The sequence below is a fragment of the Thiomicrorhabdus sp. Milos-T2 genome, assembly GCF_000702325.1.
Lineage (GTDB): Bacteria > Pseudomonadota > Gammaproteobacteria > Thiomicrospirales > Thiomicrospiraceae > Thiomicrorhabdus.
Genome location: NZ_KL370891.1, coordinates 1746648 through 1804318, shown reverse-complemented (window position 1 = coordinate 1804318; position 57671 = coordinate 1746648). Strand labels below are relative to the sequence as shown.

Genomic DNA, 57671 nt, shown 5'->3' with positions numbered 1-57671 from the left:
AACCCATTTTTATGCGGAGTTAGAAAAAAGAGTGTATGCCGATAGAGCGTATTTTTTGGGTGACTCTGATTTTGTGAAGGTACCAATAAAACAGCTAATTTCAGATGAATATCTAAAAGAACGAGCTAAAACGATTTTATGGGATGATATTTCAGAATCTGAAAAGATAAAACCCGGCAAAATCGAATCACCGGAAACCACGCATTTTTCAATTGTTGATGCACAGGGTAATGCGGTTTCTAACACTTATACCTTAAATATGCCGTTTGGTAGTGGTGTGGTTGTTAAAGGTGCGGGATTTTTAATGAATGATGAAATGGATGATTTCAGTACTAAACCTGGAGTGGCCAATATTTTTGGTGTGGTTGGCGGCTCAGCCAATGCCATTTCACCTAAAAAGAGAATGCTCTCTTCTATGTCTCCCACCTTATTATTAAAAGACAACCAAACAAAAATGGTAGTGGGAACTCCGGGTGGTTCAACAATTATTACTAGTGTGTTTCAAACTCTGGTGAACGTAATTGAGGAAGATATGAACGCTCAACAAGCGGTAGATGCGACTAGAGTACATCATCAGCTATTACCTAAAAATCAAATTGCCTATAATCCTGATTTACCAGGCAAAGTAAAACAAGAGCTTGAGTTGATGGGCTATCACCTAAAAAAGAATAACTATATGGGCGATGTTCAACTTATTCTAAAAACAAAATTAGGTTGGGAAGCCGCATCAGATAAACGAGGAGAAGGGGTTTCCAGAGTCTTTAAAGTGCACGATTAGTTAAACAATAAGACTTCTTAAAGAGCTAGACTCGTTAAGTTTTATCCCCTACATTTTGGTGTAAAGTGTAAAAGTTGCTCGGCTTCGGTTAGTTCAGAATTTGAATGATCACTTGGGTGAATTTCATAGTCAGTAAAGTCAGTGCCTTCTTCTTTAAGCTGGTTTTCAGCTATTTTTTTTAAATAGTCCTTATCTGTATCTTTACATTTAAATACTAAACCATGTTTTCCAGTGATTTTAAGAACATAGACTTGAGTAAAATCGGTCATTTTTTAAGGGGCCTTTTGTTGATTGATTGGCTAATTTAAGAAATTAGAAATAATGTGAGACCTTTGCAAGAGAGTATGCGCGAGTAAAAATGGTTAAAATTCACCTGATTTTTGTTGAAAACCTTGTGAATAGCTAGCTATTCCCTGCGTTTTCCGCCGCAATCAAGCAAATTTTCTCTCATTTTTCTTTCGCACCTATCTCGTGCAAAGGTCTCAATGTAATATTTTTTAAGCTTTTCAATTATGAAACTTAATTGAAAATTCACGGTTTTTTTTTGATTAATGACGATTAATATGTGAATTCAAGTAACACTATAAATTGTTTTTACTCAATTCCCCAGGCCTGGTTATCTGTTGCGCCAAATTTTGGAAACGGCTTTATCACTTCCGAGCCAAACTACCATTAGACAGATTAGACCAATCACGCCAAACAACGTAATGGGGAGTAAAGATTCAATGATTCCCGTAGCCATTCCAAAATAAGCTGCTACGCTTGCAATGATGATAAATAAAAATCCCATAACCGCCAAGATTTTTCTATGGGAAGGGCGGTAAGAGTATTCATCATCGCCACTTTCTAAGCGGTTAAGAATGGGTGAAAATAGCATTTTAAAAAAGTTTTTCATGGTATAAAATTCTCGGGTTTTTTGCTTGTGTTTACTTTAGATTATAGGTCTCTAAAGAGTATTAATTACGTATATTAATCAATGTATATCAATCAATACATATTAAGCTCTTAAGGTAGCTTTGAGTCGGTTAGGGGTTTCTAGGTAGGCAAAAACATCCATAATCGATTTACAAGCAATATTTGCCGCCATTAAGGTCTCAACGCAGACTCCCTCATCTTGAATGAGTGCGATTCCAATTTTGCTCTCTTTAAGTAAGTCGCTATCATTAAAACCATTGCCTACACTTAAGCAGTGTTCTGCACCTAAAAAGTTAAGATATTCGGTTTTGCTTTTAAAATCCTTAGAGCTAGAGAGATTGATGATATTGCATTGGATACCTTCTAATTCTTTTTCAACGGTTCCGTAGGTATCTGCAGTAATTACATGAAACTCTACCAGGCCTGCTAGTTGTTGAATTTTTTCGGTGACGCCATTAATTACCTTGCCGTCTATTGCAATTGTGCCGTTATAATCAAAAATAATGTGACGAATATCTAAGGTGTCACGACCTGGAATTTTAATAATCAAAATAGACCCTTGTGCTTTAACGTTTGAAAGTGATTGCTAACGAGCTCTAATTGAAAAGCTGTCGGTTGCTTTTAGCTTGATAACATTAGGGTTGGGGGTGTTATGTTCAATCAACCAAGCTAATTCATCTTGTAGTTTTGAGTCATCAAGCACTCTTTGCCAGACACGTTCGCTAACATTCCAGCGGTAGCCACGGGAGCGTAAAGCATCTTTAACATCAAAAGGTGCTCCTGTAGCTTTAATTAAGGATTTACTTTGGCGAACGGCGGTTAATAAAAAGCTAAAAGCAGGGACTTTATTGTCGGAGATTTCACAAGACAGTAATTGAGTGAGAGCTTGTACATCATCTAAAGCTCGATGCGCACCATAGAAAAACTGTCCCACTTTCCAACATAAAAATTCTTGGCTTCTTGAACCAACGTGAGCTTGTTTTAACCAGTCAATTTGGGCTACAGAACAACCCCAAATTTTATCAATAAAGACATCGTGATAGCGTTCTACCACCGGACGGTCAAAGCTGGCGTTGTGTGCTACGCAGAGTTGAACTTGAGAAATCTCTGCTGCGACTTCATCCCAAGGGATTGTATGCCCTTTAACGTCATCAATGGTTAAGCCGGTCACTTCAGTCACTTCCGCACTAATTTCCCCTTTAGGTTCATTAAGATAGTTCTGTGCGCTGAGCACTTTATAAAAATGGCCATTCGAATCAAACTCTATAATTTGATAACCCAGTTCGATAATTTCACAAACATCAGTATCTAGGCCGGTGGTTTCGGTATCAATAATACAAACCTTGTGGTTTTTTTCTGCGGTGGCTGAATTGAATTCGGTTGCTGGCTGTAATTTACTGAGTACTTGATAGTTTCCAGATTGATGAAGCTGATCAATGCAAGCTTGGTCTTCTGCTGTTGGGGTCATAGTGATTAACTTTTCGTTTGTATATGTAATGTTTGTACAGGGAATTTTTGTTAATGATTTTAGCAACAAATATTCAGCTTGTGCATACTTGTTCTAGTCTCTGCATGATTGTATGTAAATTAAAGCCAATGAAGAGGGATATTAGGAGGCAGATTAGGATAAAAAATGTTTTCTAAATCGTTTAAAACGCATTAATTGGGTAATCACTTTAGCTTGAATAAACAGGGTTAAATAACTTAACCAGGCCTGGTCAAGGGTAACGGTACAATCAATTTCAATCTGTTTTCCCAGTTTAGCGAAGTGAATGACTTTAAGTTCAAGGTTGCCTTGGTGTTTAATGTACCAACCCATTTTGGGTGCTAAAGATCGGGGAACATAACCAAGTAACAGACCGTTTACAGGGTCGTTTGATATGGTGTTAGAAGTCATTTCTTGTTTAATATTTTGTTTCTTATCTTGTTTCTTATTCTGATTCATATCCTGATTATGAGGTAACCAAACCTGTATGGCGTGTTTATCATAGAGGTTGTCTTCTTCTAATGAAAACAGCAAAGGTTTTTGTGGCGCAAGCAGTGATAAATCTATGGCGATATCGGCGCCATAATAAAAGGTGCCTTTAATAGGAAACCTAATGTTTCTTTTCATAGTGGCCTTTACCTTATAAGTTCAAAGCAAGAAGTAAATAAGAAGAAAGTAAGTAGAAAGCTTTTTGAGTTGAGAGAGTAACCATTTAAAAATCAATTAAGTCTAATTGGGTTTGCTCTAGTTTGAAACATTTTTCTTGGTTAGCCTTGCTAAGGGGGCATTGCAAACAAAGTTTATAAGCGGTGAGTTGTAAATTAGGCATACTTGAAAGTTCAGCATCTTTTTGTACATTGCCGTACATTCTATCGCCAAGAATTGGGTAGCCAGTTTCCGATAGGTGTTTACGTATTTGGTGTTTTCTACCGGTTTCAATGGTGATTTCTACCAGTGAAATGCCTTTTTTAGCATTATGTTTTAGCAATGATATATGGCTAACAGCAGCTTTGTTATCAATAGCTAAATGAATGCTCTGAGTTTCAGCAGGATAATCGCCCCAAACGATTGCTTGGTAAGTTTTATGAACCCGATTTTCTTCAAAAGCTCGACTTAAAGTTGCCGCCATTTTTTTACTGTGGGCAACTAACATTATTCCATGGGTTGCTCTATCTAATCTGTGAACAATCCAAGCCTGTCTAGGATGACCATTGGGTTGAAAATTCATTTCTATCCAACGATAAAGAGCCGTGTGATCAGCCCATTTTGACCCTTGAGATAACATACCTCGTGGTTTAATCCAAACCGAGTAGCTTTCAAAGTCAGCGATTAAAGTAGGTGAAGGTGGCTGTTGGTTTAAAAGTTCTGGGTTGTAGTAAAAATCTAAAACTTGATTAGCGGGGAGTGTCTTTTTTAATCTGCGTAAGCGCTCAGGTTTACTGTTGGATTTGCGCGTAATCCATACCGCACCTTTTTGAGCACTTTCTTTAAGGTTTTGTTTGCTTAAATGGGTATGTTGAGCAAGTAAATCTAAGGCATTGATTTCACCCGGTGAGGTAAAAGTAAAATGTTGACCATTGTTTGAATTTAAGGGCGTGGATTGGTTTGGCATTAAATACCTTATAAAATAACTCGGTTAATTTAAAAGCGTTATTGTACTGCTATCTTATTGATTTTTAAAAGACAAAAATCATATTTTTGACAAGTTTCTTTATTTTATTAAATTAAGGGTTTTTCTTTAGAATTATATTTCTATAATGGTACACATTAATATTTTATTTAAAGTCATTAAGTGTAGGTCTGATTAGACTTTTTTGAACAAGGAACAACACATGCCACAAGCACAACTTTTCTTAAACAAACAACCGGTTCTTGACGCTCAGCAAGCTCTAAATGGCTACCACCTTTCTTTAGAGTTGGTAGACGATATTGACCGTTCTACGGTGGAATGGGAAGAGGTGATGAAGGCATTTTGTAATCGTGTTGCTGAACATGATGGTATGCAAGGTTTAACGGCAAATAAACAAGTTTATTTCAAAGCCCCTCTTGAAGTGCTAAAGGTTGAGTGGTTACCAGAAGTAGAGTCAATGAACTCTATGGTAGTTGAAGTAGATTTATCGGTTTTAAAAAATAAACCTGCCTTAGAGTCTCTAAAAGAGATTGTAAAAACCGGCGCAAAAGTTGCCTTATTGGGTTATGAAAACTCAGATGCCTATAAAAAATTATTAACGATTGCCAAACTCGTTAAGTTAGATACTAAAGACTTTACCTCTGATGAAGCTAAAACCGCAGTGAGTGCTTTGAATATGCAAAATATTCAAACGATGATTAGTGGTATTGAAACTGAAAAACAGTTTGACGATTATGCCAAAACAGGCGCTACACTTTTCCAAGGTTATTTTTTCACAAACCCAATTATTTCTGGTGAGCAAGAATTGTCTGGTAACAAATTAGCGATGCTTAAGTTATTAGCTGAGGTTAATGATCCAGATGTTGAATTTGATACCATTGTGGCAACGGTAGGTTCAGATGTTGGTTTAACGCATAAATTATTGAGTGTAATTAATCACCCAAGTAACAATATTCCTCAAGTGGTAGAGACCTTAAAAGATGCAGTCAATTTCATGGGTCTAAAGCGTCTTAAGTTTTGGGTGAATATGATGATGTTATCCGAAATTAATGATGTGCCTAAAGAGTTGTTAACTACGGCATTAGTTAGAGCTAAGTTTATGGAAGAGCTTGCTGATAAACAAGGCAAAAACGATGACAAAGATCGCTACTTTATGGCGGGTATGTTTTCAACCTTAAATGCGTTTCTAAAAGCTTCAATGATTGATATTGTTGATCAATTGCCGCTGTCAGAAACTGTAAAAGGGGCATTGGTAGATCAATCTGGTGACATGGGTAAAGCGTTATTTGTGGTGCGCTCTTTAGAGCAGGGTAATTCAAATGTTATGGGTAATGGTATGGACATTATGCAGGTCTCTTCTGCGTATATGAATGCTAACTCTTGGGCTTACAAAACTATGGCTGGTTTAGAAGCGGCTTAATTTTATAGATGTCTTGCTTTAACCACGAAGATACTAAAATACGAAGTTTTTAATTAAAACGCTCTGGTAAATAGCCAGGGCGTTTTTTGTTTTATTTCCTTAAAAAGATATTCACTTAGCCATGCTTATGTCATTTGTTTCGAATAAAAAAGCAAAATATAAAAAGATGACTCACTATGAAATAGGAGAACTTCGTTTACCTATAAAACCCTCTGCACGTAGAAAAACGATTGCCATAAAACAGCAAAAAGAGGGGTTGATTTTAGCGGTTCCGCAAGCCATGAGCGCATCGCGCTTAAATCAGGTTTTAAAGCAAAATCACAGCTGGCTTGAAAAGCGAATTGACGAATTAGTTGAAACTTTACCCGTTCAATTTACTGGATTGCATGGTGAATGTTTGAGTTTTTTAGGTCAAAACTACACCCTAGAGTGGTTAACACCTGATATTCAGAATGAACAAAAAAAACCGATTGAACTAGATGAAAATACACAAAAAATTAAGCTGAATTTGGGTTCAAACCTAAATTTGGGTTTGAACCTAACGGAACAACAGAAAAAGTCACAGGCCTGTAAGAATTTAGAGGCATTTTTTAAACAGCAAGCAGAGAGCTATTTAATCCCTCAAACGCAAATTTACGCTAAAGTGATGGGGTTAACGTATCAATCCGTTACCGTAAAAGGCTATAAATCACGTTGGGGGAGCTGTTATTCTGATGGGCGTATTCAGTTTAATTGGCGTTTAATGCAAGCCCCTCAATGGGTCGTGGATTACGTTATTGTGCATGAGCTAGCGCATTTAATTCACGCCAATCACTCTAAGGCCTTTTGGCAAGTGGTAGAGACCTCTTACCCGCAAACAAAGGCCGCTAAACAGGTTATAAAACAACATGGCCGTACTTGGATTCATTTTTTAGAGTAAGGTTTCAAAATAAACATTACCAAATTATGACCACAAAACCCGTTAGGAAAAACCAGATGAATAATAATCAATTAGACAGTAATGAAATAGACAATAATCAAGTTTCAGATCAAGAAATTAACTCAAATCAGCAAACTCTCGCGGTTAGTTATGGCGGTTTTTGGAAACGTTTAGGGGCTTATATTATTGATTGGTTAATTTTAGCGGTGATTAGCGTTTTACTAATGATTATGTTGGGTGTATATCTTGCCTATTTAGGCAAGAACCCTGATAACGAGGCGGCAATGATGGGGGTGAGTTTAATCGGTAATTTGGTGACTTTATTCATTGCTTGGTTTTATTATGCCGGCATGGAAAGCTCTTCTAAACAAGCGACTTATGGAAAGTCACTCTTAGGAATGAAAGTAACGGATTTGCATGGGGAACGAATTTCTTTTTTAAGAGCGAGTGTGCGCTACTTCAGTAAAATTCTTTCAGTTTTAATTCTTTTTATTGGTTTTATTATGATTGCCTTTACCTCAAAGAAGCAAGGTCTACACGATATGATTGCCAGTACCTTAGTGGTTAATAAATAAACACTGTTTTTCTTAGCGATTTTTACAGAGCAGTCTTGGAATGCTCTCACGACATTTAAAAAAACGGATAGATTTAAACCTAAAATGAGCTCTTCCTTTTATGGCAATTTCTAAAAATAATTCAATGAATTTTGAAAATGAACAAACGATTTTTATTACCGCCAATAGCCGTTTAACGGCGGTGATTAAAGAGCGTGCTATTTTATCATCTGGGCAAAAAGTTATTCAGACGCCCAATGTTATGACGCTGAATCAGTGGTGGCAACTTTGGCAAAACAATGCTTTATTAGCAGGGGAGTTGCCAGCTTCTGAATTGCCCAAAAAAGTGTTAACTTCTTTTGAAGCTCAGTGGTTAATGGAGCAGTGTTTACAAGAAGAACTCGATGAGCGATTAGACGACCATGAAAACTCGGAAAGTGAGTCTGAGTTTAAGGCTCAACAGATTGCCTTATTAAATATTCATACCACCGCTAAACAACTCTACCAGGCCTGGTCATTGAGTGCCGAATGGTTACCAAACAATTGGCATGAAGAGCATTTTCTTAACGAAGAAACACAACTTTTTAAAACCGTATTACAACGTTATTTGCAACGCCTTAAAAATAAGCATTGGCAAGATGAAGCCTTACAAACCCAACAACGTTTAACTTGGTTAAATAACCATAATGTGGGTAAAACTCAATTACCACAACGTTTCTTTTTACATGGTTTTGATGATTTATCACCCAATATTCAAGCGTGGAGATTAGCCGTAGAGAGTATGGGTTGCCACGTTGAGTTGGATAGTGAGGTTAGCCGTGAGACGATGGAGTTGCCAGACAACGGATTAAGCTGTTATGCCGCTCAAGATCTTTTTGATGAAGTTCAGCAGGTTGCCAATTGGGCAATAAACCAAGTGGCAAATCTGCTTAAGAAAAAAGACTTTAAAAACATTAATGTGGCGGTAGTAGCGCCTAATGTGGCCGATTACAAAACTGCATTAATCCAATGTTTAGATGAGCAGCTTTATTTAAACGGTTTACAGCAGTTGAATACTCAGGCGAATATTTCAAGTAACCAAACGAAACTGTATAACTTATCTTTAGGAGAACCCCTTTTTTCGGTACCGATTATTGAAAATGCTTGGCAAACCTTAAGTCTCTTCTTGCAACCGCATAAATCTACAACCTACCAGGCCTGGAGCCAATGGTTAATCTCTCCCTATACCCAAGGTGATTTTACTCAAAGACAACAGGCTGATGCCGAATTTAGACGTTTACAGTGGGCAAATGTGTTGTGGCCAAATCTACTCGACACTCAAGCGGCAAAAACTCTTCCACAATCATTAAAAAACAGCTTGCTTAAAGTTGTAGAAAGTTCCCAAACCAAAGGTTCAGTGACTTTAGTCGATTTTATTAACCAGGCCTGGTCGGTTTTAGAAACCTTAGGTTGGCCCGGAAACCGCACTTTACAATCGGTAGAATTTCAACAAAAAACCGCGTTTGAAAATGCGTTAGTCAATTTTTCTAAACTCGCGGATATTGGTGGAAAACAGTCCTATAGTAAATGGTTGAGCTTATTAAAACGTTATTTAAGTGAGTTAGTTCATCAGCCACAGAGTGTAGGTCATCAACCTATTCAAATTATGGGTATGCTTGAAGCTGGTGGACAAGAATTTGATGCGCTTTGGATAATGGGATTAACCAATGAGGCTTGGCCAAGAATGCCAAGTCCTAACCCATTTTTGCCGATGGCATTACAGCGCCAATTTCATCTACCCCGCAGTGATGCCAACCGTGAATTAAGTTATGCGCTGCAAATTAGTCAGCGTTTGTTGCTGTCTGCAAATCAAGTTATATGGAGTTATCCACAGCAAACAGGTGAAGCGACCTTATTACCCAGTTCCATTTTGCCTAGCCACCATCAAATGCCTCAATCGGTTGTAGCGTATCCAAAAACCAAATATCAAACCTTAGCGGAATGTTTTTATGATTTTCGAAATTCACAAGACGGATTGCTTTGGGAAGAGGATTGGCAGGGGGCAGAAATTCCACTAGGCCAGCAAGCCCCAGGAGGAACAGGGATTTTACAAGCCCAAAGTCAGTGCCCATTAATGGCGTATATTGATTATCGATTAGGAGCAAAATATGGTTTTCAGCAAGTAGAAGACAGTTTGCAAAATACCAATCAGGGGACTTTGATTCACCAGGTTTTAGAGCATTTTTGGTTAGAGGTTAAAACGCAAGTGGCCTTGCTAAGTTTATCTCAGGATGAGCGTGTAGATAAGCTAAATACACACATAGAAGAGGCGTTTGCAAGCTTACAAGCGAGTTTAGCAAAAGGTTTATTAGAGGTTGAACAAAAGCGTGTTTTAGAACTGTGTTTAGAGTGGTTAGAACTCGAAACGCAACGCAGTTCATTTAAAGTGGTTGAGCGTGAAAAAAGTCATGACATTACTTTAGCGGGAATTAAATTTAAGGTCATTATTGACCGTGTTGATGAGGTGGATGGTCAAAAAGTGATTTTGGACTACAAAACCGGTAAAGCCTCCATTAATAGTTTGTTTAAAACACCATTAGCCGCACCCCAATTAGCCGTGTATTTAGAAGCCATTAATGAAGATGTAAGCGGAATTGGTTATGCGCTATTACACTCTGATGAAGGGGTTAAGTTCAGTGCCGTGGTTGAGGAAGAAGCCGTTTTATATAAACAGCGTAGCATTAAGGTTTTTAGCAATATGGCTAATAAAGAGGGCGGCGATTATTATGAAACAACCTGGCATGAATTTTTAGACAGCCTGAAACAACAGGTGGTTGAGTTGGCTACCCAAATTCAACAAGGGCAAGCGCAGATGTCATTTGCATCATTAAACGATATTGAATATGCCGCAGGTCATTTAGCCTTAAGAGTGCCAGAAGTGTTGCAACAACGCAAAGATACAGAAAGCCTTATTTCTGAACAGGAAGGGGTGTAATCATGCCACGAACTACAGATCAAACTACAGAACAAGCTAAGCCGCATACTTTTCAGCAAGAGTCGCTTTTTGTTAATGAATCGCCAGATATGACCGCAAACCTTTATACGCAAAATTCGGTTGATATTGATTGGTTAAAAGAGAATTTTAACTTGCAGTTAGACAGTGAATTACCCGATGGATTAGCACGTTTTCAAGGTGTGCATCCTCACCACTCTTTTATTGTGCAAGCCCCGGCTGGTTCGGGTAAAACGTCGTTATTAGCGCAACGTTTTTTAGCCTTATTATCACAAGTAAATTCGCCCGAACAAATTGTGGCCATGACCTTTACCAAAAAAGCCGCAGCAGAAATGCGTGAGCGTATTGTTGAAGCCTTAATGATAGGTGAACAACCGCTCACTGAAGGCGCAACCTTAGTTGAGGCGAATACTTGGCAATTAGCACGTAAAGCACTATTGCGGGATAAAGAAAAGAGTTGGGCTTTATTAAAAAATCCTAACCGTTTACGCATCAAAACCATTGATGGTTTAAATAGCTATTTAGTCGGGCAAATGCCATTGCTCTCTAAAATGGGTGGACAGTCACAGCTATTGCAAGATGCGACTCCTGCTTATCAAGAAGCGGTGCGTCAAGTGCTGAAAATGCCACAGCTAGAAGAGCCGGTGGGTCGCCTTTTACGTTTGGTTAATGGTCGTTTTGGTCGAGCAGAATCGTTATTAATGAATATGCTCGCTAAACGCGATCAGTGGATGCGTACTTTAATTCAATATCAAGGAGACGCGGCACGAGAGGTTTTAGAAAACGCTTTGCAAGAGATTGTAAATAAAGTTTTAGCCGAACAATTGAGTGAACTTTATTACTTAAAACCTGCCTTTGAAGAAGCCTGTGCCATTGCTGATTTTGCTGTGCAACATAATCAGCCACAATTATCCGTTTTATGCGGTGCTTGGCCTATTGCAGAAGATACCAGCGAAACAGAAAAATGGCAGGTTTTAGCCGATTGGTTACTGACGGCGCAAAATGAAGTACGTAAAACCGTTAATAAAAATAATGGTTTTCCAGCGGGTAAAGGTGAGGCTAAAGAGCAGAAAGACCGGTTTATTGATGTATTGGAGCAAGTCAGAGTCGCTGCAGCTAATCACGCTAAGGTTCTACCAGGCCTGGTTATGTTAAAAAACCTACCCAAACCCGATTATTCTGATGAACAGTGGCAAGATTTACAATGGTTGATTCAACTATTAACGGTTAGTGCCGGCTTTTTAAAATTAGTTTTTCAACAAACTGGACAAGCCGATTACATTGAAATTGCTCAGGCCGCCAGCCAAGCATTAGGGTGTGAACTAGAACCAACTGATTTGGCTCAGCAACTAGATTATCAAATTCAACATCTTTTAGTTGATGAGTTTCAAGATACCAGTAGTGAGCAGTTTAAGTTACTTAAACAGTTAATTGCCGGTTGGCAAACGGATGATGGGCGCACCCTATTTTTGGTTGGTGACCCCATGCAATCCATTTACCGTTTTCGTGAAGCAGAAGTGGGTAATTTTTTAGAGGCCTGGAAAGGTCTGTTAGGTGAGGTGACTTTAAAACCGCTTAATTTAGAAGTTAACTTTCGTTCAACGGCCGGAGTGGTGAATTGGGTTAATGAAGCTTTTAGCCAAGTTTTACCCACCCAAGATGACAAAGAAACCGGAGCGGTCAGCTATAGCGATTCAATTGCGTTTTCTAATGATAATAATCAAGCTGTTAATACGCATTGGGCATTAAACCAGTCTCCCACAGAAGAAGCTCAACAAATTTTAGCGGTTATTCAAAAACGATTAACGCAATTTAAATCAGAGCAAAGTGATGCTGAAAAGAGAACTGATAGTGCTCCTAAGAAAATCAAAAAAATAGCCATTCTTGGACGAACCCGATCAAGTTTAATGGGGATTGCACAACTTTTAAAACAACAGCAAATTGGCTTTAGAGCGGTAGATTTAGAAAATTTAGCCGATCGCCAAGAAATTCAAGATGTACTTGCCTTAAGCCGTGCTTTATTGCATTTGGCAGACCGAGCCGCATGGATTGCTTTATTACGTTCTCCTTTGGTTGGTTTAAATTTAAGTGATATTTATGCCTTAATTGGTGAACAGCCTTTTAAAACCGCTTGGCACTCTATTGCTCAATGTAAAGTCGATAAAAGTGATAATTCTGAAGATGTTCAGTCTAAATCTCACCAGGCCTGGTGCTTTAATGAAATGGCCAATTTATCTCAAATAGGTCAGCAACGTTTAGCCGTTACTATTCCAATTATTGAGAATGCGTTAAAACGTTTGGGTAGTTTATCATTTGCCAATTTGGTGAGAGAAACTTGGTTGCAATTAGATGGCCCGCAAACCGTTGAAAATTCATTAGCGTTAGAAAACGTAGAGGTCTTTTGTCAAACACTCGCCAATAGTGAGAATGAGATTTTAGACATTAATCAGCTTGAAAAGCAGATGGAAACCCTATTTGCTCGCCCGGACAGTCATGCAGAAAGTCAGCAGATTGAATTAATGACCATGCATAAATCAAAAGGTTTGGAATTTGATACGGTTATCCTACCAGGCCTGGGTAGAAAGCCGAGAAGCGATGATGCCGAATTGGTTTCATGGTTTCAGTTTTTAGGAGAAAATGCTACCGAGCAATTAGTGATTGCACCACTGGATCGTAAAGGCCAAGCTAACTCAAATTTAAGAACCTTATTAAAAGGTTTTGAGGCTGAAAAACAGCGCTATGAATTGGGGCGTTTATTGTATGTAGCTGCCACACGAGCCAAGGTTGAGTTACACCTATTTGCTCAAATAAACTATAAGCCGAGCGAAAAGCAACTTGAAAAGGGAGACTATAAAATTACTCCAATTAAAGATAGTTTGCTTGAAAGTATGTGGCCTTTTGCACAAAAAGATTTTGAAAAGCTTGCTGTTGATTATGAACCTGAAGAAAATGGCGATGAAAACACCGAAATACCTTGGCCAAAAGTTTCTCGTTTGCCGATAGAACGCCAAGGTTTTTTTGGCTTTACGCCATCAAAATTGTTTGCAATAAGCAATATGGTAAGCGATAGGGTTAGTCATACGCAAAGTAGCACGGCTCAAGTTCAAGAATCTACTAAACCCAGTACACAAACCTCTGCAACGTCAATCAACAAGGTTGATAATTCACCAGGCCTGGTATTTAATCAACAAAATGCGTTATTAAATACTTCCGTGGGTAATTTAGTGCACGCCATTTTTGAGCAAATGGTTTTAGAAGGCATTGATACATGGAGTGAAGCGAAACTGAATGAACGTTTGCCTGTTTATCAATTATGGTTACTTCAGCAAGGTTTACCAGAAAGTGAATTACCAGAGGCGATTCGCCGAGTAAAACAATCGATAATGAACGGAATTAATCATGAAAAAGTTCGTTGGGCTTTACAAAATACCTTAACGGATTCTGCGGTGGAGTACCCGTTAACGTCGATTGAAGAGGGGGGTGTTGCCAATCATATTGTTGACCGCACTTTTGTTGATGATAACGACGTACGCTGGATTGTTGACTACAAAACCAGTGTAAGTGATGATAATAATATTGATGGTTTTATAGCCAAACAGGTAGAAAAATACCAACCGCAATTACAACGTTATGGTCAGCTATTTAATGCGTTAGAAAACCGTCCACAAAAGTGGGTACTTTATTTTAGTTACTTAGATATTTGGCATGAACTGAATTAACCAAGTTAGGAAATAGTGACTTCTTGATTTATCTAGTGGTGAATAAATATCAAAACAGAGAAAACAATGGAAAAAACCCAAGCACAAATTTTACGCCACCACGGTGGTGATGCAAAACACGCTCGAAAGATGATTACCGAAAGTTATCAACGTCGTCATGATGTTGATTTTTGGGAGTTTTGGAATGCACAAATGGGCTCATCTATAGCCAAGGGTGATGTGCTATTAGATTTAGGCGCAGGGATTGGCCAATTTGTAGAAGATTTAGCGTTACGTTATCCAGAAAATACCGTTATAGGCATGGATGCGGCTGAATACATGCTAACGGCACAAGTTAATTTACCTGAAAATGCGAGAATGCTTAAAGCAGATTTAAATGAACCGAATACGAATATTGAAGCAGGCAAAGTCGCTACGGTAATGGCAAACATGTTAGTACATGAATTGCCTCAGCCGGTGAATATGTTTAAGGCCGTTTATAAGTGGTTAAAACCCGGTGGACGTTTTTGTATTATTGATTTAGTGCGCCAGCCATTAGAAGAATATTTAACCCATAAATACCCCAATGCTGAACTTTGGAATAACGATATTTCACGTGCAGAAATTGAGGATGTGTTTGAACATTTTCTAGAACATAACCGCTATCATGCAGATGATATTATTTTTATGCTCAAATCAGTAGGGTTCAAAGTCATAGAAAACACTCCACAACGAAGCGGGCGGTTTGTTCGTATCGTGGTAGAAAAATGATATTTATCTGGCGGAGAAATTCAGGGTTAATTGATATAATTATATAGAGAGAGGACTTTGTTTGCTCGAGAGTATGTGAGAGTAAAAACAGTTAAAATTCACTTGATTTTTGTTGGAAAATTTGATAATAGTTAGCTATTCCCTGTATTTTCCACTGTAATCAGTAATATTTAATCTCATTTATTTTGTTATAAATTTTGAAGCCAAGTAGATTCAGAAATGATTTTTATTTTTAGCCCGTCTTCATCTCGATACTTAACAGCTTTTTCAATTTTACGACCATAAGAAGAATTAAACCAATCTCTACTTGCTATTGGACCTAAAACTAAATAATCAAGATTTTTAGTAATACCGCTGGAAACTAATCCACCAGCTTCAATAACTTTTTTAGAGCATTCAGCGCGTGTTCCAGATATTAATGCTCCTGTGAAACAAAAAGTTTTACCTTTAAAGTTAATAAAATCAATGTTATCTAAGGGTAAATTAGTAGTTTTTCCTGCCGCAGAACCATCTGAAGAGAAAGAACCTCCTATAGCATCATGCAGCATCATTAATATAGCTTCTTTTTCATTTCCTGATAAGAATCCATCAGCTAGTGCATCGTCAACAAGTCTTGCAACAGAACTTAAAGGCCAGTACTCTCTTGCAGATGAATGGGTATCTAAAAAGTTTTTTAAGAATATTACTTCTTTGTCCGAAAGCTGGTCATCGGCAGATAGTCCTGCAAATACACCTGTTGCTCGTTTGATTGATTGCTGTAAATCTTGTTCTAAGTAATTGTAGTCATCTCTATATTCTAAAAAATCAGAGAGTAGACAACTTATATCATCTTTTTCAGACTGAGTGAGAATGCCATCAGCTAATACGTCATTTATTGCATCTAATAGGTCTACGACGTCAGGATCATTTACTAAATAATCTTGATCTATTAACCATGCTTGTAAAAAAAATAACTCATCCTTTGTTAGATTTACATCACCCTGAATTCCAGAAACTATCCCCAGTAAATTTTCAAAAGCCTTTACTGCATTTCGCTTTGAATTGAATCCTTTTAGAATAGGTTGACCATGTTCATTTAGTTTTTTATCATTGTCCATAACCCAAGCCCTTTAATAAGTAATATTACCACTTTATCAAAAAAGATAATGATTGAAAAGTTTTAAGTTGAAAGCTCTTTTAAAAGACAAGATACATCTCTATTAAATAATTAAAAAAATGAAACTAAAAACACTAGGCCTGGTAAAAAGATTCTATTTCTTATTTAGAAATAACTAATTTTTTAAGTTTTTCTAAACAAATCAGCGTAAGCTTAATATCATAATGAGACCTTTGCACGAGATAGGTGCGAAAGAAAAATGAGAGAAAATTTGCCTGATTGCGGCGGGAAAAGCAGGGATAGCTAGCTATTCGCAATTTTTTCAACAAAAATCGGGTAAATTTTTACCCTCAAGGGGCACCTAGAACCATTTTTACTTGTGCATACTCTCGAGCAAAGGTCTCATAATCTATTGAATTTAGTTAACTTCTCTAGGAGGCTTTCTATGTCTAATCAACGTTCTGCTAATCAAGCTCAATACATCCGTTTTTTTAATGAAATCGCTATAGAAGATATTCCTTTAGTTGGCGGTAAAAATGCCTCTTTGGGTGAAATGTATCAAGAACTTACTCCGCAAGGAGTGCCTATACCTAATGGCTTTGCGATTACTGCTGAAGCTTATCGATGGGTGTTAACTGAGAATAACCTTTGGCCTCAAATTACTCATATTTTAGAGGGGTTAAATTTAGAAGACTCTCAAGATTTGCAAAAACGTGGCAGACAGTTAAGGGGTTTAGTTTATGAAGCAAAATTGCCTGATGATTTATACCAAGAGATGGTTTTGGCATATGAAAAACTGATAAATGATTACGGTGACAATGTTTCTTTGGCAATTAGAAGCTCGGCTACGGCAGAAGATTTGCCCACAGCAAGCTTTGCTGGACAACAAGATACTTACTTAAATATATCTGGTTTGGCATCTTATATAGATGCTTGTCGTCATTGTTTTGCCAGCTTGTTCACTGACCGAGCAATTCACTACCGAGTTGACCAAGGTTTTAATCACCTTGATGTTGCCTTATCCATTGGCGTACAAATTATGGTTCGTTCCGATTTAGCCTCTTCAGGGGTAATGTTTACCATTGATACGGAAACGGGATTTGAAGATGTTATTTTGATTACGGGAGCTTATGGACTGGGAGAAAATGTAGTACAGGGAGCGGTAGATCCTGATGAGTTTTATATACACAAAGGGACGTTTGAAAAAGGTTTTAGAAGTGTTTTTAAACGCCACTTAGGAGCTAAAAAAATCAAAATGGTGTATGCCAGTGATGGTAATCGTAGGGAGCCAGTACACAATATCGCTACAGGAATATCAGAGCGTAAAAAGTTTTGTATTAGCGACCTTGAAGCCCTTAAATTAGCGGAATACGCTCTTAAAATTGAAAAGCATTATAGTGACAATGCTAATCAACACCGTTCCATGGATATTGAGTGGGCTAAAGATGGAATTACCGGAGAGTTATTTATTGTACAAGCTCGTCCTGAAACGGTTGCTTCTCAGCTGTCTGCCATGGTATTAAAGCAATATCACCTTACCGAAAAACCTCCGGAAAGTTTAGTCATTGGGCGTTCTGTGGGGTCTAAAATTGCCTCTGGACGGGTACGAGTTATTGAGTCAATTGAGCATTTGAATGAGTTTAAAGCGGGGGAGGTTTTAGTTTCGGATATTACTACACCAGACTGGGAGCCTATTATGAAAATGGCCTCGGCTTTAGTGACTAATAGCGGTGGTCGAACTTGTCATGCTGCAATTATCTCAAGAGAATTAGGTATTCCAGCGGTAGTTGGTACGGGGAACGCGACAGAGGTTTTATCAAATGAGGCTTTAGTTACCGTGAGTTGTGCTGAAGGGGATGAGGGGCATGTTTATGCCGGACAAGTACCTTTTGAGATTACCGAAACGGATTTAACCGGGATTAAAAAACCAAAAACTAAAATTTTAATGAACTTAGCTAATCCAGAAATGGCATTTAGGGTAAATAAATTACCGAATGATGGATTAGGATTGGCTCGAATGGAATTTATTATTAATAATAAAATTCAAGTTCATCCGCAAGCATTATTACAACCAGAGCTGATTGAGAGTGAGGAAGAAAAGCTTCAAATTCAGAAATTAATTGAAAGTTATCGTAGTGGTAAAGATTTCTTTATTCGCAAGTTGTCAGAAGGGGTTGGAACGCTAGCGGCTGGTTTTTATCCGAAGCCTGTTGTTGTGCGCTTGTCTGATTTCAAGTCGAACGAATATGCGAGTTTAATTGGTGGTAAAGCTTTTGAGATGGAAGAAGCCAATCCAATGATTGGTTTTAGAGGTGCTGCTCGTTATAACGACGCTTCTTTTAAAGAAAGTTTTGCTATGGAGTGTGCGGCTTTAAAACATGTACGTGAAGTCATGGGCTTTGAAAATATTATTATCATGATTCCATTTTGCCGACGTCTGGAAGAGGCTAAGTGTGTCATTGACACGCTAGCGCATAATGGTTTGGTTAGAGGCGTGAATGGCTTAAAAATCTATATGATGTGCGAAATTCCCAATAACGTTTTGCTTATTGATGAGTTTTCTGAATTTTTTGATGGCTTCTCGATTGGTACCAATGATTTAACTCAACTGGTTTTAGGGGTGGATCGAGATTCTGAAAAAGTTGCTTACGATTATGATGAGCGTGACCCAGGTGTTATTAAAATGGTTAAAATGGCAATAGAAGGAGCAAAACGCAATGGCAAACATATTAGTTTGTGCGGTCAAGCGCCATCAGACTACCCAGAGTTTGCTGAGTTATTGGTAGAGTTAGAAATAGATGCAATGAGTTTAAACCCTGATTCGGTTTTAAGTACCTTGCCGACCGTATTAAAAGCAGAAAACCATTAAGCATAAAAGCAAACAACCAGGCCTGGTAAGGATTTAAATGCAAAGATTAGATGTAATCAGACAGTACAGCGATTGAGAAGCCTTTTTTAAATATTAAGCCTTTGCCTTAAATTTTGTCACTCAGGCTTCCCGTTACTTTTTGCTGTTCGGCAAAAAGTAACCAAAAAACGAACCCCGCTCCATAAATGGGCAAGTTCTAAGCTTGTGAACTGAAAACGCTGAACTCGCTACGCTCAAACAGCAGCGTTTTTTTACCGTTCACTACACTAAGAACCTTGCACAATTTATTACAAGGGGACTTAAGGCGTTTGCCCAAGCTTCAATATTAAGCATCTCAAAAGTGGAAAATAACTCAAACCTGATAATGATTTTTTATCAAGTTATGTTAGTAACTTAGCTGTTTTCCTGCCAGATTAATTCAATTTTTAACATTTTTAATTAAGATTAAAAGGTTTGAAAAGCATTCTCAATCCATTCTGGTGTTTTATCTTTTCCGGTAAAGGTAATAACATCAAATTGCATAGAAAAGTCTTGGTATTGAGGGTGTTTGAGTAGAAAATTTTGTGCGCATAAAATGATGCGTTGTTGTTTTTTTGCTGTGACGGTCTCGGCTGGATGGCCGTATGAGGTTTGTTTTCGGTATTTAACTTCAAAGAAAAAGAGTTGCTGATGTTTGACACCAATTAAGTCAATTTCACCGCCTTTACAGAGGTAGTTTTCAGCAATGATATTGATGTCTTTTTGGCTTAACCAAGCCTTTGCTTGTTGCTCTTTTTGGTGACCAATAGAGAACAGCTTGGTGAGTTTTACCATTTTGTAAGTCTTGTCATTTTATTGGGTTATTCTTGTTCTTCCAGTAATGTGCCGGTTTTATCGTATTTAGCCCAAACCAATTTTTGTTTGATTTCATTGCCATCTAATCTAAGGATGCCGGTTTTGGTATTGGTTAAACAATTGCCATTTTGTAATGCATCATTATGTGTACTTACCATAAAGCTATCCCAACCAAACGCTTCAAATTTTGAAGTTAAATCAACCGGGTTTAATGTGGCGGGATAGGTTAAAAAGCTAACACTCTTCAAATCAGGATTTTGTTTGATAGCTTGAAAATTTGCGGGGGTTAATTCGGTATCACCAAACACCGGAGTATCAAGTTCAAAGAAATCAAATTGTGGTCTAAACACGGCCATTCTAAAGGCGTTGTCAAAAATGACAATAGCATCTAAATCTTGGCGAGTTCTTGGAAAATAATCTAGCTTACGTCCAACTAACCAACGTAGATTATTTTGACGTTCTTTACTTAAGTTTTCATGGATAAGCTGACCTAATGCTTTTCTGAGCTTTGGTTTTTGATCAGGGTAAACGCTTAAAATAGCGCTATGCCCAGCGGCTATCCAAGAATCGTTTAATTCTTGGGCTTTACCTAAAGAGGAGTGGGCATCATTGCTTAAAATGCCAATACGTTCAAAACCCGCCGTTTCAAACTTTTTGACCATTTGTAGATTGGGTTGTGAAGATTTAAAACTAAACTGTGTAAACGCATGGCTATCAATACTGTTTAAAGCGAGCAGGTTATCATCATGAAAACTGGCAAGTATTTGTAATGCTTCTCTACGCAGGGGACCAATAATTCGGTCGGCACCATCTTGTTTTGCTTGAGTGTAAGTGGCTTCTAAGTTTGCTAATTCACTGGAATCGTAAAATTTGAGAGTGATAGTCTGGTTTGAAGCGTAAAAGGCTTTCATTATTCCGCTGCGAATTTGCTGGCTAATGACCTTATAGCGACCTTCCATTGGAAGCAGTACTGCGATTTGATGAATACTTTTGCTTTTTGGTTGTTCGGCTAATAACCTTGGTAGTAAGTGCTTGTGGTAAATAGCATCGGCTTCAAAGCTGTTTAGGTTCATTAGGCTTTGTTTGATTTGATATTTAGAGCCTTTAAAAGCATTTAGCAATGAAACCCAAGCTTGAGCCTCAGGGTAACTGCTATTTTCTAGTTCTGCAATATTTTGAGCAGACAGTGAATTGACGATTGACCAGGCCTGGTTCTCTAATTGATTTTGATAAGCTTCGTTTTGATTAGATTTATTCCACAATAAGGTACTGTAATAAAGGTAGTCTGACCAATTTCCTTTAGTGGTTGCATTCGCTTGTAATAATTTAAGTTCATTAATACTTAATGCTTCGGGCGTTTGATTTAAACGGTCATCTGAGTGTTTGGTGTCTGGTTTTGAAGACGCGACTACATCAGGCTTAGCTGGTTTTATCGAGTTATTAGTACAGGCACTTAGACCTAAAAGTAGTATGCTGATTACTGCAAACTTAAAGGATGACTTGGATATGAGTCGAGCGTGTTTTGGGGTATAAAAAGCAGAGGTCTTATTCATTTTGTTTTAAAATAGCTTATCGTTGTTAAAAGACATCTAGGAATTATAGCCTAAACTTTCTTTAGATTGAGTATTCTTGCTTAGCAAACGCTAATTGAGTTCTAAATTCAATTAAGGGAGTTTCTTAAAAGTGTTGTTAACCCTATAAATAAACGTATAACTAAAAATCTATATTGTATCTCGATATTGAATCTCTATTAATCAAATTTAAAGGTCTCTATGTCATTTCACAGTCAAGTAGCATCAACCGGTACCTTGTATGTGGTTGCCACCCCAATTGGTAACCTTGCGGATATTACACGAAGGGCGGTTGAGACCTTAGAGAAGGTGGATTGGGTTGCCGCCGAAGATACTCGTCATAGTAAGCCTTTATTGCAAGCGTTAGGTATTAACCAAACTCTGATTAGTTTACATGAGCATAATGAGCTTCAACGGAGTGAGCAGTTATTAGCGAAATTAAAAAATGGCGAAAATGGCGCTTTAATTTCAGATGCAGGAACACCATTGATTAATGATCCTGGTTATTACTTGGTAAAACTATTACGTGATGAAGGTGTTGATGTTGTGCCTTTGCCGGGGCCAAGTGCAGTGATTACCGCTTTAAGTGCGGCGGGTTTGCCAACTGACCGCTTTACTTACGAAGGCTTTTTACCCGCCAGAGCAAGTAAACGTTTAGCCTGTTTAGAAAATCTGGCGGCTGAAGTACGTACTTTAGTATTTTATGAATCTCCGCATAGAATGATGGATTGTTTGCAATCTATGTTAACGGCCTTTGGAAATGAACGAGAGATTGTTGTTGCACGTGAATTAACTAAAAAGTTTGAGCAATTTATTTCCGGCAGTTTAAAAGAAGTTTATGGTTATTTTGAAGATAATTCGGATAAGGTGAGGGGCGAATTTGTTTTAATGCTTAAAGGTGCGCCAGAACAACCACACAGTGGTGAAGCGGCATCAATTGAACAAGATAAAATGATTCAGGTGATGTTAAAGCAGGCTTTGCCAGTCAAACAAATATCAGAAATTATTGCAGAATTAACTGGCCAAAAGAAAAAACCGATTTATCAAAGAGTCTTAGAGCTTAAACAAGAGTAAGAGTTAATCCTCCAGTTTCAATCGTATTTTATTCATGACGATGCATAGAATGCTTTTCACTATTTACGGTTAGATAGTCTTTTCCAAGAACTTTGTATACCGTTTTAAGTAAATTTGTTGGGGTAAATGGTTTTTTAATCCACTCTTTTACACCTAAATCTTTAGCGTTTTATTTACAAGTTTCACCATCTTCAGCACTCAACATTACGCATGGAGTATCTACGTTTTTCCCTTGATATTTGATGGCTTTGACCAGTTCCTGTCCATTATGACCGTCTCCGCGTCATTACAGGTAATTCCATCACTTTCTAAGGTTAGCTTAAGTAAAGCTCTAATCACTTTAGCATCATCTAAAATTAGGATTTTAGTCATAGGTTTACGACCATTTTTATTCAAACTAGGCTCAGTATAAATTGAATGAAAAAATAGCAAAGGGCTCTTTTTATAACTGGCCAGAAGCTTTTAAGGCTTTGATTACATAAATATCATAACGTGTGTTTGGGCTGCTGATTTGAGATGTTGGTTTAATTTTGTTTAGAGGGCAAAAAACAGGGTCAGCGCCTTTAGGCCGTTTTACGACAACTCGAAATTTTGCGGTTTTAAGGGCGGCTTCTAGTAGATTTTCACTATCTGTATCGGGTCCAACAAGTTGTTGTAAGGCCTGCATCTCTTTTTTTGCAGCGGCCTTTTTCTTTTTTTCAGGATACATGGGATCCATGTAAATCGTATCTACAACTGGTTGATTCTTAAGAAGGTAAGTGGTGCTGTCTGCATTAATTAACGATAAATTTTCAATGCTTTGCTGTAGTTCGGGATCGAGTTCAGGCTTAATGGATTGTGCACGTTCTAAAGCATCGTTAATTAAGGCAGCGACAACTGGTGAACGTTCTACCATACAAACTTTAAAGCCTAAGCTGGCGAGTACATAGCTGTCACCACCCATACCTGCTGTAGCGTCTAAAATACTGGGTAGTTCATGTTCTAATTGCCCCATAGCTCTAACTAAGGGTTGACCTTTACCTCCGCCAAATTGTCGGCGATGGGCTTTTTTGCCGGCTAAAAAATCGACAAAGACAGGGCCTTGAGAATCGGAGCATATGGCCAGTTTTAAGAGAGGGTCTTTTTTTTCACTTACCCAATCTAGCCATTGCAAGTTAGGGAGATATTCACAAATTGTAATACCTTGTTTAAGGCTTAATGCTGAAGCTTTGTTTGGATAGGTATTGGCAATACAAATTGTATTGTTTGGGGCTTTAGGGGGATTCATAGTCTGTTAGTGGGCAAAGTCTTTGACGCTAATAATAATGGTAAATCCGAGTGCCGCATTAATAAAACCATAGAGTGAAATGCTCCAATAAAGCCACCAGTATTGTTGTTGAGTTTTTAGGTAGTAGAAGTAGGGTATTAATAAAATTAAACCATTTAATACAGCCACCGCAATGACGCTTATTGGGTTTTGAACGTTAAATATATCCCAAAGCAAGGTACTAGGTACAGCGCCAATAAAAAAACTATATTGCCACCACTCTATTTTTTCTAAGGGTAATAGAACAGCAAATGCTAAGGTCCATATAAAGCTATAAAAAAGCGTTTTGTACAATGGAGCAGTCAATTTTGATTTGGGGCTTGCTGTTTCTTGAGAGGGGTTGGGCTTATTCATCGCAATACTATCTTAATAAAGTTTGGATGTTATCTTAAACTAATCAAATTAAGAAGGGGAGTGTAAATGTTTCTGGGTGACATATAATAGAAAGGTTTATACGAAAGAAAAATTAGACATAACATTTAAGTAGAGACTATTTTGGATATTTCATTGAAAAACGCATTGAATCACTTTGGTAAAATAAGCCTTAAAAAAATAACCCTAACATTGCTATCGTTAGGGGCTTTTTTATTTGCGCCTGTAAGCTTTTCGCAAACTGTTAATAAGGCCAATATTTTAGAAGGGCCTAATTGGCAATATTTTGCAAAATTAGAGCAAGCTGGTTTTTTAATGTTAGATGGGAATAGACAAGCCTTAGAATCTAAAAATGCAGAGTCATTTTACGTGCCAGCCTCAACGACTAAATTAATTACCGCTTTTTTAGCGTTACAGCATTGGGGTGAAAACTATCGGTTTAAAACAGAGTTTTATTTAAAAAATGTTAAAGATGATTCGGCAACGCTTGTTGTGAAAGGGTATGGCGATCCTTTTTTAGTGTCAGAAGAACTTCAGTTGGTTGCTAAAAAGCTGAAAGAAAAGTTACATACAAATGGTGTTAAGCAAATTAATGGTATTGAACTAGATAGCAGTTTTTACCAACCAGGCCTGGTTATGCCGGGTACGAGTAAAAGTGATAATCCTTATGATGCAATTCCAGGAGCCATAGCGGCAAATTTTAATAGTATTTATATTGTTAAGAGAGGGAAGCTGCTACTTTCTGCAGAGCCTCAAACACCTATGACAAAGTCTGGTTTAGTGGTTGCCCATAAAATTAAAACATACAAAACTAAATCCTCTGGAAAATATAGCAGGGTAAACCTGGGAACAGACTTTGAACTTAATCAACGCTATTTTGCTGAACTGCTGAGTGCGTTTTTGCAGCAAAATGGAGTTGAAGTGTTAAAGAAGGTGTCTGTGAATGTTCTACTAAAACCCAATGAAAAAAATATTACGCCTTTATATACGCATTTTAATAGTCGAACTTTGGCGGAAGTGATTAAGCCAATGATGAAGTACTCTACTAACTTTATTGCGAATCAACTGGCTTTGAATTTAAGTGTGGATATTCTTGGGGGTGAGGCAAGTCAGCAAAAAGTGGCAAAGGTCTATCGGCAGCAGTTAACTCAATATTTTGGTTGGCAAGATTTTTATATAGAAGATGGCGCAGGGCTTTCGCGAAATAATCGTTTAAGGCCTTCTCAGTTGATTGATGTTTTACAAGCGTTTAGACCATGGGCAAAGCTTTTACCAGAAATTGAACCCAGTGTTATTGCTAAGTCTGGTTCTTTAATAGGGGTGAGTACACTTGCAGGGTATATCAAAAAACAGGATGCGCTGATGCCGTTTGCCATGATGATTAACCAAAGGGTGCCGTATCATTTTAGAAATAAGTTAGCAAAAGAGTTAGCCCAGGCTTATTAGACTCGATTGTCAGATTAACTTATAAGATTAATTTATTAGAGGTAATTTGTTATGGCTAGAGAATTAAATCACCAGGCCTGGTTATTTAGGACATTCCATCTATTTTTGGGTATATGTCTTTTATGATTGATTTAACAAATCTTTTAACCGCGAAGACACGAAAGCACGAAGATTTCTAATATCTAATACCAACTTGAATTTAACGAATAACCAAACTGAACATAATAAATTAATCGCTTTTAAACTATACAAAAGCAGAGCTTATAGGCATAGTTTAAGATTGTTAGGTTATGTTTTTCCAATCACTTTTATTTATTTTTTAATCTTCGTGCCTTTGTGTCTTCGTGGTTAATTTTGACAAAACTGAATTAGCAATCAAAATATGGAGACCTCTTTTTATTCTTGGAATTTCTCTTCTTGTGAAATGTTAAATCCATTATTCGCCTTTTAGTGAGGTTTACTGTACTATACGCCATCTAAAAAGTGGGTCGGACAACCGCGGAAGGTTTACCTTCGGAGGAAAGTCCGGGCACCATAGAGCAGGATTCCAGCTAACGGCTGGGCAGTGAAAGCTGATGGATAGTGCAGCAGAAAATATACCGCCGATGGCTCTTAGGAGAACAGGTAAGGTTGAAATGGTGCGGTAAGAGCGCACCGCGCTTTTGGTAACAAAAGTGGCAGTGAAAACCCAATCCGGTGCAAGACCAAATAGGAAAACACCGTATCAAGCTTGCTTGGTACAACCTGCTGCTCGCAGGAGTTTTCGGGTAGGTTGCTTGAGGCTAGCAGTGATGTTTAGTCCAGATGAATGGTTGTCGCTCGCAAGAGTACAGAACCCGGCTTATAGACCCGCTTTTTCTTTTCCCTTTAATGTTTCTAAAACAATCTCAATTTCTCTTTTTCTTTATTTAAATTTATTTAATCCCAAACGATATTAACAATACGGTTTATATCTTACCAAGAAGAAGTCATATTTTATATTTGGGTTAATTATTCTTGCATAGTTAGTGTATTATAATCGTATAACTTTTATGTAGTTTTATTGGGGTGTACTTTGAAAAAAATGATTAATTGTGTTGATGGTGAAACGCTTGATGAAGAGGGCGTGTCTCGTGTTATTGAAATGGCTTGGGAAGATAGAACTCCATTTGAAGCCATAGAACTCAATTATGGTTTGTCTGAATCGCAGGTGATTAAATTAATGCGCTCAGAGCTAAAACCTAAAAGTTTTAAAGTATGGCGAGAGCGAGTCACTGGCCGTAAAACTAAGCATGGGGCTTTCCGTTCTTCTGAAGTCACTAGAGGTTATTGTCCTACTCAATATAAACACCGTAGTCATTGATGTCATTATTTTTAGGACTGTAAGGTTTTTAATGACAAAATTTGTAATTAATACATTTGGTTATAAATTTTATTTGCTACACATAACAATGCTTTTATCTTTTACTTTAAATAGATAACCAGGCCTGGTTATCTATTAGAGACCTTTGCACAAGAGTATGTACGAGTAAAAATGGTTCTAGGTGCCCCTTGAGGGTAAAAATTCACCCGATTTTTGTTGTACCTAAAGGGCACTTCCGTTGGGCGACAACTTGCGAATAGTTAGCTATTCCTTACGTTTTCCGCCGCAAACGAAGAACTCGACGCCCGAAGGGGTAAGTCGAGAATCAGGCAAATTTTACCTCATTTTTCTTTCGCACCTATCTCCTGCAAAGGTCTCTATTAATTAACTATTTTCAAATCACTCCTTTTACTGGTTAAAGTTTCTTTTTTATCGGGCTATATATTTTGACCTCATCCATTATTTTCCACTTTTTTATCATTTTTTTTAAAAAAAGGTAAAAATTCCCCACTTTTTTTATTTTTTTATACAAATAAAATCTTAGCACTATATATGGTGTTTTTATGTGAATGCATTAACTTATGTAGTATTCCTAAGGGGATTGTCTTTGTATGTAATATTACCAATAAAAAGACAATATCTTGTTTTAATAAGTTAAAAATAAAATTGTTAATCCTTTGTAAATTGTTGAAATAAATAGAAAATGATTTTTAGGTTCAAAGCTGTTTTTTATTCTAAAATGACGCTAAGTTGTTGTCATTAAATAGAATTTACTATTTTAGGTAGTTGACAGTGGCGTCAAAACTCCATATAGTGGCACCAAGTGGGGCAAAGTGGTGAAAAGTGGTAAAAATGCTGTTTTTTAGAGGAATCAATTCGGTGAGTATCGATACTAAGGGAAGAATGGCTATCCCTAAGAAGTATCGTGAATCGATTTCTGACGCCAGCGATAATCAACTAGTTGCCACGATTGATTTGCACAGCCCATGTTTATTGATTTATACCCTGGATGAATGGGAAATCATTGAACGTAAGTTAATGTCGTTGCCTAACGTAGATCCGCAGGCGAGATTGTACCAGCGTTTGTTATTAGGGCATGCTTCTGAAATGGAAATAGATTCGCAAGGACGTGTTCTTTTGCCAAGTTTGTTAAGAGAGCATGCTCAAATTGATAAGCCGGCAATTTTACTAGGCCAAGGTAATAAATTTGAGCTTTGGTCTCAAGAGGCTTGGGATAATAGTCGTCCTGAAATGTTGGATACGGCAATGACGAATGAGATTTCAGAATCGCTTGCAAGCTTAAGTTTGTAATCTAGTCTTGTAAATCTTTATAAGGATAAGTAGTGCAAGAGCCAGACAGTTATCAGAATTCTCAAGAAACTCATTTTTCAGTTCTTTTAAATGAGTCATTAGACGGTCTGGATATAAAGCCAGATGGTGTTTATATTGACGGAACTTTTGGACGAGGTGGGCATAGCCGAGCTTTATTAAGTCGATTGGGTGAAAAGGGTAGGTTAATCGCCATTGATCAAGACCCTGAAGCGATTGAATATGCCAATCAAAATATTAAAGATGGTCGTTTTGAAATTCAATACGGAAGCTTTGAAGAGGTCACTCGCTATTGTGAGGCGCGAGGTTTAGTTGGCAAGGTTGATGGTCTTCTGCTTGATTTAGGGGTTTCATCACCTCAATTAGATGATGCGGAGCGCGGATTTAGCTTTATGCGTGAAGGGCCACTCGATATGCGAATGAATCCTGAAGAGGGCTTGAGTGCTAAAGCGTGGTTAAAACAAGTTGATGAAAAAACCTTAAAGTTGGTTTTGCAGAACTACGGTGAAGAACGTTTTTCTGGTCGAATTGCGCGAGAGATTAAAGAAGCTTCTGAGCGCGATGAATTACAAACAACATTGGATTTGGCAAATTTAGTTAAACGAGTATCGCCAAAGACCGAAAAAAATAAACATCCAGCAACCAGAACTTTTCAAGCAATTAGAATTGCTGTTAACCGAGAGTTGGATGTTTTAAAAAATGTATTGGAATCTGCAGTTGAGATTTTGGCACCGGGCGGAAGATTATCCGTTATCAGTTTTCATTCGTTAGAAGACAGAATTGTTAAGGTGTTTATAAGAGATCAATCTAAGATAAAAGACCTGTTTCCAGACTCACCGATTCAACTAGAAGTTATTGAGCCGGTGATAAAGAAAGTTGGAAAGCCTATCTTTCCAAGCAAAGAAGAGTGCAAGCAAAATTCAAGATCGCGTAGTGCGGTATTGAGGATTGCTGAAAAACTGTAAGCGTAGCGTTTACAATAAAGATTATTTGGTTTTACTATTTATTTATTTTTATCATGCTGATTAAGGGGAATCGTCGTCATGAATTTTATCGGAAAAGAAGTCACACCAGTTCGGACACCTGGTATGCCAGTCATTAAAGTCATTGGCTTAGGCGGAGGCGGCGGTAACGCTGTGGATTACATGGTACGCTCAGATGTAAAAGGTGTTGAGTTTATGTGCGCAAACACTGACGCTCAAGCATTGGAAAATGCATCTGTATCAACCTGCATACAATTAGGAGCAGGTGGTTTAGGCGCTGGAGCGGATCCAGAGCGTGGAAGACAAGCCGCCAAAGATGATATTGATTCCGTTAAAGAACAGTTAAAAGAAGCGGACATGGTTTTTATTACTGCTGGAATGGGCGGTGGAACAGGAACAGGTTCTGCACCGGTTGTAGCGCAAGCAGCACGTGAAATGGGTATTTTAACCGTTGGTGTAGTCAGTAAACCGTTTGGTTTTGAGCGTCGAAATCACACTGCTGAAGCTGGTATTGAAGAGCTTTCTGAACATGTAGATTCTTTAATCACAGTACCAAATGATAAATTATTAAAAGTATTAGGTCGTGATTTTGTTTTAGCTAAGGCATTTGATTACGCTAACGAAGTGCTTCATGGAGCGGTTCAAGGTATTTCTGAGCTAGTTACTCGTCCGGGTATGATTAACGTGGATTTTGAAGATTTACGTACCGTGATGGGTGAAAGAGGTATGGCAATGATGGGCGTGGGTCACGCAACAGGCGAAGACCGTGCTATTAAAGCGGCTGAGAAAGCGATTGCTAACCCATTGCTTGAAGATATTTCTGTTTCAGGTGCACGTGGTCTTTTAGTTAATATTACAAGCGGATTAGACTTTACTTTAGGTGAATTTAACGAAGTGGGTGATGTTATTGACCAGGTAGCAGCACAAGATGCTCGTGTCATTATTGGTACATCAGTAGATGAATCCATGACAGATGAAATTCGTGTAACGGTTGTGGCGACAGGGCTTGAGAATGCAACAAGTGTTGCTGGTAAGCCAGAAGTTGTTAAACCTAATTTACAAGCAGTAAAGGCCAATAATACTGAAGTAAAAACAGCGGTTGAAGAAGTTGAACAGGCTCCTAAAGTCGTTAACTCTGAAGCGGTGCAAACAACGATTGATATGGCTCAACCTGAAATCTTGGCTTCTGAACCAGAAGTGGTTCGTCCTAAGATGGTTGTAAATGGCGCGACAGCTGGAAGTATGGAGAATTCTAATTATTTAGATATCCCTGCTTTCCTAAGACGTCAAGCTGACTAACTTTTTAAGGTATTCGTTGTCCACGAATATTTTAAGGCGTTAAGTTTTAGATTGTACAGTCGGATAGGTCGATATGCATAATCGGTTCCCAGAACCCACTCACTTAAAAGCTTATAAGTGGCGTGGGTTTTTTCTATTTATATTAGTCACTCTTGTTCTAGCAAGTTTGCTGGCTATTGTTCACGTACAACATCAAATTCGTAATGTTGAATCTCAATATTATCAGTCTTTAAAGCAAGCATTAGTAGCTAAAGAGCAATGGGGGCGTTTAATGCTTGAAAAGGAGCATCTAACCTCACCAACTATGGTGGAGCAAGTTGCCAAACAAAAGCTACACATGACTCTGGATAAAACTCACTATTTTAACCTCTATATTCATCATTCTTTGAACGATAAGAGTGAATCTTCTAATTTGGAACAAGGTAAATAATATGTTCAAGATTAGACGAGACGCTGTGGTCTTTACCCTTATATGCCTAAGTTTTGTGGCAATTGGTGTTAGAGCGTTTTATGTGCAGACAATTAAAACGGATTTTTTGCAATCAGAAGGTGATAAACGCCAAATTCGAACCATTGTTATTCCCGCTCCTAGAGGAGAAATTTATGATCGAAATGGAGACTTGCTCGCCCTAAGTACCCCGATGGCTTCGGTATGGCTCGACCCTAAAACCATTATCTCTCACGATACGCATTACCATGAGTTCCTAGAGTTATTGGGTTTAACTGACTCTCAACTTAATATTTTAGCGAAACAAAATCGTTATAAACGGCTTAGTTTTATCCGCCAATTAGGGGATAAAAAACTTGTTCAAAAATTAGCTTCTCTTGAGTTACCGGGAACTTATATTAAATATGTTGGGTTAAGTTATGACAACGCAGGTAATCATGTTGAAGTAAATAAAGTTCTTCCATCAGTATGGGTCGATATGAGAGTTGTTAACCGTTACCGTTATACGGTATCTAGGTTAGCTGAGATATTGGGAATTGATCGTAAGAAAATTCAAAATAAAATCTACAAATATCCCAAAAGACGATTTTTGTATTTAAAAAGAAGCTTGGTACCCGACTTAGCTGCCAAGATTGATGCTCTTAGATTAACCGGAGTTTATACTCAAGGTGAATATCGTCGTTATTTTCCGTCAGGAGAGAGTAGTGCTAACTTAATTGGTTTTACTAATATAGATGACCAAGGCCAAGAAGGTATTGAGCTAGCCTATGATAATTGGTTAAAAGGCGTACCCGGTAAAAAGCAAGTTGTTAAAGATAGAGCAGGGCATGTTGTTGATTTTATCAAAGATATTAAAGCCGCTAAGCCAGGTAAGTCAATGACACTAAGTATTGATCAAAATTTACAATACTTTACTTATCGAGCCTTAAAAAAGGTCATGATTGAACACCAAGCCAGAGCCGCAAGTAGTGTGATTTTAGATGCTAAAACCGGTGAGATTTTAGCGATGGTCAGTCTACCAAGTTTTAATCCCAATGATTCTTCACAACGCCGGGGCAGAGGAATTAAAAATCGTGTGATAACTGATTTGATTGAACCCGGCTCAACAATGAAACCTTTTATTATTTCTAAGGCGCTTGATGATGGACTTATAGATGAAGACACCATAATAGATACTTCTCCAGGTTGGATTAGAGTGCAAGGGAATCGGCTAAATGATACTCGTAATCATGGAAAGCTTACACCATCACAAATTATTCAAATGTCGAGTAATGTTGGGGCAAGTAAAATTGCCTTAAAAATGAAAGCCGATGTACAGCGTGACTTTTGGGCGCAAATTGGAATTGGTCAAGAGAGTGGACTATTTTTGCCTGGTGAGGCCATGGGTTATTTAAAACCGGCAAGTGAATGGGAAGATATTGATCAAGCTTCTGCCTCTTTTGGTTATGGTTTTAATACCAATATTTTAACGTTAGCACACGCCTATTTGCTGTTTTCCAATAAGGGAAAAATCTTACCATTGAGCTTAATCAAGCTTGATGAGAAACCTGAAGGTAAGGCATTAATTAAACCAGAAACGGCTGAAAAAGTATTGGGTATGATGGAAACCGTTGTTGCTAGAGGTGGTACAGCCCCAAAAGCACAAATACCTGGCTATCGTGTTGCGGGTAAAACTGGTACGGTGCATAAAACCAACTCGGTGGGTGGCTATAGAGAGAATACTTATTACTCTTTATTTGCCGGAATTGTCCCAGTTTCTGATCCCAATATGTTGATGATTGTGGTGGTTGATGAGCCAAGCAGAGGTGTATATTACGGTGGTTCAGTTGCCGCGCCAGCGTTTAAAGAAGTGATGCAAGAAGCCTTACGCTTACGTAATGTCGCACCTGACCAAATAGATTCCAAAGCGAAGGGGAAATAGCCATGTCCCAAAGCGTGTTTAGTGAAGTCTTCAAAACCTTAAAAGAGATAGAATCTTATTTAATGGGTCACTCAATTCGTGTTGAGAAATGTGCTACAAATGCAGAGTTAGTTTTTGGTGAAGATAATGAAAGAATACGTCATGTGTCGTTAGATTCTCGTCTTATTGAGAAAGGCGACTTGTTTATTGCCATTCAAGGTGAACAACAGCATGGTTTGAATTTTTTATCGTCTGTTTTAGATAAACAACCAGGCCTGGTAATAAGTGATAGAGCGCTTACTGAGCCAGAACAAAACCAACTAAAATGCAATGCTAATCAAACTGAACAGACCCAAATATGGGTTGTTAATGGCATTAAGGAGATATTAGGAGACTTTGCTTCTTGGTTTTATAACCGGCCGAGTCAACGCCTAAGGGTGGTGGGAATTACTGGCACGAATGGTAAAACTTCAACCGCTTTTTTTACCGCACAATTATTACAATCATTAGATTATAACGTTGGGTTAATTGGTACTTTAGGTAACGGGCCAATAAACCAATTAACACTGAGTGTGAATACAACACCCGATAGTGTAAGGGTTCATCGTTTGTTAAATACCTTTGCTGAACAAGGTTTGCAGTGGGTAATTATGGAAGTTTCTTCTCATGCATTGTGCCTAGGGCGTATTCAAGGTGTGATATTTCAGACGGTAGCCTTAACTCAGGTTACCCGAGATCACATGGATTTTCATAGAACAGTGGAAGCTTATACACAAGCAAAAGCGCGACTATTTAGCGAATACCCAACAAAGAATATAGTACTTAATCTAGCCGATAATTTAGGACAATCACTTTGTACCGAGTTTGCGGAAAATGTAAATGGTAATGTTAGTAGAAACGGTAATTGCAATGGCAATGACAATGACAATGGCAATGACGATAATAAGGCGGTTTGGTGTTATCAAGCAGAAATGACAAAGAGTCCTGAGTTGTTAAGTACGAATAATGAAAATGCTATTCTCGCAAATTTACAAGCTGAAGAGCTTGAACTGACGTCAGCAGGGATTGGTTTTAAGGCAAATTTATTTGATGTTAAGTTAAAGCAGACCGCCCCTACAGAACAATTAAAAATGCCTCTGATGGGTGTCTTTAATTTAGAAAATGTCTTTTGTGCCTTATCCATTTTATTGGTGAATGACATTCGCTGGGCACAAATTAAACCCTATGTTAGTCAACTTCAGTCGGTAGCCGGAAGAATGCAGGTTTTAAACCAATCACCCACGATTATTTTAGATTTTGCACACACGCCAGACGCTTTAGAACAGGTCTTAAATGCGGTTAAATCGCATTTAAACGGCAGCAATAGACAGGCTAAGGGCAAGTTAAGTGTTGTATTTGGTTGCGGAGGAAATCGAGATCAAGGCAAACGACCTTTAATGGGAAAAATTGCAGAAACCTTGGCTGATAAAGTCATGTTAACTAATGATAATCCAAGAGATGAGTCTCCAGAAATCATAGTTAAGGATATTCTTAAGGGAATAAAAGAACCTGAAAATATTGAGAAAGAATTAGATCGTAAACAGGCCATCTTAAAAGTATTAAATCAGGCCAAAGCAGAAGATATTGTACTGATAGCAGGCAAAGGGCATGAAGATTATCAAGAGGTTAAGGGGGTAAAAAACTTTTTTAGTGATGCTCAGGTGGTTTGTGAATGGTTGTCAGATTCTAAGAAAATTAATTATGACAAGTGATAATAAAAAACTTTTCATTAAAAATCAGGGTTTAAATAAAAGATTAAATAAAGGTTTAAATAAACCTATCGAAGAGAATGTAGAAATGGTTGTGGCAAGTTTACAATCTCAGATTAATGCTAATCAAGAAGAGTCTCTAACTAAGGCAATGAATATGTTTTCATGGACATTAGAACAACTTAAAGACAGTACTGAGGGTGAATTCATTGGCCCAATCAGTGAAGCCAATAGTATTGAATTTACTTCCATTAGTACTGATACCAGAACCTTGCAACCTGGAGCCTTGTATATTGCCATTAAGGGTGAGAATTTTAATGGACATGATTTTATTGAACAAGCGGTTCAACAAGGCGCTGTGGCGATATTGGTGGATGAGAATTCTGAGTGTTTAGATTCAATTGTGCCAGGAGTAGAAGTGCAAAACACTCGAATTGCACTTGGGCAATTTGCACGTTGGCATCGTCTACAGATGCCAGTCAAAACATTAATTGCCGTAACCGGAAGCAATGGTAAAACCACAACTAAAACACTACTGCATAATATATTTTCTTTAGCCGGTAATACTCTAGCAACAGAAGGCAACTTAAATAATGATTTTGGTGTGCCAAGAACGCTACTAAACCTTAGGCCTGAACATGAATATGCCATTATTGAAATGGGAGCAAACCATCCTAAAGAAATCCAATATTTAACCGCCTTAGCGCTGCCTGATATTGCCATGATAAATAATGCATCAGGCGCACATTTAGAAGGATTTGGCAGTTTACAAGGTGTGATTGATACTAAGGGCGAAATTTTTGAAGGTTTAAATCAAATTAAGAATCATAAACCTGGCGTTGCGGTTATTAATACGGATTCACCCGGATTTGAAGATTGGCAGCAAAGCCTGCGCGATTTAAACGTAAATTCTGTTGTTACTTTTGGTAGTGATGTAAAAGCAGATTCTAAAGTGGATTCAGTGACAACCAATACAGTGTGTATTGATGGAAAAGACGTTTTAGGGATTGCGTTTGATTTAATTATTTCTAAACAAAAACATCATGTAAACATGCCTGTTTTAGGGTTTCATAATGCAATGAATGCCGCGGCGTGTGTTGCCGTTGCAATGAGTGCGGGATTAAGTTGGCAACAAATTCTACCAGGCCTGGTGTCTTTTAATGGTGTTTCTGGAAGGTTGCAAAAAACAGCAATAAATAATGGTTGGTTAATTGATGACAGTTATAATGCAAACCCAGAATCAGTAAAGGCGGGTATTGAGGCATTATGTTCACTACCCGGCAAGGCAATTGTTTGCTTAGGTGCTATGGCCGAAATTGGGGAGCAAAGTGATAAGGCCCATCAAGAAATAGCTGAATTTGCCCGAGAAAAAGGTGTTAGAAACCTATACGTTTTGGGTGAGGCGGCGCACAATATGCCAACCCATTTTGGAGAAGGAAGTCAGTTTTTTACGAGTCATGCAGCAATGGCTAATCTTGTGGTTGCAGACATAGAATCGGCTAAAACTTCTGATAATAAAATAAATGTTTTGGTTAAGGGTTCACGCAGTGCCAAAATGGAAAAAGTTTCACAAGCCGTTTTAAACAAAGTAGTAATAAAATAGCTAAAGCATAATGACTGCGATTGATAATAATGACAAAATTAAAATCATCGTATTACCATCATATTACCATGGTATAACGATAACTAGGATAGAGTGATGCTCATATATTTAACAGAATATCTACAACAATACATTTCAGGTTTTAGTGTGTTTAGTTATATCACTATGCGCGCTATTATGAGTGTGTTGACTGCTCTTATCCTCTCTTTTCTAATTGGCCCAGGCATGATTCGCTGGTTAACCCGTTTAAAAGTAGGGCAATCTATTAGACAAGATGGCCCGCAAACGCATTTAATTAAAGCTGGAACGCCTACCATGGGCGGAACTATGATTTTGTTTTCCATTGCAGTGGCGGTTTTTTTGTGGGGTGATTTAACTAATCATTATTTACTAACCATCACGCTTTCAATGTTAGGTTTTGGTGTAGTTGGTTTTATAGATGATTATAAAAAGGTTGTTTATAAAGACCCTAATGGTATACGTGCGCGTACTAAATATTTATGGCAATCCATTATTGGTTTTGCAACCGCTTATGCTTTGTTTGCCTTAGCCACTGTACCTGCAGAAAGTGAATTGTTAATCCCTTATATGAAAGATACGGTGATTCATTTAGGTGCTTGGACTATTGTATTAAGTTATTTTGTCATTGTTGGTACTTCAAATGCCGTAAATTTAACGGATGGTTTAGATGGTCTGGCGATTATGCCAACGGTCATGATCTCTGCGGCATTAGGGGTGTTTGCTTACTTATCCGGTCACGTTTATTTCTCAGATTATTTAAATATTCCTTATATTCCTGGAGTGGGCGAATTAACCATATTAGCGTCCGCTTTGGTGGGTGCAGGGCTAGGTTTTTTATGGTTTAACGCACACCCAGCACAAGTGTTTATGGGCGATGTAGGTTCTTTGGCGATTGGTGCCGTTTTAGGTGGTATGGCGGTGGCGGTTAAACAAGAATTAGTGCTCTTTATTATGGGTGGAATTTTTGTAGCAGAGACGGTATCGGTTATTTTGCAGGTTGGCTCATATAAATTACGAGGAAAACGCATTTTCTTAATGGCGCCTTTGCATCATCATTATGAGCAAAAAGGCTGGCATGAATCACAGGTTATTGTACGTTTTTGGGTCATCACCATTATTTTAGTATTAATTGGTTTAGCCAGTTTAAAACTAAGATAAGGAAATTTTAAAATAAAATGTTGGACGAATGAAAATGGTTAAAAACGCCTGGTTTTTAAAGGTTTCTAGATAATTTAATTAAGAGAAGTTTACATGTATTTAGTTGCTGGATTAGGGGTTACAGGTCAGTCAGTATTGCGTTATTTAACTGCGCGGGGTGAAGACTGTTTCGCTTTTGATACTCGAGTCAATCTTGATGTAAGTGACTTACAAAAACAATTCCCTAATGTGCAATTTGCATTGGGTGAAATTCCTATTAAGTGGCTTAAAAAGTATCGAACCATTGTACTTAGCCCTGGAATCGCTAAATCAGAACCTTGGGTGGTAGCGCTTAAAAAATTAGGCAAACAGGTCATTGGTGATATTGAGTTATTTGCTAGAGCAGTTGGCGCGCCCGTTATTGCTATTACCGGTTCTAATGGTAAAAGTACCGTCACCACCATTACCGGTTTAGCGCTTGAAGAAGCCGGTTATACGGTTGGAGTTGGTGGAAACATTGGCGCGGCCGCTTTAGACTTATTGATGGATGAAAATGAATATGATGTCTATGTATTAGAGTTATCAAGTTTTCAGTTAGAAACTACCTACTCTTTAACAACGGTCTCTTCAACGGTTTTAAATGTGTCAGAAGATCATATGGATCGTTATCTTGGAATAGAAGACTATATTCAAGCCAAAACTAAAGTATTTGCAGAAACTGAATTAGCGGTTATTCCGTTTGATTTGCATGAACAAGGGTTAATCCATCATGGAGAAATTGTGCGTTTTTGTGTGAATGAAGGTTTTGTGCAAACAGATAAAGATTATGGGCTAATTAACCATAATAACCAGGTCTGGTTAGGTCATGGTAATACTCCTCAAGTCCCGGTTTCATCAATGCGTTTACAGGGCTTTCATCATCAACTAAACGCTTTGGCTATGCTAGCTTTATGCCGTCCATTTGAAGTAGAAAATCATCATTTTGAAACAGTACTTAGCCAGTTTGCCGGTCTACCACATAGAACAGAATGGATTTTAACACATAATGAAGTTATGTGGATTAACGACTCCAAAGGAACAAATGTTGGTGCCACACAAACCGCTTTAGAAAGCATTGGCGAACAAACCGAAGGTAAGTTGATTTTAATTGCAGGTGGCGTGGGAAAAGATGCTGATTTTTCTGCACTACAACGCCCCATTACAAACTATTGCAAACAGGTTATTCTGTTTGGACGCGATAAACACTTAATGTCTAACGATATTGCATTAGGTACAGATTTAGGTACGGATCTAGGTACAGATTTAGATACCAATGTAGATACCGATTCTTTAGTGACGATAACCCATGTAGATGACTTAACCACGGCAGTAGCATTTGCTTTAGAAAATGCTGCACCTAAAGATTGTGTTTTATTTTCGCCAGCGTGCGCGAGTTTTGATCAGTTTACTAATTACGTTAAACGTGGTGAAGCTTTTGTTGAACTGGTTCATCAAGCTTGTGCCAGTTTTGATAAAAAGCCAATACCAAAAAATAAAACATTAAAACAACCAGGCCTGGTAGGTTGAAATGTTAGCCAAAATCCAAGAGCTCAAACAACAAAGTAAAACCTGGCCAATGGATTTTTGGTTATTGGGTCTAGTGGTGATGCTTGCCGTTATTGGTTTGACTATGGTAGCTTCGGCTTCGGTAGCAATAAGCCAAACACGCTTTGGTAACCCAGACCATTACTTTTATCGTCAATTGATGTCGATGGGCTTGGGGCTTTTTGCAGCTTATATCTTTTTTCAAATACCACTTTCATTTTGGGAAAACCACCGCGGTAAAATATTTCTATTGGCTCTGTTTTTATTAGTTGCGGTTTTAATCTTTGGCCGTGAGATTAATGGTAGTAAACGTTGGTTACCGTTAGTTGTGATGAACTTTCAGCCGTCTGAATTTATGAAATTAGCCATAGTGTTATTTATGGCAGGCTACCTAGATAGACACTCCTCAGCCGTTAAAGAAGATTTTGGTGCTGTTATTCGTTTAGCTTTACCTTTTGGTGTGATGGCTATTTTGTTATTAATGGAACCCGATTACGGTAGTACCTTTGTTATAGCTGTGATTATTACCGGAATGCTATTAATTGCTGGAGCGCCTTGGCGCTATTTTGTGTTAACGGTATTGCCTATGGTAACGATTCTGGTTGCCTTGGTTGTTACCTCAGAATATCGTATGGCTAGGGTCAGTAGCTTTCTTGACCCCTGGCAAGACCCTTTTGGCGCCGGATATCAATTAACTCAAGCCTTGATTGCTTCGGGTAGTGGTGAATGGTTTGGTGAAGGGCTTGGAGCCAGTGTTCAAAAGTTACTCTATTTGCCGGATGCTCATACCGATTTTCTATTCTCAATTTATGGCGAAGAGTTTGGTTTTGTTGGGGTAGTTTTCTTAATTATGGTTTATTTAGGAATACTGTATCGTTTATTTAGAATTGGCAGAAAAGCCATTGAGGTGAATCATTTCTTTGGTGGAATGGTGGCCTACGGCATTGGCATTTGGATTATATTGCAGGCGGGAATTAACATGGGAGTTAATCTCGGGGCTTTCCCAACTAAAGGATTAACCTTACCTTTTATGAGTTACGGTGGAAGTAGTGTGTTACTTCTCAGTATTGCTTTAGCTGTGGTGTTTAGAGCCGATTATGAAAGCCGTTTTTATCCCCGAGAAGCAAACCCAGAACAAGATGATTCTGAAGAGGAAAATTCAGATGAAGTCTCTGATAAAAGCCATAAAACCAAAAAGCGTAGCAAAGTTAAAAAATCAAAAAATCCCGTAGCCAGTCTAAAATCGCCTAAGAGAATTAACCCTAATCGTGGAGTTTCTGGAAGTTAAAACTACCAGGCCTGGTGTATCAATCTCACAAAATCAAAAACATCTAAGAAATGAATATGAAACAGTCAAAAAAAATATTAATTATGGCAGGTGGAACAGGGGGGCATGTTTTTCCTGGAATTGCTTTGGCAGAAGCCCTAAAACAAGAGAATGTAAATGTCTTTTGGTTAGGGACAAAAGGCGGAATGGAAGCAACCTGGGTGAATAATGCACAACTTCCACTGCAAACGATTTCAATAAAAGGTTTGCGAGGAAATGGATTAAAAGGTTGGCTAAAGGCACCTTTTAATATTCTAAAAGCACGAGCACAAGCCAAAAAAATTATGCAGGATATTCAACCCGATTTAGTGCTTGGAATGGGAGGATTTGTTTGTGGGCCAGGAGGTTTAGCGGCAAAATCGTTAGGTATTCCTTTAGTGCTGCATGAACAAAATGCCATACCGGGTTTAACAAACAAGTTGTTGGCCCGATTTGCAAACTTAGTGATTACCGCATTTCCACAAAATAAAATTCATGGCAAAAATGTCGTTACGATTGGTAATCCCGTAAGAGAAGGTCTAGAGGATATTGAGCAAGTTGAAAATACTCAACCTTGTCACCTCTTGGTTTTGGGCGGTAGTCGTGGTGCTTTAGCATTAAATGAGACCTTACCTAAAGCTTTGGCTTTAATGGATGAAGCGAACCGTCCAGTCGTTAAACATCAAACGGGTGAAAAGACACTACAACAAGCGCAACAAGCCTATCAAGAAGCTGGCGTGCAAGCAGAAGTTGTTCCCTTTATTGATAATATGCTGCTAGCGTATGCGAGTGCCGATATGGTGTTATGCCGTTCAGGCGCATTAACGGTTAGTGAGTTAATGGCAAGTGCTCGTCCTGCTATTATGGTGCCATATCCGCATGCCGTTGATGATCATCAAACCGCTAATGCAAAAGCATTAGTTGATTTAGATGGTGGAGAGATTATTCAGCAAGATGTGCTGACGCCAGAAAAATTGGCTAATGCCTTAACGGATTGGTGTGAAAACCCTGATAAACGAGTTAAAGCTTCATTGAGTATTCGTATTCAAGCCAAAACCCAAGCGAAAGAAAAAATAGTTAGTGAGTTAATGGCAATCATAAATGGTTAAAGCGAGACAAAGACCTGATATGGATGTAAAGGTGGGTATCCGTATTTTGTGATTGATTATCCAGTATTGTAAAAATTAACCACGAAGACACAGAGGCACGAAGATTAAAAAAACAAATAAAAGTGATTCTAAAATCATAGCCTAACGATTTTAAGTCATGCCTATAAGCTCTGCAGCTCTGCATTTGTAAAGTGTAAAAGCGATTAATTTATTATGTTTAGTTTGGTTATACGTTTAGTTTGGCTATTCGTTAAATTTAAGTTGGTATTAGATATTAGAAAACTTCGTGCTTTCGTGTCTTCGTGGTTAAAAGATTTGTTTAATCAATCATAAAATACATATACCCGTAAAGGTTAGTTGGGAGTAACTATGCAAGGCTTAAAAGACAAACGTATTTTAATTACAGGCGCATCAAGTGGTATTGGTGCAGGTATGGCTAAAGTTTTAGCTAGAGAAGGTTGTCGTTTAGTCTTGCATTACAATCGAAACCAACACGGTATTGAACAAACCTTAAAAACGGTAGAATCGCTTGGAGCCAAAGCTCAAGTTATTCAATGTGACTTTAAACAGTTAACTCAACTCACCCAATTTTTTAACCAGGCCTGGTTACTTTTTGATGGCTTAGATGGTTTAGTGAATAACGCGGGTATTGTCACTAAAAGTACCTCATTAAAAGATGCTGAAGGTGAACAGTTTGCACAAACCCTAGCCGTTAACCTTCAAGCACCCTACCAATTAAGTACGGCATTTGCCAAGGCCTGTATAAAAGCCAAGCAGCCTGGTGTTATTGTCAATAACAGTAGTATTCATGGTCAAGCAACCTGCGAATGGTTTTCTGCTTATGCCGCATCCAAAATGGGTTTAGATGCCATTACTAAAGTACAAGCCGTTGAATGGGGAAAACATGGAATACGTGTTAATGGTTTAGCTCCTGGCGTTGTTCCGGTAGAACGTACCGATAAAATTTTAAACCAACCTGAGATGGCCGCAAAGTGGTGTGAGCGCATGCCTGCAGGTCGTTATGGCACAACCGAAGAAATGGGTGAAGCAACTGCCTATTTATTATCAGATGCAACGCAATGGATGACGGGGTCGGTGTTAACGATTGATGGCGGTTTAATTGCTCGTGGTAATTATCCTGTTCGTTAAGTAACTTCTCGTTAAGTAACTTCTCTCTAAGACTTAGAGCAAGCCCTGCTCTTGTTTATGCCCTTAGTTGCTGGGCAAGGTCTCTTTTCATATATTGCTTCATATTCTACTTGTTTATTTCTACTTGCTTATGGCATTTAAATTGCTAATGGTTTTATACATGTCAAAAAAACAATGAACGTACGTATGAAAAACTGGCTTAAAAAACTCACAATTAAACAAAAAATGCGCTTTGGCTTTGGCATTATTTGGGCTGTTCTAGCTATTATCACCATTCAAGCCGCTATTAACTTAGCTATCGTCCGTTCCAGTGTCTCAGATATGGTTGAACATCACCAGCCGATTGCATTAGAAGCCAAAGAGTCGGCATTTTTACTTGAAAAAAGTATGAATGCTTTGAGTATGTATATTCTAGTGAATGATGAAAAACTTTTGGATGACTATGAGTTAGGTATTCGAAAGGTTCAAGAGAATATTGAAAAATCTAAATCAAGTCTTAAAAATTTTGGGGAAAACGCATCATTACTTTTAGACATCTATGCCCAGTTAGAAGTTGATATGGCGTCACTCAAGCCTTTAGTAGAAAAGGTAAAAGTTCTTCAACAAAGTCGTGCTAAAAAATTCCCCGCATTTGCGTATGTTAATAAACATATGCTAACGCTAGCAAACCAGATACAACAAAACTTATCTTTTATGATTAACTCTGAAACCGCTGATTTAAGTCCTGAAAGACAAGCTCTATTAACTGATGTATTAGAGTTACAGAAGTCTTGGCTAAATGTGACGAGTAGTTTACGTGGTTATATCGGCTTTAGAAGTGATTCAATGGCTGAGGCAACAGATAATTATTTGAACCGATTTGAAACCTTAATCTATAAAGTTAAAGAACAACAAAATGTTGAATTAACAATGGAAGAAGAAGAGGGGATTGGTAACTTAGAATCTCTGTATGAAAATTATCGTGAACATTATATGGTTGTAAAAGGTATTCATGGTGGTGATAAGTGGCGTATGGATATCTGGTTAATGCGTAGTCAAATTTTGCCGCTTTTCGCCAATTTTGATAAAGAGTTAATCGAAATTTCTAACCTTGCCGTTAATGATGTGAATGAAATTAGTGATGATGTTCTGAGTTTAAGTTTAAACAGCATTATTATTTTGTTGGTATTGTCTGTAATCGGGCAAATTGCCGGCATGATTATCTCAAATCGAGTAACTAAATCAGTAGTGAATCCGGTTCAAGAAATATCTGATGCGATGAAAGATATTTCTGAAGGTGAGGGGGATTTAACCCGACGTTTGCCAGTAAATAGTCAAGATGAAGTGGGTCAGATGGCTGAGCATTTCAATGCTTTTGTTCATAAAATTCACAAGATGTTAACCGAGTTAGCGGAATCTGTTAGGGAGTTGGAAGTCTCGTCAGGCAGTTTATTATCCATTACGCATACTGCTAAAGATGGTGCACAACAACAGCTTTCTGCCACAAAAGGTCTATCAAATTCAATGATTGATATGACCGAAAAATCAAAAAGCGTAGAAGATCATTCGCATAATACCTCTCGTGCTACTCAGCAAGCGGCGGAACGTATTAAAGAAAGTGGCGAAATGGTCGTCAGTACAGCAAATCAAATCCAAAAACTTTCTAGTGGTATGCAGGAAATGACGGATGCGGTTGAGTTATTAAGAGAAGACAGTGAGTCTATTGGTACGGTGGTTAACGTTATTAGAGAGATAGCGGAACAAACTAACCTATTGTCATTAAATGCCGCTATTGAAGCAGCCAGAGCGGGCGAACATGGTCGAGGTTTTGCGGTAGTGGCTGATGAAGTGAGAGGTTTGGCACAAAGAACTCAAGAATCTACTGTACAAATTGAAAATATTATCGATAAAATTCGTAATGCGACTTTATCAACGATTAAAGTGGTTGAATCGGGTCAAGATTCAACTAAGGCCAGTTGTCAGGCGGTTACCCAAACCAAAGAGATGTTGCAGCCGGTGGTGATTTTAATGGATGATATCAATCAAATGAGTAAACAAATGGCTCAAGCGGCGCATACACAAAGTACATTAGCTCAAGAGATCAATCAAAATATAAATCAGATTCATGATGTTACTGAAGTTGCTGCCGAGGGTTCTCATAGCACTGAAAAAGCTGGTCATAACCTTCAGGTTATTGCGGATAAGATAGAAAGTTTAGTTCATCAATATAAAATTTAAGTTTCCTTTTGAGACCTTTGCACTCTTAACGCAGAGTTTTCAAAAGGGAAATGCCAGTGCCGATTACCTCATAAAAATCAGTCACGTTTTACCTCTCATCAATTAAAAATTTTTTTCTTCAGACCTTATCACGTCGTTTTTTTCTAAGACTCAGCAATGAAACAAAATCATCATTAATTAAATTAAAGTTAAATATTTAATAATCGCTATTCAGCAATATATAATGACTGTTCTTTGCACTGTGCCATTAACTATGCCATTAATTATGCCATTAATAATCCAGCTGACTAAAACTTCAAGGATTTGCCTTAATCATGGTTTAGTGCCAAATATAGATTGAACATTTTTTAATTAAGCGTTTGGCTATTGCCAAGCCCTTTATAGTTGAGTAAAGAATAATTTTATGTGGTCTTATCCTGAAATTAACCCCGTTGCCTTAGATTTAGGCTTTTTGCAAATTCACTGGTATGGGTTAATGTATTTAATTGCCTTTGCCGGTGGGTGGTTTTATGGTGTTTATAGAGCAAAAACTCGCGAACCTTGGAATACTGAAATGGTTGGCGATTTGTTATTTTATGTGGCTATGGGGGTTATCTTAGGTGGCCGCTTAGGTTATATCTTATTTTATGATTTACCTCATTATTTAGATTCTCCTCTTGATGTGTTTAAGGTCTGGCAAGGCGGAATGTCTTTTCACGGTGGGCTAATAGGCGTTACTGTAGCTATGTTCGTATTTGCTAAGAACACTAAACAAAGTTTGTTTCAAGTGGCTGACTTTGTCGCTCCACTGGTTCCTATCGGTTTACTAACAGGAAGAATTGGTAACTTTATTAATGGGGAACTATGGGGTAAAACCACAGATTCAGCATTAGGCATGTGGGTGTATGACCCTTATATTCAACAAACGGTTCAAAAGTACCCAACACAATTATTAGAAGCTTTATTAGAAGGCGTTGTACTCTTTTTGATATTAGCTTGGTATGCTAAAAAACCAAGAACACCGGGTTCAGTAGCGGGATTGTTTTTAATAGGTTACGGCGTCTTTAGATTTACGGTTGAATTTTGGCGTGTGCCTGATGTTCAGTTGGGTTATTTACTCTGGGGATGGGTAACCATGGGGCAAATACTCTCTCTGCCAATGATTATTATTGGTTTATTGTTAATGCTTTATAAAAGTAAAAAGAATTTAGAAAAGATTTCTTAAGAGAAACTCCTTAACAGTAACAATTTACCGATCTACCAGGCCTGGTAAAACATCAATTAGTACTAAACGGGATTGATTTTGATGGAATCAACTGGTTAATTAAAAAAATAAAGCGTATAGATTATGAAACAGTATTTAGATTTATTAAGTCATATTTTAGAAAGTGGTACAGACAAAGGCGATAGAACGGGGACGGGAACACGTTCGGTATTTGGCTATCAAATGCGGTTTAATTTGCAGGATGGTTTTCCGTTAGTGACTACAAAAAAACTTCATATACGTTCTATTGTGCATGAACTTTTATGGTTTTTAACAGGCGATACCAATATTCAATATCTTAAAGATAACGGCGTTAGAATTTGGGATGAGTGGGCAACCGAATCAGGTGATTTAGGCCCGCTTTATGGTAAACAGTGGGTGGCTTGGCAAAAGCCAAATGGTGAAACCATTAACCAAATTGCAGAGGTTATTGAAACCTTAAAAAACAATCCAAATAGTCGCAGAATGATTGTTACTGCATGGAACCCTGCAGATTTACCCGACGAATCAGTTAGCCCACAAGAAAATGTGGAAAATGGTCAAATGGCCTTAGCCACATGCCATGCGTTTTTTCAGTTTTATGTCGCCAATGGTAAGGTCTCATGTCAGTTATATCAGCGTAGTGCAGATACGTTTTTGGGCGTGCCGTTTAATATTGCCAGTTACGCTTTGCTGTTGCATATGATTGCTCAACAAACAGGCTATGAAGTGGGTGATTTTGTTTGGACGGGGGGAGATGTTCATCTTTATAACAACACCATGGATCAAGCAAAAGAGCAATTAACCCGTGAACCTTATGTATTACCCAAATTAGTGATAAAACGTAAACCAAAAAGTATTTTTGATTATCAATTTGAAGACTTTGAAATAGTCGACTACGAGTCTCATCCCCATATTAAAGCGACGGTATCGGTATGAAGATTGCAATGATTGCCGCAATGGCAAAAAATAGAGTCATTGGTTTAGACAATGATATGCCTTGGCATCTTCCTGATGACTTAAAGTTTTTTAAAGCCACAACAACGGGTAAGCCTGTCATTATGGGTAGAAAAACTTTTGAATCCATTGGATCTAAACCATTACCTAACCGAGCAAACTATGTCATTAGTCGCCAAACTGATTTTGAGACAAATGGCGCAACCCTTTGTGCCTCGGTTGATGCGGCCTTAGCTGAGTTATCTGAACAGGATGAAGTGATTATTATGGGTGGAGGGCAGTTGTATAACATGATGTTGCCAAAAGCCGATAAACTTTACTTAACCTTGATTGATACGGAAATAGAAGGGGACACCCTTTTCCCTGATTGGACAAAATTGGCATGGAATGAGCTTTCAAGAGAGTATCACCCTAAAGATGAGCGTCATTCATTTGCTTTTGATTTTGTGGTATTAGAAAAAGAAGCAAATAAAAATAACTAATTTAGACTACAAAAGTCTTGATTATCTATTAAAAAATATTTCACTAAAATGACGTTTTAGGTTAATTATTAACAGCCCTGTTCAACGGACTGAGCAGCGAGTGGAGCGTCTATGTCTATTAAAATGAAGATGATCTTAGGTATCATCGGAACTTTATCTCTCTTTTTAATCAGTACTTTGGCTACGCAATGGATAGTCAATCAAACTAATAAAACTATTACCGTTGTCGTAGATGACAATGGGCTTAAATTAGAATTATTAGATGAACTGAAAAACACGGCATTGCATCGTGAAATTCAATTATTAAATTTAGCGCTTCTAGATCCAGATAGTGATCAGTATGATGCTGATTTAGCGAACTCTAAAAAACACCTTAAAGAGAGTGCTTCAACTATATTAAATCTGTTTAATAAACTTAATTCGCTAGATTTTACAAAGACAGAACTAGATGTTTATGATGAAATAAAACAGACTATGGCAAGTTCTAATGCGGCATTTGCTAGCTTTATGACAGCCATAGATGAGGGCTTTCAATCGGAAGCGGTTGAAATTATGCAGGAAGAGTTTCATCCCAAATATAAAGAGTTTTCAAATAATGTTGTTCAATTACAGGAAAAGGGAAAAGAAAATAACCGCCAAGCCATTGCTAACTTACTCGAACAGGAAAGTGCAAGTGTAATGTATTTATGGATTGCATTTGGTGTCTTAGTCATAGCTTTTTCGATTGTAGGGTCAATGATTACTCAAGGTTTGATGAAATCGATTAATTCTATGGTCAGTACGATGGTTAAAATCAGTGAAACGGGTGAGACTAAACATCGTATTAAAGTCTATGGAAATGATGAACTTGCAAAAGCGTCTAAAGCGTTTAACCATTTATTAGACGATATTAATAACGCTATTTTTGGGGTAAATAATGTTTTAAATTCGATTGCCAAAGGTGATTTTAGTCGTCAAGTTGAATCCGACCTCAAAGGCGATTTTTTACAAATGAAACTTGATGTAAATACCTCGATAAAGCAAATTGATTCAACTATGAATGTGTTAGAAAAGACGGCTCACAATTTTCGTCAAGGTAAGTTAATGGTACATAAAGATGATTCCATTCAACTTGAAGGGAAATTTTCTGATGTTATTTACGATTTAGATCGATCAGCTATTCGTATGAAAGGGGTTGTTGAGTCTATTGCAGGTACCTTAAATCACCTTGCTCATGGAGATTTTTCGGCGCGTTCTGAAGCTGACGCTAGGGGTGATTTTATTCCTTTAAAAGATTCATTAAATGTAACTTTGAGTGATTTAGAAAATTTTGTAAATGAAGTTGCAAAAGTCCAATCTGCCATTAGTGACGGTGATTTAACTCTGACCGTAAAAGGTACCTACTCTGGGAAAATGGCGGTATTAAAAGATTCTTTAAATAGTTCGGTAAAAAATACCGCCGTGATGGTTGCTAAAGTTGAAGGTATAACAAAGTCTGTCGTTCATGGTGTAGATGATATGGCTAAAGGTAATTCCGATGTTAGCCGAAGAGTGCAAGAACAAGCCGCTGCCTTAGAACAGACCTCTAGTTCAATGGCAGAGATGACCACGGCTGTTCGCCATAATGCGGAAAATGCGAATCATGCAAAAGATAGAACATTGGAAGCAAGGGAACAACTAGAGTCTGGTTTAGAGACCATGAATAAAGCATTAGTTTCAATGGAAGAAATGTCTGAAGCAAACCAAAAAATTAATGAAATTACCTCCTTAATTGATGGAATTGCCTTCCAAACCAATTTACTCGCCTTAAATGCGGCTGTTGAGGCGGCGAGAGCAGGTGAAAATGGTCGAGGTTTTGCGGTTGTTGCCGGAGAGGTAAGAAATTTAGCTGGTAAGTCCGCAGAAGCGGCGGGTGATATTAAATATTTAATTGAAAACAGTGTAAAAATCAGTCAAGAAAGTGGTCTTTATGTAAGACAAACAAGTGATGCTCTAACCAAAATTAATGAATCTATGCACGAAGTAAGCGAGATGGTCACGACTATCTCAGCCACAAGTGACGAACAATCCAGCGGGCTACAGCAAGTAAATAAGGCAGTCGCTTCTATGGATGAAATGACCCAACGAAATGCGCTTGTTGTTGAGCAAGCTGCAACTTCAAGTGAAGAGCTACTTGGTGATGCAGATATTCTTAAAGAACAAGTTAACAGATTTATAATTGACAAAGAAATTACGAGAAGAACCGAAAAATTAATTCATTCACAAGCAGCGAGCCAGTTTGAAAAAATGATTGAAGCGCACTTGGCATGGAAAGGTAAAATTAGAGCCTTCGTTGAAGGGGTTGATATTGGTGTTAGCTATGAAGTTGCTACCGACCATACCGCCTGTATTTTAGGGAAATGGTATTACAGCGAAGGTCAGGAATTAATGAATTTACCGTTAATGGCTGAACTAGGTGAAGAGCATATGCAAATGCACCAAGGTATTAAAACGGTTATGGATGCTAAGTCAATCGATGATGTCGATTCTGTGGAAAAAGGCTTGTCAGCGGTAGATTTACAAAGTGAAAAAGTGGTGGAAATCCTGTATAAACTGATTGACCAGGTAGTCTAAGCTTTGAGTGTGCAAGATCGAATTGTTTAAGCTTGAATTGTATGGGCTTAGATGTAAAAAATTAAACTTAATCTGACAAGACAGTAGTTAATTACTAATCTAACTTGATAAAAATTCATTATCAGATTTGAGTTATTTTCCACTTTTTTGATGCCTAATATTGAAGCTTGGACAAACCCCATAAGTCCCCTTGTAATAAATGGTGCAAGGTTCTTAGTGTAGTTAACGGTAAAAAAACGCTGCTGTTTCTCGTCTCTACAGCCGAGTTCTTCGTTTGAGCGCAGCGAGTTCAGCGTTTTCAGTTCACAAGCTTAGAACTTGCCCATTTATGGAGTGGGGTTTGTTTTTTCTTGTCTCTGCAGCCAAGTTCTTCGTTTGGTTACTTTTTGCCAAACTGCAAAAAGTAACGGGAAGCCTGAGTGACAAAGTTTAAGACAAAGGCTAATATTTAAAAAGGCTTCTCAACCGCTGTACTGTCTGATTAAATCTAAGTTTTTACAGCTTAGATTTTAAGAAACTTCTTAATCTCTGTACTGTCTGAGTAAATCTAAGCTTTTACACCTTATCGGTTTTACCTATTCGGTTGTGGTTTGAGTTGCAGTAATAAAAATAAAATGGTTGCTACAACCACAATAGAAGGGCCTGTCGGCAGGTCAATATAGTAGGAGGTAAATAACCCTCCTATTATTGAGCAAACCCCAATAAAAATACTAAATCCTAGCATCTGCTCTGGAGAGGTTGAAAGCTTACGTGCCGCCGCGGCGGGAATAATTAATAACGATGTGACTAATAACACGCCCACTATTTTCATAGAGAGTGCAATCATAAAGGCGAGAAGTAGTACAAATAAAAGTTGGACTCGTTTTACATTAATACCTTCAACCTGCGCAAGCTCAGGATTCAGTGTTACATTGAGTAACGCGCCCCAATATTTAAAATAAAACAGCAAAATTAAAATACTCGTCAATAAAATCAAGCTTAAATCAATTGAGTTAATGCTTAGAATATCGCCAAAAAGATAGCCCATTAAGTCAATCTGAATATTATCTTGAAGACTAATTAACACTAAACCAAATGCTAAACTACTATGCGCTAATATCCCTAAAAGAGTATCAGAAGAGAGTTGTTTATGCTGGCTTAACCAAAAGATAGCTGCGGCAACTAGCATAGAAATCAAAATAACGCTTAAAGTTAGGTCTATTTGTAGAAACAGGCCAATGCTTATCCCTAAAAGTGCCGAGTGAGCAAGTGTTGCTCCAAAGTAGGATTGGCGCTGCCAAACCATAAACACGCCTAAAGGAGCAGAGATAACCGCTAGGCCTATTCCACCTAATAGCGCCAATAGCATAAAATCAGAAAGCAATGACATAATTATTTGCCTCCTTTTGGTTTAGAGGTCGTGTTTATTTGATGTTCATGGTGTTTATTTTGAGCCGATAAGCCGTGAGAAGCTTCACCATGTGTCAGTTGGCAACTCTCATTATGATGATGTTCGTAAACGGCTAAGCTTTCAGAAAGGTCTCCAAACAAAGCTTGAAATTCAGAGTTTTTGCTAACCGTTTGAGGGTGTCCTGTACAACACATATGTCTATTTAAGCATAAGACTTCATCGGTGTGTTTCATAACAATGTGTAGGTCGTGGCTAACCATTAATATGCCGCATTCATGTTCATTTCTTATTTTATTAATGTAGTCATATATTTCCGTTTGTCCTTGCAAGTCAACGCCTTGAACGGGTTCGTCTAATACCAGTAGATCGGGTTCTCTAATTAAGGCTCTGGCTAATAGAATGCGTTGCATTTCTCCACCTGAAACTTTTTGTATGGGCTGCTTTAACAGGTTAACAATATCGAGTTCTTGAGTGGTTTTTTCAATGATTGTGTTACCATATGCAGCCTTAAAACTGCCAAGTTTAAACTTGGAAAAAAGGGTTTGATGTTTGTTTGGTAAGCCTAATTGCAAAAAACGTTCTACCGTCATGGGTAGGGTTGGATCAATATGAATTTTTTGAGGCATAAAACCTATTTTAAGGTTTTTTTGACGAGAAACGGTTCCTTGAGAGGGCGTCGTTAAACCCAGTAAAATTTTTAGTAAGGTTGATTTACCGGCTCCATTTGGTCCAATGAGAGTCACAATTTCTTTTGCAAAGATTTGAAGTGAAATATTTTGTAAAACTGTATTGGTTTCATATTTATGTGAAACGTTTTCAGCCTTGATAAGAGGCTGTCTAAAATTAGAAAAATGCACGCGGGTTAACGCCTTTAAATTACTGAGTAAATAATCTGATAGCTTTGCAAGAGGCGTTTATACGAATAAAAGAGGCTAAAAAAGACCTTCTTTCATTGAAAAACTAGCAATTAGTAAGTTTTTCAATGAAATCAGACAGCTTTTACCGCATTTTTCTTTCGCGCCATACTCGTGCAAAACTATCAATCTGCTGGAAGGCAAGGAATAAAATTATGTTGAATATTTTATCGAGTTTAATCTATAAAGTACGAAAAGAATTTACTGAGATGATACTAGATGTCTTTACAGGGTTAAAAAAGCTTAGTCAGGCTATGAAAAAGCAAACTGCAAAACAAGCCGCGTCACTTCTTTTATTATTAACGCTACCATTTGTAAGCGTATCCGTTTATGCCATAAATATTACGGTCTCTATTCCACCCTTGGCAGGAATTATAGCGCCCTTATTAGATGAAAATGATCATCTCTCTGTTATTTTAAAACCGGGTGCTAGTCCACATGGTTATCAGCTTAAACCCTCTGATTTAAGGCGTCTGCAAACGAGTGATTTAATTGTTTGGGTGGGTTCGCCGGTAGATAGCTGGATGCAGAAAACGGTGACCAATTTAGAGAAAACTAATGTGGATTTAGCAAAAATTGCTGGCATTGAAACTTATCCCGTTAGAAGTGGAGGTTTATGGGAAGTTCATCATCACCATCATGAGGCTTCAGAAGAGGCTGAACATGATCAACATGAACATGAAGAACACGAACAGGAACATGCACAGCAACATAATCATCACGCAATTGAAGAAAATGCGACAAGTATGGATGGGCATTTATGGATGTCCTACAAAAACAGTTTATTATTAGTTAAGGCAGTTTCACAGCAACTTCAGCAGTTAAAACCGAATCAAACAGAACAGATTAAACACGCTTCCCAGGCCTGGTTAAATAAACTACAGCAGACTCACAATACTATTAAACAGCAATTAAAATTGGTAAAAAATGAACCTTACCTGGTGTTGCATGATGCTTACCAATATTTTGAAAAAGAGTATGGTCTAAAAGGCGTTGGTTCTATTCAGCTTAACCCGTCAATTTTTCCGAGTTTAAAGCGGGTTGCTGATATACGCGCTAGAATTAAAAAGGGCGCAGTTAAATGTGTTTTTAAAGAGCCACAGTTTCCAGAAAAGCGGGTTTTGGCAGTGACACGAGGGTTGACGATTAACGTAGGTAGTTTAGATCCTATGGGAATAGTCAGTACTGAATTTCAGCAAAAGAACCACCAAAATTTTATGAATTATGACCAGTTCATGATTCAACTCAGTCGTGAGTTTAGTGATTGCTTAACCCAAAATAATGAATAGTCTTAATACTCAAAATATTGTTTTGCTAGGTTTACCTGGTTCGGGTAAATCACGAGTTGCAAGTAATTTGCATAAGCAGTTTGATTGTATAAATTTAAATCAAACCATGGCGAATATAGATCTTAGCAAAGCACAATACAGTGAAAAAACTACCAGGCCTGGTTGTTTTGAGTGGAACGATTTTTTAAATTTACCTCAAAAGCAATGTAATCAAACCTTTTGGTTGCTGATAGACGTGCGTAATCCTCTTCCAAAGAATAATTCTGAATGGCTTGAAGAAAGTTTAAAGAAAATGTTAATGGTTGCAGATGGTATTGTGTTTACCTTTACGGAATCAGCATCTTTAGATGACCAGGCCTGGTGGAATCAATGGCTGACAAATCATGCTGAACTCGATGTTAAAAAACCGGTTGTTCGATTTTTAAATCAAAGTTTGCCAGTAAGTTTTAAGGGTTTTGTTGCCGCTTCATCTAAAGCAAAAGATTCACAAAATGAATCGCAGTCGACTCAATCACTAGAGTTAGAAACCTTTTGTTTTCAAGTTGAACGTATTGTTTTGGAACATTTATTAATGGGCTTAGATTCTTCTCGTCAAAATTTAGGTATGCAAATTACGCGGGTTAAAGCGGTGGTAAAAACCCTAGAGTATGCCAATTTAGTCGAAATTGAAGGGACACCATACCGCTGGGATACCTTCGCCGCCGATGAGAGTATTCTGAGTGGTGATATTGGAAAGATTGAAATTAGTGGTATCAAACTTGACCAGGCCTGGTTAAAGCAACTTGTTGATGCCTCAAAGAGCTAAACATACCTAAACATGGCTAAGCATATTAAGATTCTTTAATGAAAACTCATAGACATTTTATTAATAACCTACTAAAATAGTCAGAAATTAAAATTGAGTGTTAAAAACCATGGCTAATCCAGCAATAATAACCGAACTACAACCTCAAGGCATACAAGAAAGTGGGCAATATCAAGAGATTGATGACTTACTTTCTAAGAATCAGCATTATAAAGAGGGCTTTGTCACGACAACCTCTGTTGAGACCTTTGACAAAGGTATTAATGAAGAAGTTGTACGTGCTATTTCTGCTAAAAAGAACGAGCCAGAGTGGATGTTAGACTTTAGATTAAAAGCGTTTGCACACTGGAAAACGCTAAAAGAACCGCATTGGGCTAAAGCAGAATATACGCCATTAGATTATCAAGACTATAGTTATTATTCAGCTCCAGAATGTGGCTCTTGCGCTGGTCAGTGCAGTACTGAAGGCGGTACGGAAGACAGTATTGAAAATGAAATTGATCCAGAAGTGGCAAAGGCATTTGCAGAGTTAGGTGTGCCTATTGCCGGGGATGATGCCAATGTTGCGGTAGATGCTATTTTTGATTCCATTTCTGTCTCAACCACAAAACGTGAAGATTTAGCTGAACTGGGGATTATCTTTTGTTCATTCTCTGAAGCTGTTCAAGATTATCCGGAAATGGTTCAAAAATATATTGGTACGGTGGTTCCGTATCATGATAACTATTTTGCGGCACTTAACTCGGCCGTGGCTTCAGACGGGACGTTTGTTTATATTCCAGAAGGTGTTCATTGCCCAATTGATTTATCTACCTATTTCCGTATTAACGAAGCTAAAACGGGTCAGTTTGAAAGAACGATTTTGATTGCGGATAAAGGCAGTTATGTCAGTTATTTAGAAGGGTGTTCGGCTCCGGTTCGAGATACTTATCAGTTGCATGCCGCGGTAGTTGAGGTGATTGTGCATGAAGATGCAGAAGTAAAATATTCAACGGTACAAAACTGGTATCCAGGTGATGACGACTGCACGGGCGGGATTTTAAACTTTGTGACTAAGCGTGGGCTCTGTGAGGGTAAAAACTCAAAACTATCTTGGACACAGGCAGAAACGGGTTCTGCAATCACTTGGAAGTACCCAAGTTGTATTTTAAAGGGTGATAATGCGATAGGGGAGTTCTACTCGGTTGCTTTAACGAATCGCAGACAGCAAGCGGATACCGGAACCAAAATGATTCATATTGGTAAAAACACTCGTAGTACGATTATATCAAAAGGATTATCTGCCGGAAAAAGTGACAATACTTACCGTGGTCAAGTCAAAATTTTACCGAGTGCGGAAGGGGCAAGAAACTTTACACAGTGTGATTCTATGCTAATTGGTGACCAGTGTGGAGCCCATACTTTCCCTTACATTGAAGTAGAAAACCCAACGGCACAAATTGAACATGAAGCGACGACCTCTCGCATTGGTGAAGACCAGCTGTTTTATTGTAAACAGCGCGGGATTAGCGAACAAGATGCAATTTCTATGATTGTAAATGGCTTTTGTAAAGAGGTTTTTAGTGAATTGCCTCTAGAGTTTGCGCAAGAAGCGGAAGAGTTATTAGCGATTAGTTTAGAAGGTTCTGTGGGTTAGGCTTTAGAGTAAAAGGCTAACAAATCATAGATAATCCTAGAATATATCAAACCCAGATTAAATTAAATAAAAGTATAAAACCATGTTATTAAAAGTAGAAAACCTACAAGCTGAAATTGATGAAAAGCAAATTCTTAAAGGGCTTAACATAGAGGTTAAACCGGGTGAAGTACACGCCATTATGGGGCCAAACGGGGCGGGTAAAAGTACCTTAGCAAATGTATTGTCTGGCCGTGATGATTATGAAGTCACCGAAGGTCATGTCACATTTGATGGCGAAGATTTGTTAGAGCTAGACGCAGAAGATCGTGCGCGCAAAGGACTATTTTTAGCGTTTCAATATCCGGTTGAGATTCCTGGCGTAAGTAACAAGTTATTTATGCAAACGGCTTTAAATGCGGTGCGTGAAGAGCGTGGTTTGCCTGCTTTAGATATGTTTGATTTTGATGAATTTGCAAAAGCTAAAATTGAACTGTTAGATATGCGTGCAGATTTACTGGAACGTTCGGTTAATGTAGGTTTCTCAGGTGGTGAGAAAAAGCGTAATGATATTTTTCAGATGGCATTGTTAGAGCCTAAGCTTTGTATTCTTGATGAAACCGATTCAGGTTTAGATATTGATGCATTACGAGTGGTCGCTAATGGGGTGAATGCACTGCGTTCAGCTGAGCGTAGCTTTATTGTGGTAACGCACTATCAACGTTTATTAGATTATATTAAACCTGACCACGTTCATGTTTTATATAACGGTCAAATTGTTAAATCAGGTGGTTTTGAATTGGTTCATGAACTTGAAGAGAATGGCTATGATGAGATCATTCAGCAATTCGAAAATAAGAACCAATAAGACTAAATCGGAATTCTAATGCAAAGAAAAATCTCTCCCGTAGCCCAAAAAGCGGTAGCACATTATATTGCTGAGTCTGAAAGGTTGAATCAAGCTTGTGACAACGAATCATTAAAGCAAATCCGAGAACAGGCTCAAGCGCTGTTAAAGCAGCAAGGTTTCCCTACTCAACGTGATGAAAATTGGCAGTACACGCGTTTAACAAATTTTGTTCAAAAGCATTTTGAAGTTAAGCCCGCTAGCAAAATTACCAGCGAGCAACTGCACAAATTTATGCCAGATTTTGCAGTGACTAAAGTTGTGTTTGTGGACGGTTGGTTTAATGAAAGTTTGTCTGATGACTTAGCCGCCTTACCCAAAGGGGTGAGTTTTGAATCGTTACAAGATACTTTTGATATTGCTGGTGATACGAGTGCTTTATTTTCGAGTGAATCTGAAATAACAAAAGAACCGTTTGGAGTTTTAAATAGTTTACTTTTAGCGGATGGTTTTTATTTACAATTGTCTGCCAACGCTCATTTAGAGTTGCCTTTGTTTGTGTTAAATATTCAAACTGAAGGTCAACATATGAGTAATCTTCGTAACCGTATTGAGTTGGCTGATAATGCTGAATTAACCTTAATTGAGCGCT

Annotated in this window: 47 protein-coding genes and 1 other RNA gene (2 of these 48 cut by a window edge); 34 read left to right on the top strand and 14 right to left on the bottom strand. The window is 38.0% G+C overall.

The window, feature by feature from the left end:
• Positions 1 to 778, top strand: partial view of a gamma-glutamyltransferase gene (gene ggt / locus BS34_RS0108225; protein WP_029408051.1) — the 3' portion only. It extends 962 nt beyond the left edge of the window; only the last 778 of its 1740 coding nucleotides appear in the window; its start codon lies off the left edge, out of view; it ends in the stop codon at positions 776 to 778.
• Between the two features lie 41 nt (positions 779 to 819).
• Here ggt and BS34_RS0108220 read toward each other — a convergent pair whose 3' ends face one another.
• From BS34_RS0108220 to BS34_RS0108195, 6 genes are all read right to left on the bottom strand, one after another.
• The gene (locus BS34_RS0108220) at positions 820 to 1047 is read right to left on the bottom strand and encodes a hypothetical protein (RefSeq protein WP_029408050.1); all 228 of its coding nucleotides are present in this window, start codon (positions 1045 to 1047) and stop codon (positions 820 to 822) included.
• Between the two features lie 347 nt (positions 1048 to 1394).
• A complete protein-coding gene (locus BS34_RS0108215) occupies positions 1395 to 1673 on the bottom strand; it encodes a hypothetical protein (RefSeq protein WP_029408049.1) in 279 nt (92 codons plus the stop codon).
• 102 nt (positions 1674 to 1775) lie between these two features.
• Complete coding sequence (locus BS34_RS0108210; RefSeq protein ID WP_051640756.1) at positions 1776 to 2243, bottom strand: HAD family hydrolase; 468 nt, start codon at positions 2241 to 2243, stop codon at positions 1776 to 1778.
• Between the two features lie 36 nt (positions 2244 to 2279).
• On the bottom strand, positions 2280 to 3161 hold the full coding sequence (locus BS34_RS0108205) for a 3'-5' exonuclease (RefSeq protein ID WP_029408047.1): 882 nt from the start codon (positions 3159 to 3161) through the stop codon (positions 2280 to 2282).
• Between the two features lie 153 nt (positions 3162 to 3314).
• The gene (locus tag BS34_RS0108200) at positions 3315 to 3806 is read right to left on the bottom strand and encodes a hypothetical protein (RefSeq protein WP_029408046.1); all 492 of its coding nucleotides are present in this window, start codon (positions 3804 to 3806) and stop codon (positions 3315 to 3317) included.
• An 85-nt stretch (positions 3807 to 3891) separates the two neighbouring features.
• On the bottom strand, positions 3892 to 4791 hold the full coding sequence (locus tag BS34_RS0108195; RefSeq protein ID WP_029408045.1) for an RluA family pseudouridine synthase: 900 nt from the start codon (positions 4789 to 4791) through the stop codon (positions 3892 to 3894).
• A 220-nt stretch (positions 4792 to 5011) separates the two neighbouring features.
• Here BS34_RS0108195 and BS34_RS0108190 point away from each other — a divergent pair, with 220 nt between their 5' ends.
• The 6 genes from BS34_RS0108190 (at position 5012) to BS34_RS0108165 (ending at position 15163) form a co-directional block, all read left to right on the top strand.
• Positions 5012 to 6229, top strand: a complete 1218-nt coding sequence (locus tag BS34_RS0108190; protein ID WP_029408044.1) for an EAL and HDOD domain-containing protein — start codon at positions 5012 to 5014, stop codon at positions 6227 to 6229.
• 121 nt (positions 6230 to 6350) lie between these two features.
• A complete protein-coding gene (locus BS34_RS12625) occupies positions 6351 to 7148 on the top strand; it encodes a M48 family metallopeptidase (RefSeq protein ID WP_051640755.1) in 798 nt (265 codons plus the stop codon).
• Between the two features lie 56 nt (positions 7149 to 7204).
• Complete coding sequence (locus BS34_RS0108180) at positions 7205 to 7723, top strand: RDD family protein (protein ID WP_084151598.1); 519 nt, start codon at positions 7205 to 7207, stop codon at positions 7721 to 7723.
• A gap of 100 nt (positions 7724 to 7823) precedes the next feature.
• On the top strand, positions 7824 to 10676 hold the full coding sequence (locus BS34_RS0108175) for a PD-(D/E)XK nuclease family protein (RefSeq protein WP_029408041.1): 2853 nt from the start codon (positions 7824 to 7826) through the stop codon (positions 10674 to 10676).
• Positions 10677 to 10678: 2 nt separating this feature from the next.
• Positions 10679 to 14413, top strand: coding sequence for a UvrD-helicase domain-containing protein (locus BS34_RS0108170; RefSeq protein ID WP_029408040.1), 3735 nt, complete (start codon positions 10679 to 10681; stop codon positions 14411 to 14413).
• 66 nt (positions 14414 to 14479) lie between these two features.
• On the top strand, positions 14480 to 15163 hold the full coding sequence (locus BS34_RS0108165; RefSeq protein WP_029408039.1) for a class I SAM-dependent methyltransferase: 684 nt from the start codon (positions 14480 to 14482) through the stop codon (positions 15161 to 15163).
• Positions 15164 to 15351: 188 nt separating this feature from the next.
• On the opposite strand, the gene BS34_RS0108160 is transcribed toward BS34_RS0108165, so the two are convergent.
• Positions 15352 to 16260 carry a BRCT domain-containing protein gene (locus tag BS34_RS0108160; RefSeq protein WP_029408038.1) on the bottom strand — a complete coding sequence of 303 codons (909 nt, stop codon included), beginning with the start codon at positions 16258 to 16260 and terminating at the stop codon, positions 15352 to 15354.
• 444 nt (positions 16261 to 16704) lie between these two features.
• Here BS34_RS0108160 and ppsA point away from each other — a divergent pair, with 444 nt between their 5' ends.
• The gene (gene ppsA, locus BS34_RS0108155) at positions 16705 to 19128 is read left to right on the top strand and encodes a phosphoenolpyruvate synthase (protein ID WP_029408037.1); all 2424 of its coding nucleotides are present in this window, start codon (positions 16705 to 16707) and stop codon (positions 19126 to 19128) included.
• A 444-nt stretch (positions 19129 to 19572) separates the two neighbouring features.
• On the opposite strand, the gene BS34_RS0108150 is transcribed toward ppsA, so the two are convergent.
• Both BS34_RS0108150 and BS34_RS0108145 read right to left on the bottom strand, forming a co-directional pair.
• Positions 19573 to 19941, bottom strand: coding sequence for a YraN family protein (locus BS34_RS0108150; RefSeq protein ID WP_029408036.1), 369 nt, complete (start codon positions 19939 to 19941; stop codon positions 19573 to 19575).
• Positions 19942 to 19967: 26 nt separating this feature from the next.
• Positions 19968 to 21515 carry a penicillin-binding protein activator gene (locus BS34_RS0108145; RefSeq protein WP_029408035.1) on the bottom strand — a complete coding sequence of 516 codons (1548 nt, stop codon included), beginning with the start codon at positions 21513 to 21515 and terminating at the stop codon, positions 19968 to 19970.
• A 219-nt stretch (positions 21516 to 21734) separates the two neighbouring features.
• Between BS34_RS0108145 and rsmI the strand changes: the two genes are divergently transcribed.
• A complete protein-coding gene (gene rsmI / locus BS34_RS0108140; RefSeq protein WP_029408034.1) occupies positions 21735 to 22607 on the top strand; it encodes a 16S rRNA (cytidine(1402)-2'-O)-methyltransferase in 873 nt (290 codons plus the stop codon).
• A gap of 219 nt (positions 22608 to 22826) precedes the next feature.
• Here rsmI and BS34_RS0108135 read toward each other — a convergent pair whose 3' ends face one another.
• The 3 genes from BS34_RS0108135 to BS34_RS0108125 all read right to left on the bottom strand — a co-directional run bounded on the left by BS34_RS0108135 (position 22827) and on the right by BS34_RS0108125 (position 24267).
• The gene (locus tag BS34_RS0108135; RefSeq protein ID WP_158660993.1) at positions 22827 to 22979 is read right to left on the bottom strand and encodes a hypothetical protein; all 153 of its coding nucleotides are present in this window, start codon (positions 22977 to 22979) and stop codon (positions 22827 to 22829) included.
• A 70-nt stretch (positions 22980 to 23049) separates the two neighbouring features.
• Positions 23050 to 23874, bottom strand: a complete 825-nt coding sequence (locus BS34_RS0108130) for a class I SAM-dependent methyltransferase (RefSeq protein ID WP_051640754.1) — start codon at positions 23872 to 23874, stop codon at positions 23050 to 23052.
• 6 nt (positions 23875 to 23880) lie between these two features.
• Positions 23881 to 24267, bottom strand: a complete 387-nt coding sequence (locus BS34_RS0108125) for a hypothetical protein (RefSeq protein ID WP_029408031.1) — start codon at positions 24265 to 24267, stop codon at positions 23881 to 23883.
• A 153-nt stretch (positions 24268 to 24420) separates the two neighbouring features.
• On the opposite strand from BS34_RS0108125, the gene BS34_RS0108120 reads away from it, so the two are divergent.
• The 20 genes from BS34_RS0108120 to BS34_RS0108025 all read left to right on the top strand — a co-directional run bounded on the left by BS34_RS0108120 (position 24421) and on the right by BS34_RS0108025 (position 50159).
• Positions 24421 to 25731, top strand: coding sequence for a D-alanyl-D-alanine carboxypeptidase/D-alanyl-D-alanine-endopeptidase (locus tag BS34_RS0108120; RefSeq protein ID WP_051640753.1), 1311 nt, complete (start codon positions 24421 to 24423; stop codon positions 25729 to 25731).
• Between the two features lie 480 nt (positions 25732 to 26211).
• Positions 26212 to 26591: RNase P RNA component class A (gene rnpB / locus BS34_RS12695), an RNA gene on the top strand.
• Positions 26592 to 26794: 203 nt separating this feature from the next.
• Complete coding sequence (locus BS34_RS0108115) at positions 26795 to 27073, top strand: TIGR03643 family protein (RefSeq protein WP_029408029.1); 279 nt, start codon at positions 26795 to 26797, stop codon at positions 27071 to 27073.
• An 852-nt stretch (positions 27074 to 27925) separates the two neighbouring features.
• Positions 27926 to 28384 (top strand): division/cell wall cluster transcriptional repressor MraZ, encoded by a 459-nt coding sequence (gene mraZ / locus BS34_RS0108105; protein ID WP_029408028.1) that lies wholly within the window; start codon positions 27926 to 27928, stop codon positions 28382 to 28384.
• Positions 28385 to 28416: 32 nt separating this feature from the next.
• Entirely contained in the window at positions 28417 to 29367 is a 951-nt protein-coding gene (rsmH, locus tag BS34_RS0108100) for a 16S rRNA (cytosine(1402)-N(4))-methyltransferase RsmH (RefSeq protein WP_029408027.1), read from the top strand.
• 78 nt (positions 29368 to 29445) lie between these two features.
• Positions 29446 to 30684 (top strand): cell division protein FtsZ, encoded by a 1239-nt coding sequence (gene ftsZ, locus BS34_RS0108095; protein WP_029408026.1) that lies wholly within the window; start codon positions 29446 to 29448, stop codon positions 30682 to 30684.
• Between the two features lie 73 nt (positions 30685 to 30757).
• Complete coding sequence (gene ftsL, locus BS34_RS0108090) at positions 30758 to 31114, top strand: cell division protein FtsL (protein WP_051640752.1); 357 nt, start codon at positions 30758 to 30760, stop codon at positions 31112 to 31114.
• Between the two features lies 1 nt (position 31115).
• A complete protein-coding gene (locus tag BS34_RS0108085; protein ID WP_029408024.1) occupies positions 31116 to 33053 on the top strand; it encodes a peptidoglycan D,D-transpeptidase FtsI family protein in 1938 nt (645 codons plus the stop codon).
• Between the two features lie 2 nt (positions 33054 to 33055).
• Positions 33056 to 34783 carry a Mur ligase family protein gene (locus BS34_RS12295; protein ID WP_038126323.1) on the top strand — a complete coding sequence of 576 codons (1728 nt, stop codon included), beginning with the start codon at positions 33056 to 33058 and terminating at the stop codon, positions 34781 to 34783.
• The gene (gene murF / locus BS34_RS0108075) at positions 34773 to 36383 is read left to right on the top strand and encodes a UDP-N-acetylmuramoyl-tripeptide--D-alanyl-D-alanine ligase (protein WP_051640751.1); all 1611 of its coding nucleotides are present in this window, start codon (positions 34773 to 34775) and stop codon (positions 36381 to 36383) included. The genes BS34_RS12295 and murF overlap by 11 nt, the downstream gene beginning before the upstream one ends.
• 96 nt (positions 36384 to 36479) lie before the next feature.
• Complete coding sequence (gene mraY / locus BS34_RS0108070; RefSeq protein WP_029408021.1) at positions 36480 to 37562, top strand: phospho-N-acetylmuramoyl-pentapeptide-transferase; 1083 nt, start codon at positions 36480 to 36482, stop codon at positions 37560 to 37562.
• A gap of 93 nt (positions 37563 to 37655) precedes the next feature.
• A complete protein-coding gene (gene murD, locus BS34_RS0108065) occupies positions 37656 to 39107 on the top strand; it encodes a UDP-N-acetylmuramoyl-L-alanine--D-glutamate ligase (protein WP_051640750.1) in 1452 nt (483 codons plus the stop codon).
• Position 39108: 1 nt separating this feature from the next.
• Positions 39109 to 40413: a putative lipid II flippase FtsW gene (gene ftsW / locus BS34_RS0108060; RefSeq protein WP_084151597.1), complete on the top strand. Its 1305-nt coding sequence runs from the start codon at positions 39109 to 39111 to the stop codon at positions 40411 to 40413.
• Positions 40414 to 40469: 56 nt separating this feature from the next.
• A complete protein-coding gene (gene murG / locus BS34_RS0108055; protein WP_029408018.1) occupies positions 40470 to 41540 on the top strand; it encodes an undecaprenyldiphospho-muramoylpentapeptide beta-N-acetylglucosaminyltransferase in 1071 nt (356 codons plus the stop codon).
• Positions 41541 to 41909: 369 nt separating this feature from the next.
• The gene (locus tag BS34_RS0108050; RefSeq protein ID WP_029408017.1) at positions 41910 to 42689 is read left to right on the top strand and encodes an SDR family NAD(P)-dependent oxidoreductase; all 780 of its coding nucleotides are present in this window, start codon (positions 41910 to 41912) and stop codon (positions 42687 to 42689) included.
• A 186-nt stretch (positions 42690 to 42875) separates the two neighbouring features.
• Positions 42876 to 44906, top strand: coding sequence for a methyl-accepting chemotaxis protein (locus tag BS34_RS0108045; protein ID WP_029408016.1), 2031 nt, complete (start codon positions 42876 to 42878; stop codon positions 44904 to 44906).
• A gap of 403 nt (positions 44907 to 45309) precedes the next feature.
• A complete protein-coding gene (gene lgt / locus BS34_RS0108040) occupies positions 45310 to 46110 on the top strand; it encodes a prolipoprotein diacylglyceryl transferase (RefSeq protein ID WP_029408015.1) in 801 nt (266 codons plus the stop codon).
• 123 nt (positions 46111 to 46233) lie between these two features.
• Positions 46234 to 47067, top strand: coding sequence for a thymidylate synthase (locus tag BS34_RS0108035; RefSeq protein ID WP_029408014.1), 834 nt, complete (start codon positions 46234 to 46236; stop codon positions 47065 to 47067).
• Entirely contained in the window at positions 47064 to 47567 is a 504-nt protein-coding gene (folA, locus tag BS34_RS0108030) for a type 3 dihydrofolate reductase (protein WP_029408013.1), read from the top strand. The genes BS34_RS0108035 and folA overlap by 4 nt, the downstream gene beginning before the upstream one ends.
• A 111-nt stretch (positions 47568 to 47678) precedes the next feature.
• Entirely contained in the window at positions 47679 to 50159 is a 2481-nt protein-coding gene (locus BS34_RS0108025) for a methyl-accepting chemotaxis protein (RefSeq protein WP_029408012.1), read from the top strand.
• A 571-nt stretch (positions 50160 to 50730) separates the two neighbouring features.
• Here BS34_RS0108025 and BS34_RS0108020 read toward each other — a convergent pair.
• Positions 50731 to 51528: an iron chelate uptake ABC transporter family permease subunit gene (locus BS34_RS0108020; RefSeq protein WP_029408011.1), complete on the bottom strand. Its 798-nt coding sequence runs from the start codon at positions 51526 to 51528 to the stop codon at positions 50731 to 50733.
• Between the two features lie 2 nt (positions 51529 to 51530).
• Positions 51531 to 52406 (bottom strand): ATP-binding cassette domain-containing protein, encoded by an 876-nt coding sequence (locus tag BS34_RS0108015; RefSeq protein WP_051640749.1) that lies wholly within the window; start codon positions 52404 to 52406, stop codon positions 51531 to 51533.
• Between the two features lie 212 nt (positions 52407 to 52618).
• On the opposite strand from BS34_RS0108015, the gene BS34_RS0108010 reads away from it, so the two are divergent.
• From BS34_RS0108010 to sufD, 5 genes are all read left to right on the top strand, one after another.
• Positions 52619 to 53752 carry a zinc ABC transporter substrate-binding protein gene (locus tag BS34_RS0108010; RefSeq protein WP_029408009.1) on the top strand — a complete coding sequence of 378 codons (1134 nt, stop codon included), beginning with the start codon at positions 52619 to 52621 and terminating at the stop codon, positions 53750 to 53752.
• Positions 53745 to 54557 carry an ATP-binding protein gene (locus BS34_RS0108005; protein ID WP_029408008.1) on the top strand — a complete coding sequence of 271 codons (813 nt, stop codon included), beginning with the start codon at positions 53745 to 53747 and terminating at the stop codon, positions 54555 to 54557. Before BS34_RS0108010 ends, BS34_RS0108005 begins: the two co-directional genes overlap by 8 nt.
• Positions 54558 to 54666: 109 nt before the next feature.
• Positions 54667 to 56193 carry a Fe-S cluster assembly protein SufB gene (gene sufB / locus BS34_RS0108000; RefSeq protein ID WP_084151595.1) on the top strand — a complete coding sequence of 509 codons (1527 nt, stop codon included), beginning with the start codon at positions 54667 to 54669 and terminating at the stop codon, positions 56191 to 56193.
• An 82-nt stretch (positions 56194 to 56275) separates the two neighbouring features.
• On the top strand, positions 56276 to 57040 hold the full coding sequence (gene sufC / locus BS34_RS0107995; RefSeq protein WP_029408006.1) for a Fe-S cluster assembly ATPase SufC: 765 nt from the start codon (positions 56276 to 56278) through the stop codon (positions 57038 to 57040).
• 18 nt (positions 57041 to 57058) lie between these two features.
• On the top strand, positions 57059 to 57671 hold the start of the coding sequence (gene sufD, locus BS34_RS0107990) for a Fe-S cluster assembly protein SufD (protein WP_051640748.1). The gene runs 737 nt beyond the window's last position; the window shows 613 of its 1350 coding nt (coding positions 1-613); its start codon is at positions 57059 to 57061; the stop codon falls past the right edge of the window.

Bases quoted from the DNA above. Each gene is read 5' to 3' on its own strand.
- BS34_RS0108220 (WP_029408050.1), bottom strand. From the start codon at position 1,047: ATGACCGATTTTACTCAAGTCTATGTTCTTAAAATCACTGGAAAACAT.
- BS34_RS0108215 (WP_029408049.1), bottom strand. From the start codon at position 1,673: ATGAAAAACTTTTTTAAAATGCTATTTTCACCCATTCTTAACCGCTTA.
- BS34_RS0108205 (WP_029408047.1), bottom strand. From the start codon at position 3,161: ATGACCCCAACAGCAGAAGACCAAGCTTGCATTGATCAGCTTCATCAA.
- BS34_RS0108200 (WP_029408046.1), bottom strand. From the start codon at position 3,806: ATGAAAAGAAACATTAGGTTTCCTATTAAAGGCACCTTTTATTATGGC.
- BS34_RS0108195 (WP_029408045.1), bottom strand. From the start codon at position 4,791: ATGCCAAACCAATCCACGCCCTTAAATTCAAACAATGGTCAACATTTT.
- BS34_RS0108190 (WP_029408044.1), top strand. From the start codon at position 5,012: ATGCCACAAGCACAACTTTTCTTAAACAAACAACCGGTTCTTGACGCT.
- BS34_RS12625 (WP_051640755.1), top strand. From the start codon at position 6,351: ATGCTTATGTCATTTGTTTCGAATAAAAAAGCAAAATATAAAAAGATG.
- BS34_RS0108180 (WP_084151598.1), top strand. From the start codon at position 7,205: ATGAATAATAATCAATTAGACAGTAATGAAATAGACAATAATCAAGTT.
- BS34_RS0108175 (WP_029408041.1), top strand. From the start codon at position 7,824: ATGGCAATTTCTAAAAATAATTCAATGAATTTTGAAAATGAACAAACG.
- BS34_RS0108170 (WP_029408040.1), top strand. From the start codon at position 10,679: ATGCCACGAACTACAGATCAAACTACAGAACAAGCTAAGCCGCATACT.
- BS34_RS0108165 (WP_029408039.1), top strand. From the start codon at position 14,480: ATGGAAAAAACCCAAGCACAAATTTTACGCCACCACGGTGGTGATGCA.
- BS34_RS0108160 (WP_029408038.1), bottom strand. From the start codon at position 16,260: ATGGACAATGATAAAAAACTAAATGAACATGGTCAACCTATTCTAAAA.
- ppsA (WP_029408037.1), top strand. From the start codon at position 16,705: ATGTCTAATCAACGTTCTGCTAATCAAGCTCAATACATCCGTTTTTTT.
- BS34_RS0108150 (WP_029408036.1), bottom strand. From the start codon at position 19,941: ATGGTAAAACTCACCAAGCTGTTCTCTATTGGTCACCAAAAAGAGCAA.
- BS34_RS0108145 (WP_029408035.1), bottom strand. From the start codon at position 21,515: ATGAATAAGACCTCTGCTTTTTATACCCCAAAACACGCTCGACTCATA.
- rsmI (WP_029408034.1), top strand. From the start codon at position 21,735: ATGTCATTTCACAGTCAAGTAGCATCAACCGGTACCTTGTATGTGGTT.
- BS34_RS0108135 (WP_158660993.1), bottom strand. From the start codon at position 22,979: ATGACTAAAATCCTAATTTTAGATGATGCTAAAGTGATTAGAGCTTTA.
- BS34_RS0108130 (WP_051640754.1), bottom strand. From the start codon at position 23,874: ATGAATCCCCCTAAAGCCCCAAACAATACAATTTGTATTGCCAATACC.
- BS34_RS0108125 (WP_029408031.1), bottom strand. From the start codon at position 24,267: ATGAATAAGCCCAACCCCTCTCAAGAAACAGCAAGCCCCAAATCAAAA.
- BS34_RS0108115 (WP_029408029.1), top strand. From the start codon at position 26,795: ATGATTAATTGTGTTGATGGTGAAACGCTTGATGAAGAGGGCGTGTCT.
- mraZ (WP_029408028.1), top strand. From the start codon at position 27,926: ATGCTGTTTTTTAGAGGAATCAATTCGGTGAGTATCGATACTAAGGGA.
- ftsZ (WP_029408026.1), top strand. From the start codon at position 29,446: ATGAATTTTATCGGAAAAGAAGTCACACCAGTTCGGACACCTGGTATG.
- ftsL (WP_051640752.1), top strand. From the start codon at position 30,758: ATGCATAATCGGTTCCCAGAACCCACTCACTTAAAAGCTTATAAGTGG.
- BS34_RS0108085 (WP_029408024.1), top strand. From the start codon at position 31,116: ATGTTCAAGATTAGACGAGACGCTGTGGTCTTTACCCTTATATGCCTA.
- BS34_RS12295 (WP_038126323.1), top strand. From the start codon at position 33,056: ATGTCCCAAAGCGTGTTTAGTGAAGTCTTCAAAACCTTAAAAGAGATA.
- murF (WP_051640751.1), top strand. From the start codon at position 34,773: ATGACAAGTGATAATAAAAAACTTTTCATTAAAAATCAGGGTTTAAAT.
- mraY (WP_029408021.1), top strand. From the start codon at position 36,480: ATGCTCATATATTTAACAGAATATCTACAACAATACATTTCAGGTTTT.
- murD (WP_051640750.1), top strand. From the start codon at position 37,656: ATGTATTTAGTTGCTGGATTAGGGGTTACAGGTCAGTCAGTATTGCGT.
- ftsW (WP_084151597.1), top strand. From the start codon at position 39,109: ATGTTAGCCAAAATCCAAGAGCTCAAACAACAAAGTAAAACCTGGCCA.
- murG (WP_029408018.1), top strand. From the start codon at position 40,470: ATGAAACAGTCAAAAAAAATATTAATTATGGCAGGTGGAACAGGGGGG.
- BS34_RS0108050 (WP_029408017.1), top strand. From the start codon at position 41,910: ATGCAAGGCTTAAAAGACAAACGTATTTTAATTACAGGCGCATCAAGT.
- BS34_RS0108045 (WP_029408016.1), top strand. From the start codon at position 42,876: ATGAAAAACTGGCTTAAAAAACTCACAATTAAACAAAAAATGCGCTTT.
- lgt (WP_029408015.1), top strand. From the start codon at position 45,310: ATGTGGTCTTATCCTGAAATTAACCCCGTTGCCTTAGATTTAGGCTTT.
- BS34_RS0108035 (WP_029408014.1), top strand. From the start codon at position 46,234: ATGAAACAGTATTTAGATTTATTAAGTCATATTTTAGAAAGTGGTACA.
- folA (WP_029408013.1), top strand. From the start codon at position 47,064: ATGAAGATTGCAATGATTGCCGCAATGGCAAAAAATAGAGTCATTGGT.
- BS34_RS0108025 (WP_029408012.1), top strand. From the start codon at position 47,679: ATGTCTATTAAAATGAAGATGATCTTAGGTATCATCGGAACTTTATCT.
- BS34_RS0108020 (WP_029408011.1), bottom strand. From the start codon at position 51,528: ATGTCATTGCTTTCTGATTTTATGCTATTGGCGCTATTAGGTGGAATA.
- BS34_RS0108010 (WP_029408009.1), top strand. From the start codon at position 52,619: ATGTTGAATATTTTATCGAGTTTAATCTATAAAGTACGAAAAGAATTT.
- BS34_RS0108005 (WP_029408008.1), top strand. From the start codon at position 53,745: ATGAATAGTCTTAATACTCAAAATATTGTTTTGCTAGGTTTACCTGGT.
- sufB (WP_084151595.1), top strand. From the start codon at position 54,667: ATGGCTAATCCAGCAATAATAACCGAACTACAACCTCAAGGCATACAA.
- sufC (WP_029408006.1), top strand. From the start codon at position 56,276: ATGTTATTAAAAGTAGAAAACCTACAAGCTGAAATTGATGAAAAGCAA.